The sequence below is a fragment of the Fictibacillus phosphorivorans genome, assembly GCF_001619875.1.
Taxonomy (GTDB): domain Bacteria; phylum Bacillota; class Bacilli; order Bacillales; family Fictibacillaceae; genus Fictibacillus; species Fictibacillus phosphorivorans_B.
In genome coordinates this window covers 288357-346027 of the sequence record NZ_LRFC01000023.1, presented here as the reverse complement: position 1 = coordinate 346027, position 57671 = coordinate 288357, and the positions used below count along the sequence as shown (strand labels likewise).

Genomic DNA, 57671 nt, shown 5'->3' with positions numbered 1-57671 from the left:
CTTATAACGTAATATGAGTTAAATAGTCTTCATTTTGTAGAATATATTGTGCTTGATCACGATCGTTATCATCTTGAAAGCTTAAACGAAGAACAGCATTCAGCCCTTCTCTTACTTCAAGAATGCTTAAGTTGATTATGTTGATTTTTGACTGTGCTAAAAGAGCTGTAATATGGGATAGAGCTCCTATTCGATCTAAGATATCAACATAAAGATCTGAAAATGGATGAATCGCTCCTTTAGAACGAACAGGGAGTGAATCACGAAATGACTTTGCACTATCAAAATAATGAAAGAGTTCTGTTTGATCTCCGTTTTCCACAAAACGAATGACCTCATCCATTTCTTTTTTCCACTCGTGCAAAAGGTCTAGAAGGTGGGATTTGTTTTGACTTACAATATCACTCCACATTTTTGGAGAGCTCGATGCAATTCTGGTAATATCGCGAAAACCGCCTGCTGCAAGCTGCTGAATTAAAGGCTTGTCAACTGCATGATTTTTAGTGATCCTGACGAGGCTTGAAGCGACTAAATGCGGAAAATGACTAACGATACCCGTAAGAAAATCATGTTCGTCTGGTTCTGAGACTAAAAATTTGGCACGTGTACCTTTTAGCCAATCTTTTGCTTCATCAACATCTTTTTCTGAAGTGATAGAATTTGGTGTTAGAAAATAAAAAGCATTTTCCAATAAGTGAGCCTTTGCACTCTCTACTCCAGTTTTGTGAGATCCAGCCATTGGGTGTCCTCCAATAAAACGAAGTCCTTTAGCGGCTAGATCTTCTGCTTTCGACATGATGGAGTTCTTCGTACTGCCTACATCCATGACGAGAGCTTCTATGGCAGGAGAAATGGATGCTAACCGATCCATTACCTTTAATGTTTCTTCAACCGGTGTTGCGATAATGATGAGATCGGCGGTTGCAGCTTTCTCTTCAACATTTCTTACAACCTCGTCTATGACTCCTAGCTTTTTAGCCGTTTCACTGCTCTCCGTATAAACGTCATACCCGAAGATCATTACATCGTTTTCTTTTTTTATAGATAGAGCGATCGAACCTCCGATCAATCCAACCCCTATTAGTAAGACGTTTTTCATAATGAACTGCTCCTTTTTAATTTCCATTCAAAAAAGCGCTTAGTTTAATTTCTAAATTTTCCGCCTGGTAAGAGGACAGATATGGTTTTTCTAATTCCTTAAGCAGTACCATTTGAATCAATCCTTTTTCAGCCTTTTTATCCTTTTTCATTCGGTTGATTAGTGAAGAAACGGATAACGTTTTAGGCAATGGTGGGTACCCTAAAGATTTCAGCCAATTCCTTAATTCATTTCCGATCTGTTCAGTGTTTTCATTAAGTGATAGGGCAAAAACCATGCCATGTGCAACAGCTTCACCATGTGTAATCCCTTTGTATTGAAGTTCACCTTCTATGGCATGGCCAAGTGTATGACCAAAGTTTAAAAATGCTCTTATCCCTTTTTCTGTTTCGTCTTGTGAAACGATTTCGTTTTTAATTTCGATTCCTCTATTGAGTGCTTGTAACAGAGAGTCACCTGATAAATCATCTATGTTTCGAACATTTTGACGCAATGAATCATGCAATTTTTTATCAGCTATCAATGCGTGTTTGATTACCTCTGCAAAGCCCGATCTCTTTTCATGCTGAGGTAAAGTTGCTAGAAAATCAGTTGAATAGATGACGGCTTCAGGCTGATGAAAAACGCCAATCATGTTTTTTCCTTCTGGATGATTAATTCCAGTCTTACCACCGACAGCACTATCATGTGCAAGAATCGTAGTTGGCAGCTGTATAAAACGGATGCCTCTCATATAGGTGCCAGCTACAAAACCAGCAAGATCACCTATCATTCCCCCGCCAAGGGCAAGTACAACAGAAGTTCGATCCAATCCTTTAGCCAGAGCAAAACTCTGACAGGCATAATAGTTTTCAAACGATTTTTGGTTGTCCCCTGCCTGTATTTGAATCGTCTCGTAAGAAAAAGATTCACCAATTATATCTTTAACTTTATCTAAATAAAGTCTCCCTACATTTTCATCTGTTATGATTAGTAGATTTTTTGGAGAGGGATTTAAGTTTTCTAACACACTATTAAGCTTTAAAATCGCGTTCTCACCAATAAAAACAGAATAGTTTTTTGATGGTGTTGTGATTTGTATAGTGTTCATTTAAAACACCCTTGCACGTTCTTGATGTGCAGCAATATTATTCTTGATCAACTCCATGTTATCTTGGCCGAATTGCTGAACGAGAGCACTTGCAAGTTCCCAAGCAACAACGGATTCTGCTACAACGCTTGCTGCAGGAACAGCACAGCTGTCGGAACGTTCAATGCTCGCTGCGAAAACTTCTTTTGTTTCAATATTAACGCTTTTAAGCGGCTTGTATAGAGTTGGAATCGGCTTCATCACACCACGAACCACTACTGGCATCCCTGTCGTCATACCGCCTTCAAAACCGCCTGCATTATTCGTTTTACGTGTATAACCATGTTCGATGTCCCATTCAATCTCATCATGGACTTCACTTCCAGGTTTTCTAGCTGCTTCAAAGCCAATACCGATCTCTGCACCTTTAAACGCATTGATGCTCATGATAGCTGCTGCGAGTTTGGCATCCAGTTTATTGTCGTAATGTGTGTAGCTTCCTACTCCAACAGGCATACCTTCAGCGATCACTTCAACAATTCCACCGATGGAATCACCGTTTTCTTTTGCTTTGTCAATCGCATCCATCATGACTTTTTCTGCGTTTTCATCTAAACATCTTACCGGAGAAGCTTCTGTTTTTTCACGAAGTTCGTTTAGTGTTTCATACGTTGTGTACTCGGCTTTTACTCCGCCAATTTCGAGAACATGCCCGCCAATTTGAACGCCAAGTTCTTTAAGAATCTTCTTTGCCACTGCCCCTGCTGCTACCCTTACTGTTGTTTCACGTGCCGAAGAGCGTTCAAGAACATTTCTCATATCCCGATGATTGTATTTAATCGCGCCGTTTAAGTCAGCATGTCCCGGTCGAGGTCTTGAAATAACACGTTTTACTTCTGCATTTTCGTCCTCAAGTGGTTCAGCTCCCATTATCTTAGTCCAATGGGTAAAATCTTTGTTTTCAACTACGAGTGTAATCGGTGAACCGAGGGTTACTCCATGGCGTACACCGCTTAAGATCTGGACCTGATCTTTTTCAATCTGCATACGGCGGCCTCTTCCATGTCCTTTTTGTCTTCTTCCAAGCTCCTCATTTATATCTTCAGCTAAAAGAGGCAATCCTGCTGGTACACCTTCAATGATTGTTGTTAGTTGAGGGCCGTGGGATTCCCCCGCTGTTAAATATCTCATTCATAATTCCTCCTATTAGCCTTTTTTGTTGTATAACGCCAAACCTTTTCAGTGGAGTTGCCCTAATCGCACTAAACTCACTGTTGTGGCGAAAATCATCCTGAAAGAAAGATAACCTTTTTGAGGGTACAAAAAAATCCCTGCTAATAAGCAGGGACGAATTGATATCGCGGTACCACCCTGACAGCAAAGACTAGTGCTCTGCCACCTTCATTGTCATAACGGAAATTATTCCGGCTTTTAAAAAAGCATGCTCAAGAATTGTAATTCGTGAAAGGCTGTGTACTGATTTGCACCACCATCAGCTCTCTAATAACAGGGAACCATTCCACTACTGTTGTTCTATCATTGCAATTGATTTTATAAAGTTATAAACAGTTTTAGCACGTTGAAGCGCTGTTGTAAAGGGAATTCATTCATTTTTCTTAAAATTTACAACAGCTTCATCTATATGTCAAAGAACCAAATGAACCTGTCGAAAAATTAATTTAAACTTTTTTCTGATAAGTACTTGACATTCTTTTGAAATCCCTTTAAAGTTACAAACAATACTTTATGAGACACACGCTTTAAAGCGCGAAAGTGTCTATGTGATTATGTATAAAAATAAACCTATGAGCGGCCGCGATATAGGAACTAAAAAATAGTGTAAATATGGGGAGGAACCGCACATGTCAAACGAATTAGTAGACTTACGAAAACAAATGGATGAGATCTCATTAAAAATTTTAGAGCTTTTAAATGAACGAGGAAATGTTGCCCAACAAATCGGGAAGTTAAAGGAAATGCAAGGTGTTAAACGCTTTGATCCTGTAAGAGAAAGGGAGCTATTAGATCTTATCGCTTCTCATAACGATGGCCCGTTTGAAACATCAACGGTTCAGCATATTTTCAAACAAATCTTTAAAGCAAGCTTAGAGTTGCAAAAAGATGATAACCGAAAAGCATTGCTTGTATCTCGTAAAAAGAAACCTGAAGATACAATTGTAAATGTAAAAGGTGAAAAAATTGGTGACGGTAATCCCCATTTCATCATGGGTCCATGTGCGGTAGAAAGTTACGAACAAGTAAAAAAAGTTGCAGAAGTAATTGCTGAAAAAGGATTAACATTAATCCGAGGCGGTGCGTTCAAACCACGTACGTCTCCTTACGATTTCCAAGGGCTCGGCCTAGAAGGATTAAAGATACTGCGAAAAGCAGCAGACGAACATCAGCTTGCGGTAGTGAGTGAAATTCTAAACCCAAATGATATCGAGATGGCTTTAGACTATGTTGATGTGATTCAAATCGGTGCACGTAACATGCAAAACTTTGATCTCTTAAAAGCTGCTGGCTCTGTCAACAAACCTGTATTACTTAAGCGTGGACTTGCCGCTACAATTGAAGAGTTCATGTACGCTGCAGAATACATCCTCGCTCAAGGAAACTCTCAAGTCATACTTTGTGAGCGCGGAATCCGTACGTACGAGCGAGCAACTCGCAACACACTGGATATTTCAGCAGTTCCAATTCTTAAGAAGGAAACGCATCTTCCGGTAGTTGTAGATGTAACACATTCCACAGGTCGAAAAGATCTTCTCCTCCCTGCTGCAAAAGCAGCTATGGCGATTGGTGCTGATGCGGTTATGGCTGAAGTCCACCCTGATCCTGCTGTAGCGTTATCTGACTCAGCTCAACAGATGAACATCCCTGAATTCCATGAATTCATGGACGCGCTTTTAAACAAAAAAACGAAAATTCATTCATAAAGGAGAAGCCTGGCTCATAGAGTCAGGCTTTTCTAATAACTTTTACCCTTCGAAATATTCCTTGTAGTATCCGCCTACTTTACCAGTGTTATCAACAACGAAATAAAACTCTTCTGTTTCATTTTTTAATTCATATGTTTTTCCGGCTGTTAAAGCACGATTGACCATATACTTCTTAGCGTCAGTGTGCACACATTTAATTTCTCGGATTGTTGGTCGGTTACCCCACTCTAAATGGATCATGATGTTTCTCTCCTTAATGAAATTCTTTTGTTAAATCATAATGTGCCGCACGTTATCTGTCAAATTCATTTCCTCTAAGCTTTTTCCTTAGCATTCCTAAATTGAAATCGGTTACTATAGGTAAGAGAGTTTTAGAGAATGGAGGCTTTTTACTATATGAAAGCACTAGTATTTGATCAATTTGGCGGACCAGAAGTGTTAAAGTACCGTGAAATAAACGACCCTGTTATTGGTCCAGATGACATTTTGTTAGAAATGAAAGCAATCGGTTTAAACTTTGCTGATGTTTATAGAAGGAAAGGAAACTACCATCTTGAAGGACAGCCGCCCTATATTCTTGGTTATGAAGGAGCTGGAATCGTTAAGAAAGTAGGTTCTCAAGTAAGCGGTGTATCTGTTGGTGAGCGTGTAGCCTTTGCAGATGTACCTGCAGCAAATGCAGAGCTGGTTGCTGTGCCGAGTGAAAAAGCGATTCCCATCCCTGAAGGTGTAACATATGAATCAGCTGCTTCTCTCTTGTTACAAGGTTTGACTGCACATTATTTAACAAAAGACAGCTTTTCTATTAAAAAAAGTGACGTTGCACTAGTACATGCGGCTGCCGGTGGTGTTGGACAGCTGCTCACTCAAATCATAAAACGATTAGGCGGAAAAGTGATTGGTTTGACATCTTCTGAAGAAAAGCGTCAGGTGGCTTTGAGCGCAGGTGCTGATTTAGTATTCTTATATAACGATAGTTGGAAAGAATCCGTATTAAATGAAACTGCCGGTAAAGGTGTCGATGTTGTTTATGAATCTGTCGGCTCTACCCTAATGGATAGTTTTGAAGTTACACGGATTGGAGGAACAGTTGTGTTCTTCGGAATGGCTGGTGGAGATCCCGTATCAATTGATCCACGTATGCTCATGGACACTTCTAAGACGTTAACTGGCGGGGATTTATGGAACGTACTCACCTCACATGAAGAACGTGTAAAGCGTTCAAGCGAGTTGTTTGAGTGGATTAAGAACGGTGATCTGAAAATAACCGAGACTTCCTTCTCTCTAAGTGAAGGTGCAAAAGCACATGAATATTTGGAAAGCAGAAAAAGTTCTGGGAAGATTTTGTTGATTCCTTAAATGAAATTAATAGGCTAAACATTAGATGGCTGCAAGTTGTAGCCATCTTTTTAGTTAAATAATATTTAGTTGTAAAATGCAAATATCTTAATTGAATAACAGTTGAAGATTGCAAATGATTTATTTGCAAAGTGCAAATGTTTAAGAAAAGAAGCTAACAATGAAATTTCCCCACTGTCAGCTTCAACTTTTATTTGAGTAGAATAATATTATGTTGAGTAGTGAAAGATTTATTTTGGAAAAGGAAGTTTATAGGTTGCTGAGTTTGTTGGTCCGCTGGGATTGATATCCATGGATTCTAAGAGGTTTTTCATGCTGGTCGAGGAATGAACATGCAAAAAATTCCGGAGTGTCTTGTTTTTTACGTTTACATCAAACAAAATCGCATAATCTTGTATAGCTTGTATATGTGCATCCTTAGACTTTTTGAAGCATGCTGTACAATACCATGTACCCTTTTTACGGACCATCGGCAGATGTTTGCAGAATGGACAAGCTACCCCAGTCTTTATATCTGAATCTTTAATATGATAAGTCTTCAAAAGGTCGGTGTTAAGTTGTTGATGGTGCTTTAATATTCTAGCGGTTATTTTCGATATATCTTTCTTGGTGAGAAGTTGTTTTTGTAATTTGGGGAGGTTATTGATGATCCTGGCTAGATGTTTGGGGCGGATAATTTGGGTTGCTTTGTTTCCATAACGTGGAGATATCGTAATAAACGATTTAGGGTTTGTGATAACAACGAGGGTGTGAAGTGGAATTAGCGGAAACTGATTTCTATTTAACCATCTTTTAAAATGATCCTTTTGTTGCTCAACTTGAATAACTGGATCAGGAAAAGTTTCGTCTACTCCATTTTTTGAACGTCTCATTTGATCAAATTGATGATCAAAGTAAAGGTCACCCGCCAGGTTTTTAACTTCCAGCAACACACAAAACGAGAAATGAATGATCAGGCAATCAATTTGAAAGTAGTATTGCTTATCTTTATCTCTAGGAAGCCTTACATCATGCAGGATTATGTAGGAATCTTCATCCAGATCATGCAAATGGTAGTCTAATGAAGCTTCTCCCCTATATCCAGCTGTGTATTTGGCTAATTCATTTTGAAGTTCACTACTATTGGGATGATTGTGAACTAATCTTTGTAAAATCACCTCCAATTTGAGTAGCTTAAGTGGCTTAGTGCGCGGTTTTTTAATCAAACAATCACCTCTTGTCTATTTATCCTCTACATAATTCGATAAAAACCTAAAAAATCCTTTAGTGGAAGGAACTCTGTGGTTAACAAGAATTCAGAAAAATAATAGATTGTGCACAATTAATTCTTTATAGAGAAAATTAGTTAAAAATAATTGATAATTAAGCGATTTTGAAGCTAAATTAAGCGATTTTCACATCGAATAAAGCGTTTATAAAAAAATATAGGCGATTCGACAAACATCGACTCCGATGACATCCACTTGGCTACCTTCAACCCACCACCCCCACCACCAACCCCACCACCAACCCTCCTACACACATCTTCCTGCAATCACATCCCCACCAACGCAAAAAAACACCCCCTGCATCAGCAGGAGGTGTTCCAAATCCATCATTAACTCATTAATTATCCTTCTAAAAGAAGTGATTCTGGATCTTCGAGAAGTGATTTAATTGTTGTTAAGAAGCTTACTGCTTCTTTTCCATCAACGATACGGTGGTCATAAGAAAGTGCGATGTACATCATCGGACGGTTTTCCATGCGCTCTTTATCGATAGCAACTGGTCTCCATTGGATGGTGTGCATGCCAAGGATACCAACTTGTGGTGCATTCAAAATCGGTGTAGAAAGCATGGATCCGAAAATACCGCCGTTCGTGATCGTGAATGAACCGCCTTGAAGGTCTTCTAAAGACAATTTCTTAGAACGTGCCTTCTCCGCTAAGTTACCGATCTCTTTTTCGATTCCAGCAAAGCTTAGACGATCAGCGTTGCGGACAACTGGAACTACTAGTCCTTCTTCAGCGCCTACAGCGATACCGATATCGTAGAACTTCTTCAGAACCATTTCATCGCCTTGAATCTCTGCGTTGATTGCAGGGAATTTCTTCAAAGCCCCTACAACAGCTTTTGTGAAGAATGACATGTAACCTAGTTTCACTCCGTTTTGCTCATAGAACTTGTCCTTGCGGCGAGCACGAACTTCATTGATCGCAGTCATATCAACTTCGTTAAAAGTTGTAAGCATCGCAGCTGTTTGTTGAGCTTCTACTAAACGTTTAGCGATTGTTTGACGTCTGCGCGACATCTTCACTCGCTCAACTGGCTTCTCAGGGTTTACCGCTTCAACAGAAGGAGCAGGTTTAGAAGCTGCTGCTGGCTTAGATGCCGGAGCAGCCTTTTCGCTGCTTCCGCCTTCTGCGTGGCGTTTCACATCTTCTGTACGAACTCGGCCAAGCGGATCGCGAGCATTTACCTCAGAAAGATCGATGCCTTTTTCTCTAGCAAGCTTGCGTGCTGCAGGAGATGCAATCGGACGGTCTGAAGCTTTCAATTCTTCTTCTGCCGTATCATTTTGTACCACTGGTTCTTGCTTTTGTGCAGGAGCCGTTTTGTCTTCTGCCTTTTCCTCTGCAGCCGGTTCAGCAGATTCAGAAGCACCACCTTCAACGATTGAAGCGATGATGTCACCAACAGCTACTGTATCACCTGGTTCAACTTTGATATTTTTTAAGACTCCATCTCGTTCTGCACTGATTTCAATATTTACTTTATCTGTTTCAAGCTCTACTAAATCTTCGCCTTTAACAACTGTGTCGCCTTCTTTTTTAAGCCATTGTGCTACTGTACCTTCTGAAATAGATTCGGCTAATTCCGGAACTTTAACGTCAAACATGTTCACGGCCTCCCTCTCGCGATTGTATGTCTAGTGCTAATGATGTTTGGATGATTTGTTCTTGTTCTTTTTTATAGATGTCTGGCTCCCCACCAGCCGTACTCGAACGCTCTTGACGTCCAATATAAGAAACGTGTGCTTGCGGTGCAACAGCACGCAGTTTAGGTTCAATATATAGCCATGATCCCATGTTCTTAGGTTCTTCTTGAACCCAAATCAGGTCTTCAACATTTGGATACTCATTTAATAAAGCGGTCATCTCTTCTTCAGGGAACGGATAGATTTGTTCAACGCGAACAATATGCATTTCCGTTCTTGCCACTTGGTCTTGCTCAAGTGCTTTTTCAAGATCGATTGCAATCTTACCAGAGCATAATAATATTTTCTTCACTTTTTCTTTTTCCTTGCCGAGACCTGGCTGCTGTAATAATGGCATGAAGTGGTCGCTTTCAAAGGCTTCAGGTAATGATGCCACTTTCGTATCACGAAGCAAGCTCTTTGGTGTCATTACAACTAACGGACGTACTTCATCCATAGAAAGAAGCTTCGCTTGACGTCTTAATAAGTGGAAGTACTGTGCAGCAGTACTTACGTTAGCTACTGTCCAGTTGTTTTCCGCTCCAAGCTGCAGGAATCTTTCTAAACGAGCACTTGAATGTTCTGGTCCTTGGCCTTCATATCCGTGTGGAAGAAGCATGACCATACCAGATTTTTGTCCCCACTTCGCACGGCCAGCTGATAAGAACTGATCGAACAGAACTTGAGCAACGTTTGCGAAATCTCCGTATTGTGCTTCCCAAATGACAAGCGTTTCAGGTGCAAACACGTTATAACCATATTCAAAACCAACCACTGATGATTCAGATAGCGGGCTGTTGTGAATGGCAAAAGATACATTGATTTCATCCATCGCATGCAATGGAGAGAATTTCTTACCGTTTTCACTGTCATTCAAAACAAGGTGTCTTTGCGCAAAAGTACCACGCTCAGAGTCTTGCCCTGTAATACGAATCGGTGTTCCATCTTTAAGAATGGAAGCGAACGCTAAAGATTCAGCCATACCCCAATCAATTTTTTCTCCTTGGAACGCTTTTCGTCTGCGTTCTAGAATTCTTTTGATTTTAGGGTAAACATTAAAGGTCTCAGGGAACTTAAGCATGTTCTCTGTAAGTTCCTGTAGGTCGGTTACCGAAATTGTGGTATCGATATCAGGAAGTGCTTTCGATAACGGGTCCGGAAGTCTTGTGTCTTCCAGTTTGAATTTTTCTTTGCGGCCTTGTACTTTTTCGTATTCTGTTTGGTGCTTCGTTAAAACTTCTTCCTCAATGCCTTTAACTTCTTTACCCGTTAAAACGCCTTCATTGATAAGCTGTTTTGCATAAACATCACGAACAGTTGGATGGCTGTTTACTTGTTTATACAATTTTGGCTGTGTTGCAGAAGGATCATCCATCTCGTTATGTCCGAAACGACGGTAACCGATCAGGTCGATCAGAACGTCTTTTTGGAACTTTTTACGATATTCGTATGCAAGATGAACAGCAGCAATACATGCTTCTGGGTCATCTGCATTCACGTGAATGATCGGGATCTCAAAACCTTTTGCCAAGTCACTCGCATACTTCGTTGAACGTGAATCTCCGCTATCTGTTGTAAAACCAACGAGGTTATTAGCGATGATATGAAGGGTACCGCCTGTTTGGTAACCTCTTAGTCGGCTTAAGTTTAGAGTTTCAGCGACGATTCCTTCACCAGGAAATGCAGCATCTCCATGAATAAGAATAGCAAATGCTTTTGACGTATCTTGAACAGGATAACCTTTGCTGTCGCGTGTTTCTTGAGCAGCTCTTGTATATCCTTCAACAACTGGATCTACATACTCTAAATGGCTTGGGTTGTTCGCAAGTGAAATTTTAATTTTGTGAGATTGATCTGTTTCAACCAATCGGCTTGCACCTAAGTGATACTTTACATCTCCAGTCCAACCAAAGTTAATTCCTCTAGAACCTTCAGAAGGAATTAGCTCTTTGTTTGGGGAATGATGAAATTCAGAGAAAATTAATTCATAAGGTTTTCCAAGAACATGAGCAAGTACGTTTAGACGTCCTCGGTGTGCCATACCGATAAGAGCATGCTCAGCTCCGTCACGGCATCCTTCTTTTGCAGCTTCGTCAAGCATGGGCACAAGCATGTCAACACCTTCGATAGAGAAACGCTTTTGTCCAACAAATGTTTTATGAAGAAATTTCTCAAATCCTTCAACTTCTGAAAGACGGGTTAAAAGGTTCTTCTTATCTTCTGCTGAAAAGTTCGGGTAGTGCTTGCTTGTTTCAACCATGGTATTCAACCACTGGCGTTCTTCAGTCTCATGTACATGACTGAATTCATAAGCAATATTTTTCGTATACACTTCCTGAAGCATTTGAATCGCTTGATAGCCATCTTTTACGCTTGACGGCGCTTCTTTCCAAATAAAGGAAGGTGGTATCGCTTTCAAATCTTCAATTGATAAGTTAAATTCTTTCGGGTCAATATGGTGGTTGTCTTTAGGAAACTCTCCAACTGGGTATAAATTAGCTGCTAAGTGACCGTAAGTGCGAATGTTTTCTGCTAATTTTAATGCAGCTGCCAACTTCTCTAAATCCATTCCATCAAAACTCTGTGCAGTACGTTGATTTGATTCAGAACCCTCACTTGGAGGACCCCAAGCATCAAATTTCTCTTTGAATGAACTGTCAACAGATTCCGGATCCACGCTATATTGATCATATAGTTCAAGGACATAAGCCAGGTTTGGACCGCTCAGTCCTTGCCAAGGATTTTCTGATTTGGAACGTTGATGACTCATCTTTTGTTCCCTCCTGCTTCCCTTTGTAAGTATTGTGCTGTTGCTGTTAACAGGTGATTCATCATTTCTCGCCCATAATATTTCCCTTTTTAAAGCGCTCTCAAACAATGAATGAAAAGAACCTTATCATTGATAAGGTTTCAACTGTAAGCAATGGTCACTGCCATTATACTATATTTTCGCAGAAAGTGAATTTTGTTTTTTACGATTTATGAGATAATTTGCCCATTTTGTTCTGCTAAGTGTAAATATGAAGAGTGCAATCCAAATTAAAGTAAAAGAAACGGCGTGAATTGTGCTGAATGTTTCATGATACAGAAACACACCTAAAATGAGCATAATCGTAGGCGCAATGTATTGAAGAAAACCGATCATGGTCATGGAAATCCGTTTAACTCCTTGAGCAAAACAAATAAGCGGCACAGCAGTAACGAGTCCTGCTCCCCATAATAGTAGAGTCGTGAACGATCCTCCTGAAATAAACGAAGCTTCCCCATTCCATTGAAGGTATACCAGATAAACAAACGCAAAAGGAACAACAAACATCGTTTCAAAGGTTAAACCTGTTAACGAGTCAAAGCTTCCTAATTTTTTTGCGAGTCCATATAGGCCAAAAGAAAGAGCTAAAAAGACAGCTACCCATGGGAATTCTCCATATTGCCAAGTCAAAAGGAAAACACCGCATGCAGCAATAACAAAAGAAACAATTTGCCAGCTGTTTAATTTTTCTTTTAAAACAAGCATGCCTAACAAAACACTAACAAGCGGATTAATGTAATATCCTAAGCTGGCTTCTACTACATGATCTGTATTTACAGCCCAAATATACATCACCCAATTTCCGCTAATAAGGATGGAAGCCGTTAACACGGAAAAAAGTTGTTTTCGATTAGTAAGAAGAACTCTTATATCTCTTTGTAAAACACTTTTCCTTTTTAAAAGGATCATTACTCCGATCATAAGTAAGAATGACCAGAAGATACGATGTGCTAAAATTTCGCCTGACCCGACGAAGTCGAGCGGTTTCCAGTAAAGTGGGAGAAAACCCCAGATTAAATAAGATAAAGCCGCATACCATATGCCTTTTGTATGTTCATCAGTTTTCATAGTTCGTTCCCCGATTTCCTTATATAAGTTGAAGTTCTAAGATTATATAACGGAACATCAATGGTTAGCCAGCAACACGACTTAAACTAGCTAATCACCCTTTTTACATTTGCTTAGGTGTTTGAATGCCTAATAATCGCAGACCTTCTTTTAAGACGATTTGAATGGAAGCACATAATACCAATCTTTCGGGTGTTTCAGGACTGTTTAGAATTTTAACGTTTGCATAATATTGATTAAATTTATGAGATAGCTTCAACAAATATTTTGAAATGACTGAAGGTTCCTTTCGGTGGAATGCCTGTTCAACCGTTGCAGGAAATTCATTTAAGACAGAAATGAGTTCCCAGCTTTCTTCCTCAATCGAAATTTCATGCGGCAATTTCCCATTAAAGTTTCCTTTATTTAATAGAGTCTGGATTCTTGTGGCTGTGTATTGGACATAAGGGCCGGTATCACCCTCAAATTTAAGCATTTGATCAAGTGAAAATTCCACATCGTTTCCTTTTTCATTTTTCAGATCATGAAATATGACTGCACCTACACCGACTTGTCGTGCTACTGTTCTTAGTTCTTCAAGTTCAGGATTCTTCTCTCGAATGTTTAGTTCTGCTAAATCTATCGCTTCCATAATTACCGTTTCAAGCAGTACGGTTCTCCCTTTTCGAGTACTCATCTTTTTGCCATCTTGTAAGATTAGGCCAAATGGTACATGATGCATGTTATCTGCCCAACCATGACCGAGTCTTTTTAAAACACGTTTCACTTGTTCAAAATGCAAGGACTGTTCATGACCGACAACATAGAAGGCTTGATCAAAAGCGTATGTGTTTTTTCTATAGATGGCAGCGGTAAGGTCACGTGTCGCATAAAGGGTTGCACCATCCTTCTTTTTAATCAAACAAGGTGGAATATCGTCACCTACTCTTACAATCTGAGCGCCTTCGGATGTTTCTACTAGGTTCTTACCCTGCAGCTCTTTAACCGTTTCCTCCATCTTATCGTTATAAAAGGATTCACCGTTGTATGAATCAAACTGGACATCCAAGAGTTCATAAATTTTTTGAAACGCTTTTAATGAAGCGTCTTTAAACCATACCCATAATTCTGTTGCTTGTGGATCATGGTCTTCTAATTTCTTGAACCACATTCTGCCCTCGTCATTTAATGAAGGATCGTTTTCTGCCTCTTCATGAAAACGAACATATAGTTTTGTAAGTTCTTCAATTGGATTACCTCGTACTTTATCTTCTTCTCCCCACTTTAAGTAAGCACAGATTAACTTTCCGAACTGAGTTCCCCAATCACCGATATAGTTGATTCTCACCGTTTTGTATCCGCATTTTTCGCTTATTGATGCTAATGAGGATCCAATAACGGTAGAACGGAGATGACCCATTGAAAAAGGTTTTGCGATGTTAGGAGATGAAAGGTCGAAAACAATTGTTTTCCCATTTCCGAATATATGATTTGCATATTTCTCTTTATCATTTAATATCTTCGTTAAAAGCTCTAAAGTGGCTATTTTTTTATTAAGAAATACATTCAAATAACCGCCTGCTGCTTCTGCTTTCTCGAAATGATCTGGAACAGTTCCTGAAGCAAGCTGATTTGCGATTTCATTCGGGGATTTTTTTAGTATCTTCGCCAGTTGAAAGCAAGGAAAGGCTAGATCACCTTGATGGATTTGTCTTGGCTTTTCAATCAAGTTCTCAATTTGGTCTAATGATAGTCCATCACCCAGTTTATTCTTTAGATAAAGGGCAAATGCTTTTTTATCGTTCATTCTTTCTCCCTCCCAAAATAAAAAACCGCCTCTTCTAATCGATAGAAGAGACGGATGATTACCGCGGTACCACTCTTGTTGCCTTAAAAAGGCCACTTGAACTGTTAACGGGATGGTCCCGGTTTGCCCTACTAAAGATTTCAAGCAAACATTTCCAAAGTGCGCTTCGTCTGAAAGTTGTGCCAGGCTTACACCACCCCTGGCTCGCTATGACATCCTTTACAGAGTACTCTCTTTTTCATAAATGTTCAGTCATATAGTTTTCCATATTATATGAGGGCAATAAACAAAAGTCAACTTATTCCTTTTTATCTAAATCCAAGTAATCTCTCATTTGTTTGATATATCGTTTCAATCTGAAAAGAGTTTCTGTGCGCAAGTATTTGGAAGTGAAAGCAGAAGAAATGGCAGGTACTGAAACAAAAACCCCATGATTAGAAACCTTTACTGGAATGATGCCGGTATAGATTGTTTCACCGCTATTTTTATATAAAAGTTCTGTTGAAACAAGCACAATTTTTTCTTCTACTTGCTCTCCTGGCAGAACCGATTGAACTTCAAAAAGAAATTGTACGCTCATAGTTTCTCCTTTACGTGGATTCATATGTTTTATGATATAATGCATTGTCTTGAATTGACAGTTAAAAAAATAAAGGAAGTATGTAGATGATACAGACATTTTCATTAAATGATAAATATAAAAGTTTCATATTATTAGTCGTTCCTGTTTTAATCACTCAGCTAGGATTATATGCTATGAATTTTCTTGATACAGTAATGAGCGGACGTTCAGGCGCCGATCAGTTAGCAGGGGTCGCTATTGGATCAAGTTTATGGGTTCCTATATTTACCGGATTGAATGGGATCTTAATGGCACTAACACCGATTGTTTCACAGCTTGAAGGAGCTAAAAATACTAAAAGTGTGCCAAAATCAGTCATGCAGGCTGTTTACTTATCTGCTGTTATATCGGTTATTGTGCTCATACTAGGTTCATTGGTTCTAAATCCAATACTAGAAGCCATGTCATTAGATCAAGAAGTCGAAGAAGTAGCAAGAGGTTATTTAAAGGCATTAGCGTTTGGTATTCTTCCTCTTTTTTTATACGGAGCACTACGCTCTTTTATAGATGCACTCGGTCAGACAAGAATTACGATGTTTATAACCCTAATCGGTTTACCGGTAAATGCCGTATTTAATTACCTGTTGATCTTTGGTAAAGCGGGTTTCCCGAATTTAGGCGGTATTGGTGCTGGAGTAGCTACCGCGATTACGTATTGGATAACAGCTCTAATAACTGTAATCATTGTGATGAAATTTCAACCTTTTAGACGATATAAACTCTTTCGCAGTTTTTATCCCCCTTCATTAAAAGCATGGAAAGAACAATTAAAGATTGGTGTACCCATCGGTCTTGCCATCTTTTTCGAAGTAAGTATTTTTGCAGCTGTTACTCTGCTAATGAGTGATTTTAATACGGTTACCATTGCCGCTCACCAAGCTGCGCTGAATTTTGCGTCCTTCCTCTATATGCTTCCTTTGAGCATTTCCTTTGCGCTCACCATTGCCGTTGGATTTGAGGTAGGAGCTGGGCGATTTAAAGACGCTGCACAGTATAGTTATATTGGAATCGTTACAGCAGCAGGTTTTGCATTCATTCTTTCCGGCTTTCTTATTGTATTTGATGACCAAGTGGCTCGATTGTATTCAAATGAACCAGAAGTAATTAAGCTTACTACATCTTTCTTATGGTACGCTGTATTTTTTCAATTAGCTGATGCGTTCGGTGCACCGATTCAAGGCGCATTAAGAGGATATAAAGATGTGAATGTTACATTTATGCTTTCTTTTATTTCTTATTGGGTACTTGGACTCCCTGTAGGATATTATTTAGCTAACTTTACAACACTAGGCGCATACGGCTATTGGATTGGATTGATATCCGGTTTATCTGCTGGAGCCGTTATCTTATTTTTACGTCTAAAATATATCCAATCACATTCCTATTCCTCTTCGGAACAAAAATAATCCAGCCAAGCGGCTGGTTTATTTTTGTTCAAATAGGGTTAGATACTCTCCGTATCCTTTTTCTTTCAACTGTTCTTTCGGTATAAAACGGAGTGCAGCAGAATTGATGCAATAGCGCAAACCTCCTCGATCACGAGGTCCATCCGTAAAAACATGTCCTAAATGAGAATCTGCATCTTTACTTCTTACTTCTGTACGAATCATCCCATGTGAAAGATCTTCTTTTTCTTCAACGGTTGATGATCGGACAGGTTTTGTAAAACTTGGCCACCCACAGCTGCTGTCAAACTTATCAAGAGAACTGAACAGTGGTTCTCCTGAAACAATATCTACGTATATTCCCTCTTCCGTATGATCCCAAAATTCATTCTGAAACGGTGGTTCTGTTGCATCGTTCTGTGTCACGTTATATTGCATAGGGCTTAGTGTTTTAAGGATTTCTTGTTTTTGTTCTTTATCTTCCCAATAAGACTTTATAAAAGTGTCCCGACCAGACCCTTGTCGATAGCGTTTGTAATGAAAAGGGTTCTTTTTGTGGTAATCTTGATGATACTCTTCCGCTGGATAAAAAGAATCAGCAGGTAAAATCAAGGTAGCGATTGGTTTATTGAAACGTCCACTGTCATCTAAATCTTTCTTAGATTGCTCCGCGACTGCTTTTTGTTCATCATCGTGATAAAAAATGGCCGTACGATAGGAGTCACCTCGATCATAAAACTGTCCTCCTGCATCAGTCGGATCAATCTGTTTCCAAAACACAGATACTATTTTTTCATACGATATGATCGATGGATCAAATGTAATTTGAACAGCTTCAAAGTGACCTGTCGTCTCGCTGCATACTTCTTTATACGTTGGATTTTCTGTATGACCTCCTGTATAGCCTGATTCAACTTTTATGATGCCTGGCCACTCCTCAAAAGGTGTAACCATACACCAAAAGCACCCGCCAGCAAAAGTCGCTTTCGCATAGTTACTCATAAAATCCATCTCCTTTATTAACTGTTTGTTTCATCATATAAGAATGAGAATCAAAAGCATAGAAAAAGGCTCAGATTCTTTGACCGCTTTAACTTTGCTGCTATTGAAAGTGGTTGATTTCCGTTACAGGTACTCGCTTTCCGCGGGGCAGGCGGTGAGCCACATTCGTAACGTTTCACTTTTAAGTGTCTCACCTGCCCGCCTGTCCCGCAGGAGTCTCGCATCCTTTCACTCCAATCAAAAATCATAGAAGAAAAAATTTGGAAGCAACAATCTTTTAAAAGACCGAAGAACAAAGCCTATCCTTTTTTTACGATTGGAACTACCGTTACAGGTTTCTTGATTGGAGCTGGAGGTTTATTTCTTTTTTGTTTACGGGTATTTTGTAAGAAATAATATAGACCTGTTAAAACAATAGCCCCACCGATTACCTGAGTAACTGTTAATGTTTCTCCGATTAAAAGGTAAGCCAGCAATGATGCTCCAACAGGTTCACCTAAAATAGCCATGGATATTGTTGCTGCTGTCACATATTTTAGAAGCCAATTAAAGAGTACATGTCCGAAAACAGTCGGGATAATGGCGAGCAATAAAAATATTCCCCATTCCTTTCCAGGATATCCAGTCATAGGAATGTTTAAAAAAGCATTATATACAAAAAAAACAATCACAGCTGATAAAAACACAGTGAAGCTATAAAGAGTTGCAGGTATCGACTTTAGAAGTTTTTGACCAATCAGCATATGTACAGCTACAACTACCGTTCCTAAAATGGAGAGCAAATCTCCTTTAATATGCTGAGCTGAGATGCCAATGTCTCCCCAACCAATCATGATTGCGCCTGTTATTGCAATAAGCATTCCTATTATTGCTGCTTTCGACGTTTGTTCTTTAAACACTATGAATGCTCCTATCATTACAAAAACCGGCTGCAAGGAAAGAAGTATCGTTGAACTTGCTACAGTCGTTAATTTTAATGACCCCATCCAAAATAAGAAATGCAATGCTAAAAAAGTTCCGGATAATAGTAATAAAGCTGCATCTTTGAATGAGATCTTTTTGAGAAGTTGAAATTGTTTCCAAACAAAGGGAAGCATTAATAATAGTGTAAACAATAGGCGGTACATACCTTGAACAGAAACTGGGGCTTCTGACCACTTCACAAAAATAGAAGAAAAAGAAATGGCAATAATCCCGATGGTCAAAGGTATAATTACTGGTACTTTTAGTTCGTTATTCAAGTTCTCACCTTACACTTTCTAGGCATATTTATGTTATGATCTATAACTAATACTTTGTTATTACAAGTGAAATAAAGGAGGAGGATAATATGAAGAAAAGATATCTCATATCCTTGCTTCTTTTGCTATTGGTATTCAGCACAGCCGGATGGTACTACTATCCACAGTATAAGATAAATCAGATCAAGAAAGAATCTGTCATTGATAAAAATGATGATACAAAATCAAAACAGATTACGTACTTAGATTATTTGAAGAAGAGTCCTGATTCCACTTTTAATCACTTGGTTTTAGGTGATTCTGTCGCACAAGGCAGAGGTTCAGAAGAAGGAGGCTTTGCAAACAAAGTCAATAATAACCTTCAAAATTTGACTGGTAAAACCTTCATTCTGGAAAATCAAGGTGTATCAGGTGCTACAAGCAGCGGGTTATTAAATCAGCTAGAAATACCTGCAGTTCAGCAATCGGTTAAATCTGCTGATATTATTTCGATTAATATTGGGGGAAATGATCTTGTACAAATAGCAAAAGAAGAAGGCCCGCTTAAAGCCATTCAAAGTTATGATGAAGTAAAAACCGGCTATAAGAAAAACTTAAACGAAATCTTTGTGATGATTAGAGAGCTAAACCCTAATGCCATATTGGTTTTAAATGAACTATACAATGTTGTAAATTCAGAACAAAAATATTATCCTGCAACCGAAAAACTTCTCAATGATTGGAACTTAATCGCATATGAAACAGCTCTTGCTTACAAACCAGCGCTTGTTGTTCCTGTGAGTGACGCTCTGCAAACAGAAGATATGGATAAATGGCTGTATGATTCCATACATCCCAATGATGAAGGATACGCAAGGATTGCCGATAAGACGATAACTACTTTTCAGAATCAATCTTATAAAGAAGCACAATAAGGGTTTGAAGAGCTGCATAGAGTTGGCAGTTCTTCTATTGCCCCACCCCAATGTTTAATCTGTGGCAAAAAATAAAATGTTGTGGCTATTGAGAGGTCACGCAGCGTATTTTCAGGATCGAACAAGATAACTTTTTTATTATTTCCAAGAGCTATACCCATTTCAGTATGACAGCCTTTTCCCCCCGGCAAAATGACTATGATTACATCAGAATCCACGACCGCTTGAAATTCATTCATACCAATTACCGTAAGTTCTTCTTTTGTTTCTGCCCTTTCGTTCTTCGTCCAGTCATATGTGAGTTCCCAGTTCAGCGTATTTTTTATTTTCTCTCCTATTTGTTGTACTAATAATTTGTTAACAAAACCAGAGGCCATATAAAATTTCATCGTACACTCTCCCCTACCTTCTTATGTAAAGATCATATTACAATCACATAATAAAGAACATATAAACTTGCATCTATTTGTGAACATGTTAACATAGTACTTTAAATACAGGCTGTTTAATTATTTTTGAAAGAGGGGTTGCATGTTAAAAAACAGAAACATCACTTTTATTGGTGCAGGTTCAATGGCTGAAGCAATGATATCAGGACTGATCAACAAAGCAGGAATTCCTCCAGAGCAAATTACGGCTGCAAACCATTCCAATGAAAGAAGAAGATTGGAATTGAATGAAAAATACAATATTCAAACAATGGCATTTAGTGAAATATCTTTTAACAACACAGATGTGATCATTCTTGCGGTAAAACCAAAACAAGCAGAAACAGTTCTGCAGCAATTAAGACCCGTACTACAAGATTATCATGTGATTCTGTCCGTACTTGCAGGAATTTCAACACGTTACATCGAGGAGATCTTAGAAAAGGCTCTTCCTATCATTCGTGTTATGCCGAATACTTCAAGTATGATTGGCGAATCCATCACAGGTATTAGTGCTGGTAAATATGTAAAAAATGACGATTTGGATTTAGCTCAAGAATTATCGAAAGCCATTGGCAAAGTAAAAATTATTTCTGAGAAACAGATGGATGTTTTTACAGGTATTGCAGGAAGTGGTCCTGCCTACTTTTATTATCTATTAGAACACATTGAAGATATAGCTGTAGAAAATGGTTTAGATCGTGAGTTAGCGCGGGACATTGCAGCGCAAACGTTATATGGTGCGAGCAAAATGGTAATGGAGTCTGAAGATTCTCCCGCAGAGCTTCGTAAAAAAGTAACTTCACCTAATGGCACAACTGCTGCAGGACTTGAGGCCCTTGCAGAAAATGGAGGCGGAATAGCCATTGAAAGAGCGGTTGTAAATGCAGCTAAGCGGTCAAAAACGTTAAGAAAAGAATTTGAAAAAGTTCCTGCTCTATAATGATAGACAGCACATGCCAACAAGGCTTGTGCTGTTTTTACTATTCAATTTCTTTAAATCCAAGCTCAAACAAAGAAACGGCTATCACTTGGTAGCCATTTTTATTAGGATGAACACTGTCAAAGGAAACAAGCTCTTTCTCTCTTCCTTTAAAAACCTGATAAAGATCAGCCACTCTAACATTTGGCAATGATTCATAACTTTTAATATGATTATTGAACAGGTTTACCCATTCAATTGCTTTACTCCATTTAAAATAGGGATTATATAGTGTACATATTCGAATGATAAAAGGTTCTTTATCATTTTTTTTTAATTTGAAGATGACTTTGAAGATTTTTTTTAAGTTTCTTTTGCAATTTTCAAGTGCACGGTACAAAGGTTCTTCTTTATGCGTCAGCATATATTTAAATGCCGCTTGAATAAGGTCGTTTCCTCCAGCTGTAATTAGTATGATTTTAGATTTTTTTATGGAATTTCTCACTTCATTGTCTTTTAAGGAGGTGAGAATTTCTTCAGATGTAGTTCCGGTAACAGCAAAGTTATTTACGAATATCTTTTTGTTAAAAATATCTTGAGTGAATCCTACATACCTTCCTACATATCCTTTTCCAAATACGGGTGCCCCTACTCCAACGGTTAAGGAATCCCCGATCGCAGTTAATAACCAATCATAAGAAGCATTGTACTCAGCATACATTCCTTACCCTCCTTTTCAGCGACACACCTCTACTTATAAAATATGATGTGATCAAAATTTGGACAGGGCGTTTTCATCACTTCCTTTGGAGGGTTATGTCCCTTTTTAATTAGTTGAATATACATATATAGAAACTATTTTGAGGTGATTTTTTTTGAAAGAGAAATCGATGAGAATGTTCCCATACGGCGGATACGATCCTTTTTCTACTCCTACTGTAAAGGGTTATGCTAACAGTCAACAGGGACCCGACAGACCGCCATATGCGCCTGCAAATCCAGCTCAAATGCCGCAGCAGCAATATTCACAAGGATTTAATCAGCAGCCATACATGCCATATATGATGCCTATGATGCCTCCTGGTATGCCGCATCCGATGATGCCTGGTATGCCTTTTAGCCAAAAACAAGGGCAAGGGAATCAGATGGGCATGTTTCAGAATAACCAAGGATCAGGGTTAGATTTCGGCAAAATGATGGGCGGAGCAAATCAAGTTATGGGGCTTGCGCAGCAGATGGGAAACATCCTTTCCTTTTTTAAATAGAAGCCATTATATATGGCCTCTATTTTTTTTGATTAAACGATAATAGTGTTTCAAAAGAAAAGCAGATTCTAATTTATGAAGACCTGCCCAATAGGATATTGAGATGGGTACGGATTTCTTTTTTACCCATCTTATCTTTTCAATCGTAAAGTCTTGGTCAGAAAACCAATTCGATTTGAAAAAAGGGCCATGATAATTTTGCTTCCAGACTTCGTATAAGTGTGGACTATATATTTTTTGATTTCTTTTTGTTTTAAAGAAAGAAAGTTTTTCTATCGGATATTTCTTTTTATGAGGATCATCCTTTAGAGTGAAAACACTTCTGTCATAATCGGAACGAGAGCCAGTGTGGGGAATTTGGAGAGCAAACGAATACGTGTTTTGAAAATGTTTAGGATGAAAGAGAATGTGGTACAAATTCTGACCTAATTCAATTCTTGCATTCAGACTTTCAAAATTGTACATATTCTTACCAACTGAATTCTTTAAAGGCAGTACAGGAAACAAAATTTGAGAAAGCTGAAGCCATTCTTGGATACGATATGTCAATTTTTTTAATAAACGCTGGTATTCAGGTGTTTGAACAAGGTGCTTTTCAATGTGGCTTTGTTCATTAATTATTTGTGCGATAGGCAGCAGCGGACTATGATCTCCTTGTACATACAATTCCCAAACGCCTTCCATAAATGGAGAAACGTTAAAAAATTGACAAAGATAAAATAATGACGTTCCCTTCTTTTTACTTTCTTCGTACAAAAGCAATTGAGGATACGCGTCTTCAAAGATCATACTGTTACCCTTTTCTAACATCGAATATAAATTCTCCCCAAATACATCTTCAATGATGTGAGGCAAGAATTCACCTTTTAAATCAGTCATAAAATAACCGGCATTCCTTGAGACCATATGAGCTAAAAATGACCATTGAATCTCAGGGTGTTTCTTGAAAAAGGATAAATATGCCGTTGTTCTAGTGATGTTGTCCTTATTTTTTGACCTTGTTTCGTATTTGATGTTTTCTATTAATTCACGATGGTTTCGAAAACTGATCCTTACATGATTTTTTTGTTTTTTATTAATTTTGTTCCATAGAATTTGAAGCTGGATTTTTTGCTTTGAACTCAGCTCCCATAACACTTTTTTTCTACTCCATACAGAAAAAGGCTGAAGCAAGAACTGGAAGGGAATGAGTGTGAATTTTGTTAGTAACCTCTTAGAAGCATTCAAATTTAATTCCCTCCCTTTCTACCAATGTATGAACAGCGAAACTAAAAAACACCCTTCAGACACAAAGGGTGTTATTTCATGTTTATTTTGTTGCGACTCCGCCAGATAATAAAAACTTCATAGCGTCCTCTGGTTTGATATCAAGTACCTTGACCTTATCTTTAGGAACTAAGAACGTAAATCCAGCAATCTGAAACGTTTGAGGGATATAGACAGCAACATGATCAGACAATTCATCACTTAAACTGCCTACATCTTCTGTCGTTATAAAACCTACACTTTTCATATTCAGCTCTGGATATTCGATCAGAACAACAGTTGAAAAAGATCGTTTTTCGCCAAAAAGAGAATGGATGGTATCTTTGATTACCGTATATACCGTTTTGACAAAAGGCGTCTTTTCTAATATTCGATCAATGAGTCTAAAGATTTTCCCTGAGATATATTGTGTGGACATCCAACCTAGTACAGTGATTAAAACTATGGTTGTAATAAGGCCGATTCCCGGAATATAGTCTTCTTTTAACACGTCCTTTAATAAATTGCCAAGGATGCTATCGAGAAATCCAAAGATCTTATAGATGATATACACGGCCAAAACAATTGGAAGGATCGTCAACAATCCATTTATAAAGTATTTAAGTAATGTTTTCATGTTTTCCTCTTGAGAATCATTTGCTAAGATTGTAAAGCAGAAGTTTTCTCTTCAATTACTTGCTTAAAGTCTTTTTGAAGTTTTGTTGTAACAGGACCAATCTTGTAGCTTTGAACCCTCGTTCCTAAAAGTTTAATAACAGGTGTCACTTCCATGGTTGTACTTGTAATAAAAACTTCATCAGCATTCAGCAGTTCTTCAACAGAAAAAGCTTCTTCTAAGACAGGAACCCCAGTATCCTTTGCAATCTTAATCACGAGTTGTCTTGTGATTCCATTTAAGACTAGGTTTGTTGCTGGATGTGTTTTTAGTGTACCGTCCTTAACAATAAACACGTTTGATGAAGAGCCTTCAGTAACTGTTCCATCTCTATGCTGAATCGCTTCTTGACAATCATAATCAGCTGCTTTCCGTTTCGCCATTACATTTCCAAGCAGGTTTAAGCTTTTAATGTCGCAACGAAGCCATCTGATATCTTCTGTCAAATAGGTTTGAATACCGCTCGTTTGTGAAGCAGCAATTGAATCCAATGAAACAGATTTTGCAAAACCTGTAACAACACTTTGCATATTTCGTTCATATAAATGATTTCGCGGTGCAACACCACGAGTCATTTGGATATAAATCATACCATTTACAATATTGTTCTTGCTGATTAATTCATCCGTTAACTTGTTAAACGTTGAAATATCATAAGGCATAGAAAGATCTAACTTTTGAGCGCTTTGCTCAAACCTTTCAAAGTGCTCAGCAAATCCAAATGGTTTACTGTTATAGACAAAAACAACTTCATAGATACCATCACCAAAAAGGTAACCTCTGTCTTCAGGGTCCACTGGAATAGAACCACTTTTGATAATCTGATCATGATATAACACATATGAGTTTTCCATGAATTTACCACCCCATTTATATGATATGTATACAATTGAGCTTTCATCTACTGTAAATGAAAAAGTGACTCCCTTCAAGAGTCACTTTCTGAGAACCTAGAATTTAATTGATTGTACCACCGGCCTGTTCATATCTTGCCATGAATTCTTGTTTAAATTGATTTGTTATAGCTATGTCATGAACCCATAGAGCATTTTCATCGTTTACATCATTGCCGTTCGTACTCCAGTTTGTGGAGCCTGTAATAACAAGCGGATCACTCGAAGTATCAGCATCAATAATAAAATATTTATGGTGAAGCTTTCTTGACTCTTTATCCATGAAAACAGGGGCAGGATTTTTCCATCGTGTGTTTGGATTATTGGTGCTCGTTTGTGTAGCAGTTCTGCCCGTCATGTCAATGGAAGCAGACCACCACATGTTCCAAAACGAATCATCAAAGACACCTTTTATGTCAAAACCAGTTTTTGTTCCTTCTAAGTCGTTAGGAGAACCTTCCCACTTCACTTTAAGTGTGTCAACTAAAGCTTGATCTGACCAAGCAAAAATGCTGAAATACGTATTTTGGTGGGCAGATTGTTGAAGTGTTTCATTCATTTTTGGAACGGCGTTATCTCCAGGTGAAAAATACACTTGCACCATTTTACCGCCAACTGAAACTTGGTGGGGTGTATTATCTGTTTTCCTTGATCCGAAATTTGAAATATTTGCATCCGGTTTCGTACCTGCGTTTCCCCACATTTCATCAAACTCTGTTTTATAGATAGTAGAAAGTTCGCTAGAATGAAGTTCGATTGAATGGTTCGAGTTACCGTCAAGTATTCCATTCGATCTGTTTTCATCCGTACCATATAGTCCAGTCGTTGTGAAGTTCCAACTCCCTGTAAAGACCCATTTCCCGTCAATCACTACGAATTTATTATGCATTTGAGTATCAGGTGAATAATAGGCATCAGTACCTTTCGACTCTCCATCCACTAGCATGTGACCAGTTTGACTTTGACTGCCCACCGTAACAGTTCGTTGTGTGAAGTCGTTGAATCCAACTGAAGGAAGGTTATATTCAGTTCTTTTAGCCGAATCTTCCACAGCGAAAATAATAGAGTCTGAAAAGATGTGTACATCATCAGCTGTATTTACTACCCCATCTTTTCCTCTTGCCAATTTTTCAAGATATATTTTCATAAGCTCATATCGAGCATCATGTTCTGCATCAGATAATGGTTTTGAGTCAGCGAGCATGCGTACTGAAACTCCTGAAGATGCCTTTTCTATTAATGCATTAACGATATTTGGAAGGTTGATCTCGTATGTTGCAATGTCAATTGAATGAGTAGCAGAATTAATTCTAGCTAATAATCTTTTTTCAAGATTAATATTATAATTGGCCCCATTACCAGGTGTTGCGAATTGAGTTAAGGCACTTTTATTAAAATAAACATTAATTGCTCCAACATCATTACTAACATTGTTCAATTGTTCTGCTTGCCCGTTTGAAGTGCTCTGGATATTTCCAGGTGTTCCAAAGCCTGCATCATAGTTTGCTGTTGCTGTTTTCCAGTTCTGATTATCATCTCCGCTTGTCGACATGCTTTTTCTTTCCATTGTTGCTCTTGAAGTCGCATCTCCTGCGTACCATTTTGAAATAGAATCACTTATACCGTTCGATGGATTTGTCAGTTGAAGAATTTCTCCAGTGTTTGATAATGCACCTGTGAATATTTGATCTGCTGTAACACCAGGGATTGTTGAATCGTCAGTTCGTTCCAGTAAAAAGGTATCTCCCGGGTTGATTGAACCATTAAGCTGAATAGAAGGAGTGCCATCAGATGATTTTAACGTCCATCCGTCAAGCTGGATCGTTTGAAGAGTAGGATTATAAAGTTCAATCCACTCATCATTCGCATCTATCGTAGTCCCCATCCAAGCAATTTCAGAAATGACAGGACCTTCAACTGTGCCAACCGCACCAACTTGTTCATGGTGCGAGTTAAAAGCGAAAACAGAAGTCATGATAACGAACACAGAAATACTTTTTTTCCATTTCATAAAACAAACCCCTTTTGTCATGTGATGTAAGCCATGAAGAATCATAGCATAGGAACAATAGAAGTTTATTTATGATTTTGAATTGTAAAGAAAATTCATCCTAAAGAACGTTAAGTATAAAAGTTTTGTATAGAAATTTAAGTAGTTGGTCCTACTAAGGAAGTATTAAGAGATAATGTATTTAAAGATTTCTCTATCAAAACACAAAAGAGGCTTAGCATCAAAACTTCTCAGCTATTGAACCATGCCTCTTTGCATTACTGCTTAACCGTTTTAACAACTTTATTATCTTTTACCGTTACCATGTAAAATTCGTCGTCCATTTCAATCAAGAAGTCTTCATCATATTGTTCCTTTAACTCTTCTTCAATCTTAAAAGGCTTTTTGAAATGATTGTCAATCACATTAAGGCGATCTTTTCGGGCATTTTCACGATTGATCGTATCAAAAACAAAATAAGCTAAAAATACAATTCCTAATGATATTATGATTTTTGCTGTTTTACTCACGATATGTATCCCCTTCCCCTTTAGTCCAACAACAAGTATAACCTAAAAGCTTCAAAACAAAAACACCTGGTTTCCCAGGTGCTTCAGATTATTTCCACCACGTATCATGGATGGATGCAGGATGATTTCTTTTATGCATGGTTTGCACGTACCTTTTTTCGATCTTTTCTTTAGAAGAAGAAGAGATTTCTTTTCCTTCTAAGTAATCATCAATCTCTTCGTAAGTTACTCCTAGAGCGGTTTCATCCGGAATAAGCGGTTTATCGTCTTCTAGATCAGCTGTAGGAACTTTTAAATAGATGCGTTCTTCAGCACCTAACTCTTTTAACAGTTCTCTTCCTTGCCTTTTATTCAATCCATATAAAGGCACAATATCACAAGCGCCATCACCGTGTTTAGTAAAAAAGCCTGTTATTGCTTCTGCAGCATGATCTGTGCCGATAACGAGGCATTGGTATGCTCCTGCGATATCATACTGAGCTTTCATTCTTTCACGTGCCTTCGTATTCCCTTTTAGGAAGTTAGTAAGTTCCTTATCGGTAGCTTCCATAAATGCTTTTACCGAAGCATCTACTGCTGATTTGATATTTACAGTAAGAGATACATCCGGCTCAATAAATTTTAGTGCACGTTGTGCATCTTCTTCATCTTTTTGAACACCATATGGAAGTCTGACCGCTACGAATGTATAGTCTTCACCCGTTTCATCCCGCAGCTCTTTCATGGCAATCTGAGCTAATTTGCCAGCCAAGCTTGAATCTTGGCCACCGCTAATCCCTAAAACATACCCTCTAGTACCTGATTTTCTTACATAATCCTTTAGAAACTGAATTCGAGCTTGAATTTCACTTTTTGCATTTATTACGGGTTCTACCTGTAATTCCTTAATAATCTGTTGTTGAAGTTCCAAATGAATCGCCACCTTTGTTGTATACTTATCTACTTTCCACATATCGTCCACTCTTAATCCATTTTATAATCTTTTTTAAGCTGAAATAGGCACTGTAAAGAACGCTTTGCCCACTCACTATTGTCTTCTTCTAATTTATCTATGTATTTCATCAATGCACTTCTCAATGAGTCTCTATACGGTGGAAGATCACCTGTATACTCCTTCACTGTATGAGCCGGCACCCATGTTTTCTCTCCATAGCTTAGTGCCCTTCTTTCTTGAAAAAAAGGAACGTCTGCTTGTTTAGGGTGATGCAGATCACCTTGCCAAGGATGTGACTTTACTGCTAAAACTTTAACGAGTACCATCTGGTTTCTTTCATCTTCTGCTTTTCCTATATATTGCCCGGTTTTATAGCTTGCAAGTACTAATTTTTCAGTATCAGTCATTTTTCGCCTCCAACTTTGCATGTATTTCTTGTGACACAACAAAGGCTAAATCTTCATTACCGAATAAGGATAGTACTTGTAATAGTGTTTCATTGCTGATTTGCTCAGCCTCTTCTATCGGCACAGTCTGCTCTAGCATATGCATCACGTATTCATTGTTCATTTGTTCAGGATACGCTTTAAGATAAACCTCTTTCGGATCTAATTCATTATTTACACACCATTGAGCGTAAATAATAATCATCATGCCTTCATCTTTTTGATAGTTGCTGATTACTTTTTCAGAAATTTCATCTGCACGATTCCTCATCTGTTATACACCTCATTCGTTATTCATCATTACCGTTAACTTTAAAACAGGAAAATAAAAAAAGCCAGTATAATCACTGGCTTACTCATTAAACGGTTTGTTGTTCTTTTTGTTCTGTCTCGTAGCGGTTTCGAGGATGTTCTAAACATTCTTTTGAACATGAACGCTTATGCTTTACTTCACACTCTGTACAACAAACATGTTGTTTGTTACATTCTGGGTTTGCACAGTTTACGTATCGGTCTTCTGTTTTTCCGCAATAATAACAAGAAGCGATTACAACATCTTCTTCTGTACGGTTCACAGGAACTGAGATACGCTCATCAAATACGTAAAGCTTTCCATCCCATAACTTACCCTGAACTTCATCGTCCTTACCATAAGTTACGATTCCGCCTTCAAGCTGTGATACATCTTTAAATCCTTCTTGTAGAAGGAATCCAGAGAACTTTTCGCATCGGATACCGCCTGTACAGTAAGTTAATACTTTTTTATCTTTAAATTGGCTAATGTTTTCGCGCACCCATTTTGGGAAATCTCTAGATGCTTTCACATCTGGACGGATTGCGCCGCGGAAGTGGCCAATTTCATATTCATAATCATTACGACCGTCAATTACAATGACATCATCGTCTTGTAACGCTTCGTAGAATTCTTTTGGAGATAGACGCTTACCTGATAATTGGTTCGGATCAACATCTTCTTCAAAACGCCAAGTTACGAGTTCCTTTTTATGACGAACAAACATTTTTTTAAATGCATGTTCTTCAACATCATCTATTTTAAAAACAATATCTTCAAATCGTGGATCTGCCTTAAGATGATCCATATAGATTTGAGTCTGTTCATACGTACCTGATACTGTTCCGTTAATTCCTTCAGGTGCTACAATGATTCGCCCTAAAAGACCTAAGTCCTTACAAAACTTTAAATGTTCATCTTTAAAGCTTTCTGGATCATCGATCGGAACATACTTGTAATATAATAGTACTCTCATTTTTTCTGACACAATTAATCACCAACCTGCAACGTTAGTTTATTTTATGACGCCAAATAAAAAACCACCGGTCCCAATAGCCATCCCCGTGGTGAGTACCGGTACTAACCGATAATCAATATATTCAATTGGAAGTGGCGCGCCCACCAGGATTCGAACCCAGAATACGAGAGCCGAAATCTCGTGTGATATCCATTTCACTATAGGCGCTAATTTACGTCACGATTAATATGATAAACAATTTTTTAAAATAAAACAAGTGTTTTTTACATTAATTAAATAACTGTGCCTTAGTTTACCAAATGTCGAGAATCCCATTTTTCTTCCGAGCTTTCATAAATCGTGATGACTGGTTCTTCAGGATGCCATTTAAAAACACCTTTTTTCCCATTTAATATGGCTGGGAAATGCAGCGTGGAAGAAAAAGCATCTTCAAACCACACGCCGTGAGACAATATATTAGAAATAAACATTTCTGCTTCAAGTTCCATGTATTGAATTCGCTTTTCCCAAGCTGCCTTTTCTTCGGCGTTCAACTCTGGTTCAACTTGTTGAAATGATTCGTACCAAAGATCAAATTCTCTTTGTAAGTTATGGAGTGAGTCAAACTCTTTTGAGAGGACAGGAAGCAATTGATTGGCTTCTTCTAATGTATAACGCTTCATCACATCGTTCTCCTTCATCTTCATGTCCGTATTATATCAAATGCTTAAAACTTTGCACACAAAAATGACAAGAAGAAAACCTTTCGGGTTCCCCAAAAGGTTAAATGGTTAGACACATTTCTTTTTTTGGATTCTTTAAGTCTAAATAGAAATCTCTTACTGCATCATCTTCAAGAAGTTCAGGGAAATCCCTTCTGTACTCTGAACTGATCAAGATTTGTTCTACAAGATCCACAGAACCTTTTCTTAATAAGAGACGTAACGTTAACCATTTATCCCTCTTAGCTTTTAAGTGGAATTTTGTTATAAAAAGCATGATTCTATCATCACTCGAGAACTTCTTATCCTTTTCTTTTCGTAAATTAATTTGAGATACCGTTTTCATAGAGAACACCCTCCCTTTAATTTGCGAGCTCTTAATACCATTATTATTCAGTTTTTTCTGAAATATACTTGTCCATGTTAGAAATCTAGTTTTTTTTATGGACGGGTATTAATAGAAAAGCCTGCATTTGCCTCATCAACCTTTATTTGATTAAATAATTTTATAAGCAATTAACTAGGAGCTGTGTTTAATGAAAAAACTTCAAAAAGAAATGGTACTAGGAAATTTTCATACCATATTAACTGAATCTGAAACATGGAGAATTGGAGGTTTTCCACTTCCAGATGGATCATTTCACGAATTCAGAGAGCCAGAGGCAGTAGTTATTGTAAGAAATGATGAGTTATATGTCAGGGTAAACCCCTTCACTAAATCACACCCTTCTGTGCAATTTTTAGATAACGCAAAGCACATGTATTATTCTAATGAATCGATTAAAGTGCCTGATGACGGAACCATCTCCTTTCACTGGAAAATGCGCTCTCGCCCAATCGGTACTCATGCTAACGATTTATACGATGGTTTTGTATCCGTGAATTTATTGGACTTCACAACAGGCGCAGCGCTTGATTTCTTTGCTGGAAACGATCAATTTGCTAGTGTTTATGCAGTACTTCCATTTCCAGGTGTTTCAGTGCCTGAAACCGACAAAACGAGATATTTTTGTATTTTTAAAGAAGAAAAAGAATTTAAAGATAGAGAATGGAACGAATATCAAATTACTTACAACCGCGAAGCAGACGAAGTGATTTTCGCAGTTAACGGTTCAACCGTAAGAACTGAAAAAAATGTACCAATCAAATTTAATGAATTTAAAGTTGCCCTTGGACTTATGACAGAAAAAGATTTATCTTCAGAAGGCAGTACATCACTACACGGGCAAGGTATCATTGGCGAATGGTCACCTATGAAAATTACATTTGAAGAATAATACAATAATCGGGTTTTACTCTTAAAGGTCAGCATGATGCGGGCCTTTTTTTATTTATTCTAGCAATACTTTGAAAATTCCTTTTTTTGTGACAGTTTTATATAATAAGTATTGAGTAAATATGAGAGGATGCGGCAAAATGTCACAAATTAACGTGTTGCAATTGGAAGAAATCACACTTAATCAACTACAGTTTCATTTTGAAAATGGGGAATTAACTTCTGTTGATCTTGTGAAATATTACTTAGATCGGATCTCAAAGTATGATAAACAAGGTCCAATGATTAACTCGGTACTTGAAGTTAATCCTGATGCATTTTTCATAGCAAGAAGATTAGATGATGAGCGACAAAATGGGAAAGTACGCGGTCCTTTGCACGGCGTCCCAGTTATCATTAAAGATAATATCAATACTGCCGATCAGATGCATACAAGTGCAGGTTCATTAGCGCTTCAAAACCACTATGCCCTAGAAGATGCGTTTATCGTTCAGAAATTAAGAGATGCGGGTGCTATTATCCTAGGTAAAGCAAATATGACTGAATGGGCTAACTTCATGGCTTATAATATGAAAAATGGATATAGCTCTCGGGGCGGACAAGTTTTAAATCCTTACGGCCCAGGAGTACTTGATGTAAGTGGTTCGAGTTCTGGCTCTGCTGCCGCTGTTTCATGTAACTTTGCGACTCTTGCTATCGGAACAGAAACATCAGGATCTATTTTATGCCCTGCTGGAAACAACAATATCGTAGGGATCAAACCTACTGTCGGTTTGGTTTCGAGAACAGGTATCATACCTATCTCGATCAGTCAGGATACAGCGGGACCAATGGCTAGAACAGTTAAAGATGCGGCGATATTGCTTGAAGTGATAGCAGGCAAGGATTCAGGAGATGCAGCTACCCATATTGCTCCTGAGAACACTTCGTATACGGATGGTTTGGAGCAATCTTCATTAAAAGGGAAAAAATTTGGAGTAAGCTATGAATTTTGCATTCGTGATCTGAATGAAAAACAAAAATCAGTATTTGATGAAGCACTTGAAATAATTAAGAAAAATGGCGGAGAAATTGTCTATTTAGATCAAATCTCCCCTCTTGAAAAAGAAGGATCCAACTATACTGTCCTTTTACATGAATTTAAATCTGGCCTTAATCATTACTTAAAGTCTGTCTCCCCTGCCATCGGAATTTCTACATTATCTGATGTCATCGCATTTAACGAAAAACATAAAGAAAACTGCCTAAAGTATAATCAAGAACTACTAATTGAGAGCAATGAAACAGATGGAACATTATCTAGCCCAGAATATCTTCAATCCAAGATTAATGATATTCATAAAACACAAAATGAAGGTATTGATCGCGTTATGGACGAAAACCAACTCGACGCTCTTATTAGTCCAAATGATGTATGGTATGGTATTCCAGCAAAAGCAGGTTATCCTTCTATTTCGGTGCCTTCAGGTTTTGATAATGATGGCCTGCCTCTTAGTGTAGTCTTTACAGGTGAAGCGTTCTCTGAGAAAAAGCTTATTCAATTTGGTTATGCGTTTGAACAAGTTTCACAAAAAAGGGTACCTATCGAATTTGAGTAAAAAAGAATTGTTGTTTACTTATTCAGTCAAAATAAAAAAACGGGATAGCACCCGTTTTTTTTTTTTATTTATTATCTTTAGGTAAACTTTTTTATATAACTCTTTGAATGGCAGAGATTGCATATTCAATATCTTTTTCACTTACATCATAGTGCGTTGTAAATCTAATTTGTCCTTCTCCAAAAGAAACGGCGAGCACGCCTTCTTTCTTAAGCTTGTCTAAAAATTCCGCATTGGTCTGCAAGGTTTTTTCAATATTAACAATAACAATGTTCGTATCAGGTCTATTTAGAAGTGTTAACCCATTCATTTCTTCTATGGCATCCGCTAGTTTCGATGCTTTTTCGTGATCTTCTGCTAAACGATTCACCATTTCTGTTAACGATATGATACCGCTAGCCGCTAAGAAACCAGCTTGCCTCATACCTCCACCAAGACGCTTTCTCCATTTTCTAGCTTTTTGAATAACCTCTTTTTTTCCTGCTAATATTGAACCAACAGGTGATCCTAATCCCTTAGATAAACAAATCTGAACAGAGTCGCAATATTGGGTAAAATCTTTTAAATTATGATTTGATGCTACGACTGCGTTAAAGAGCCGTGCTCCATCAATATGAACGGGAATGCCTGCGTTAACAGCAAGATCATATATAGCACTCATGTTTTCTAAAGAAACAATAGATCCTCCTGAACGGTTATGCGTGTTTTCAAGGCAGATTAAAGAAGTATCCGGAAAATGGATATCATCAGAACGAATGGCATTTTTTACAGCAGCAGGACTCATTTCACCTTTTAAACCTTGAACGACTCTTGGCTGAACGCCAGCTAAAGCTGAAATAGCTCCTCCTTCATAAAAGAAGATATGAGACTCTGCTTCCACAATAATCTCATCACCTGGTGCTGTTTGAGAAAGAACGGCTAATTGGTTTCCCTGTGTTCCACTTGTAACGAATAAAGCAGCTTCTTTCCCTGTCATTTCAGCAGCTAGTTCTTCTAATCTATTAATCGAGGGATCTTCTCCATAAACATCATCCCCTACTGAAGCGTTGTAGATCGCTTCTCTCATTTTCTTTGTTGGTTGTGTAAGAGTATCACTTCTAAGGTCAATCATGTTACACCTCATTCTGTTTTTTTGTGGGCTGTTTTTCTTATTCATTGTTGCTTTTGAAAGTAGTTGATTTCCGTTTTAGGTGCTCGCTTTCCGTGGGGCAGGCGGTGAGCGATTTAAAAATAGATTTCATAAAGGTGTTCTTGCTCCTTCGTCTACTTGTAAATGCTACCGAAGTAGGCTTCCTCGTCGCATGCCTTTCGAGAAGCTTCTCATGTAGTAGGCACGCATCTTGCACTCCAATCAACTTGTCAGTGAAGAGAATGACAAAGCTACTAAAAAAACATTTTTAAAATAGACTCTTTATTAAAGGGACTTATTAATAACTCCATATAAAAAACTGGAATTTCTTTTCAGTACTGAAAACCCTAGTTCTTCAAATTTCGTGCTTGATCGATTATCTTTCATTACTACACGCTGTGAAGCTACTCTTAATGCTTCAGTGATCGTTTTCTTAGTAAGTTCCCCGTAATCAGCACTGCTCTTTAAGCCTTGTATACCAGGAGAAGCAATGGTTGATTCAAACATCGGGTCAAAATAAACAACGTCATAGCGATTATCAGGTTGTTTATTTAGATATTCGTAATGATCACTTTGTACAACCTCAATTCTTCTCATAGCTGCATTCATCTCTGGGAGTTTGGATTCCCAAACTTTAAGACCGCTCTGAACGACAAATGAAATAGCGGTGCTGCTTTCAATCCCTGTTACAGAGCCATTCTCTCCTGTAACTAAACTGGCTACTATAGAGTCAGAAGCTAGTCCAAGCGTACAGTCCAATAAACTCATACCTTCAGTTAGTTGAGCGGCTTCGATAAAAGCATCTTTTTCTCCTCTTATTATTTGTTTTACACGAAACATAGAAGAATTGGGATGGAAAAAGAAAGGTGTACCTCCGTTTTTCGGATGATACGAAATTTTGTCGACCCCAATCATGAGAACATCTTGATGATACTTCTCTGTTAAGGATGAGATGGAGTGGCCATCTCGCTCTACGAATATGCCTCCGATGGTTAAGGAAACTTCTGCTGCTTTACTATGTAATCGTAATGCATTTTTGCCAGCTGTTGTAACAATCAATGTAATCACCTGTCTGTTTTTTAAATAAGGCCTGTAGTCTAGTCTGTGCTTTTAAAGGATGTTAGTTGGAACATTTGCTTAAACGCAGCTTTAAAGAAGTCTCTAGAAAAAGTTCAAAATAGATAGATTAGGTTTCTTATTATTTGCATATATCTTGGAACAAACCTAAAATATGGGAAGATATATGTTTGAGGAGGCACCACCATGAAAAAAGGTTTATCCTTTCTTGCCTTAGGAAAGTTTACATATCGGTTCCGTGTACTTATTATAACATTTTGGATTCTGACTACCATTGTATTGGGCTTTTTTGCCGTCAAACTTCCATCCATATTAAGTGGCAGCGGCTTTGAAATGGATGGTTCCTTTTCAAAAGTAGAAAATATTCTTCAAGAAAAGTTCGATCAGCCAAAATCTTCTGTGATGTTGATCTTTGATTCTGAAAAATATAGTCCTCAAGATCAAGAGTATAAAGATTTTGTTCAGAATTCGATTGAAAAGATGGATGATGTAGAAGACGTTGTTGGAGTGCAGAGTCCTTATGATGCTCCTGAAAAGACGATTAAAGATAACGTTTCTTTTGCTTCTGTACAGTTCGATAAAAGCTTCGGAGATTTAAAGACTTCCATTGAACAGATAAGAGACCGTTTGCCTGAAGACAGGGAGATTTCTGTCTCTTTAACAGGAGGTCCTGTTATAGCGGAAGATATGAACACTGCAAGTCAACATGACTTAGCAAGAGCAGAAGCAATTGGAATACCTGCAGCTTTAATCATTCTTTTACTAGCGTTTGGAGGTTTAATAGCTGCAGGATTGCCTATTTTAGTCGGTGTAATCTCTGTTGTAAGCTCACTTGGACTTCTTTATTTTTACGGTCAAGAAACAAACGTAAGTATTTTCTTACTAAATGTTGTTCCAATGATTGGACTTGCATTAGGAATAGACTTTGCCTTGCTTCTTGTTAATCGTTTTCGTGAAGAACTTCATCAAGGAATCGAGAAGGCTACCATAATCTCTGTTCAAACAGCTGGTCGATCGATTGCCTTTTCTGGTCTTTGTGTGTTCTTAGGTCTATCAGGTATGCTGCTGATTAATATTGATATTTTTAAAACGGTAGCAATTGGCGGTATGGTGGTTGTCATTCTATCTGTACTGAATGCAATTACATTTTTGCCGGCCATTTTAGCCGTACTTGGTGATCGGGTTAATGCGTTAAAATTGTTTAAACCGAAAGAAAATGGAAAATCTGTTTGGCATTCATTTGCGGCTTTTGTTATGAAACGCCCCGTTCTTATGGCGATCACCGCAGCATGTATTTTAGCCGTATCTGTAACCCCTGTTAAAGATATGAAACTTTCAATTCCAGAAGCGGAAGCGCTCCCGCCAGAATATGAGTCAAGAACGGCCTTTGAAAAATTCGAAAAGACCTTCGGTGAAGATGAATTATATCCAGTGCTCATTGTGGCTGAAGCAAATGATTCTTATGTTACAAACAAAGAAGCACTGCTTGCGTTAGAAAAATTAGTAAGGAATCTTGAAAATGAAAAAGAAGTAATCAAAACAGAATCTATTTTTAATTATACAAACCAGCTTAATGGATCAGAGCTTTACGATGTTTTGCAGACAGATCAGGGAAAACAGCAGTTATCCCCTGCACTTAAGCCGTTTATTAATAAAGAAACTGCTGTAATCAGAGCTTATTTATCAGTAGATGTTACAGGGGATGAAGCTAAACGATTCGTTAAAAAATGGGAAGATGATTATAACGGACTTTCTTTAACAATTGGTGGTGTAACAAAGTTCAATCAAGAGATATTTGATGAAATTATTGAAAAAGCACCATATGGATTAGCGATTGTATTGATTACTACACTTTTCATACTAATGATTGCATTCCGTTCTGTATTCATACCAATAAAAGCAATCTTTATGAACATGCTCAGTCTGGCAGCTACCTTTGGAATACTAGTATGGATCTTTCAAAGCGGTGTGCTGATGGATCCTGTAGAGATTGGGTTAATGATACCCGTCTTTACTTTTGGAATCGTCTTTGGACTTAGTATGGATTATGAGGTGTTCTTAATTTCAAGAATACAAGAAATCTATGAGGAGACTGGTGATAATGACCATGCTACTTTATCAGGATTAACCTCTACCTCAAAAATCATAACCTCAGCTGCTGCAATAATGATTGTCATTACAGGATCTTTTGCTTTTACTAATGTAATGCCAGTAAAACAGATTGGTATTGCTATCGCGCTTGCTATTTTTATTGACGCAACAATCGTAAGGATGATATTCGTTCCGTCATTAATGAAGCTTCTTGGAGACTGGAATTGGTGGATGCCTTTTTCAAAGAATATGAAGAATAAAAACCGCGGCGCCCTTTCCGAATAAGGGTGCTGTTTTTTTGCATGATCAGAAATTATTTCTGGTTAGCAAGATAGTTTTGGCGTAACAACAAGTTTGGGTCGATCATCAACTCAACTGCAGGAGCACGATCAGGCGATCGCAATGCCAAGTATTATTCAAACTAATTGTGGGAAATTAAAACGTTATATCCTATAATAAGAAATAGCTAGTCTTATTTTTAGGGGTGTTCATATGACTGAAATCATGATAATTATTCTTCTTTCTTATTTGCTAGGTTCTATCCCCTTTGCCCTGTTAGTAGGAAAACTAGGTTATGGCATTGACATCAGAGAACATGGAAGCGGCAATTTAGGCGGTACAAACACGTTTAGGATATTAGGAAAAAAAGCGGGTTTTATTGTTTCAGCAGCAGATGTTTTAAAAGGTACTTTTGCAGCAAGTTTACCAGTATTGCTGGATATTGACCTACATCCACTTATTGCTGGCATACCAGCTGTTATTGGGCATTGTTACCCCGTATTTGCGAGATTTAAAGGCGGAAAAGCAGTAGCAACCTCTGGAGGAGTTTTGTTGTTTGCAGAACCTCTTTTGTTTTTACTTGTCCTGCTTACCTTCTTTTTAACGCTGTACTTAAGTAAATACGTTTCACTTTCGTCTATTATGGCTGGTGTTGGATCAGTGATTTTAAGTATTTTGCTTGCCGGCGACTACATTACGACCTACATTTTAATCGGCTTTACACTCTTTTTAATCTTTAGACACAGACAAAACATTGTTAGAATCGTTAAGAAAACAGAACCAAAAGTAAAATGGATTTGAGATCGTTCTTATGATAAGGACGGTCTTTTTTTTCGTTTAAAATTTGTTGTTATGACCCATTGATCTAACTGGTGTTTTAGTCATTTTAGAGGGCTGAAGAGTTTTGTTGAGGTGCTGGGGTATGTGACGAGAATAAACGTCACGAAATATGTCGAGGATTGTAAATTCGTGGATAAACAGTCAAAACTTTTGGATTGGAGGCCAAAACTCGTGGATAAACTGCCAATATTTTTGGATTACGTACCTAAACTTTAGGAATGCACAGCCTTATACCCTAATGGGTATAAAATATGAACAGTTTTGGTACTTAAAACTCCAACGATTTTAAACGTAAAAGCTACTTTGTTTATAGATTCAATCAAAGAATTCCTTAATAAAATTGAAATTAGGCTCTTCTCCTAAAAAAGTACAGGCGATTTCACTAAAAACTCCGCATTTGTCCGTGTCCGTTTTGGTGGTTCGGTCATATGGTGTAATGTGACGTTGACCTAGACTTTAATATTTGGAGGGACTGAAATGGAAAACAAGAAAATGAATATGCCTTATGGTGATAATATGAACATTAATATGAAGCCGGTTGCTAACATGCCGTTGCATGGTGGATATGGTGGAAGCTATGGTGGAGGCTATGGTTATGGTCATGGCTGTGGGTTTCTAATTATTGTTGTTCTGTTCATCCTGCTAATCATTATCGGAGCGACTGCGTTCCATGGCAAAGATGACGACTGCGACGAATCTTCATCCTCTTCTCATTAAGTCATTATATTTATAAAAAGAGAAAGAGAGAAGCCTATTTGCTTCTCTCTTTCTTTTTTAAAACAGTCCAATTATACTGAGTAAAAAAGCATTAACAATGTTCGTCATATGCTCCGAGTAAATTCTCAAGAATCTCCTCAGGCGCATGGTTTTCAATGTTGTGGCGGTGAATGAAGTGTACGACTTTTCCATCCTTTAAAACAGCCATCGAAGGAGAAGATGGCGGAATATCACCAAAGAACTCTCTCATTTGAGCCGTTGCTTCTTTATCCTGACCAGCAAAAACCGTAACAAACTGATCAGGTTTTACAGAATGGTTCTGTGATGCAATTGCAACTGGACGGGCAAGTCCTGCAGCACATCCACACACAGAATTAATGACAACTAATGCAGTACCTTCAGTTTCCTGCATAAAATAATTAACTTCTTCAGGCGTTTTCAATTCTTCAAATCCAGCGCGTGTTAATTCATCTCTCATAGGCTGAGCCATTTGTTTCATATATTCTTCATAGGCATTCATTATTTTATTCCTCCTGAAAACGAATCATTTACATACAATGTTATTATAACGTAAATAAGCAATATTTTTAACTGTTACGGCTTATTTCATGAATCTTCTTATTTTCAAGTATGTGTACCCTTTGTCCTTTAGGTTTAAAACTTTCTTTTATGAGTGTACAGGCTACTGAACTCGCTTTAATGGGTTCATATTTTTTGGGATATATGGAAGGGAAAGCTTTGTAGAGTTTTTCCGCAAACCTTTCTCCAAGCCTAAACTCATCACGTCCCCCAATCAACAATGAGGGCCTAACGATTGTAAGATGAGGAAGGTTTAATGAAATCAAGTGTGACTCCATCTTCCCTTTCACTCTGTTATAAAAGAATGTTGATCTGTCATTAGCTCCCATAGCTGATATAACTGAAAGCTGTTCAATGTTTAATTTTTGAGCAAGTCTGCCTAATTTAACTGGAATCTGCAGGTCTACTTCTTCAAAAGCACTTTTTGATCTTGCTTTTTTCATCGTCGTGCCGATACAAATAAACATTACATCAGCTTGAATCTTTTCTAAATGGTAATCAGGTGCAGAAAAATCGAATATGATTTCTTTTAGTTTTTCATTTTTTATTTCTGTCGTTTTTCTAACGAGCGAAATAATTTCTTGGCACATAGGATCATTAAGAAGTTGTTTGATAACTTCCTGACCAACTAACCCACTTGATCCTGCAATAATAACCGTTTTACTTTTCATGAATTAATGATCCTTTCTTGAGTTTTAGAGCGAATTTAAAAAAATGGACTGGCAGGTGTTTTAGAATGAATCATTCCTATTTTATCACTGGTTATCCAGGTTTTATAGCTTCAAAGCTAGTAAAAGCTCTGCAAACCGAATACCCGTCTTCTTCTTTTTACTTATTGATTTTAAAACATGAAAGACAAATCGCTGAAAATAAACTAGAGAATCAATATGATCATATACATCTTCTAGAAGGTGATATAACAAAGGATCAGTTAGGTTTGTCTTCTACAGAAATTGAACACCTTTCTGAACATATTACACATTGTATACATTTAGCAGCTCTTTACGACTTAACCATTCCGTATGAACCTGCATACTCCTGCAATGTTACAGGTACTAAAAACGTCTTATCTTTTGTGGAAAGTTGCAAGAATCTAAAACGGTTTTGCTATTTTAGCACGGCTTATGTATCAGGTAATGAACAAGGAGAAATCCTGGAGAACGATTTGAAAGAGCCTCAAAGCTTTCGTAATTTTTACGAACAGACAAAGCATGAAGCAGAAAGTATTGTTAGAGCGTCAATAAATAGAATACCAACAACCATTATTCGGCCGGGAATCATTGTAGGTGATTCTATAACAGGAGAAACCATTAAGTTTGACGGGCCGTATTTTATGATGCAGTTTATAAACCGTCTAGCTCGCCTGCCCATTCCGAATATCGGCAAATCAACATCAAAAATTCATCTTGTTCCCGTTGATTTTATTATTAAAGCATCTGTTTTTTTAATGCATGACGCTAAGGGTGAATCAAAAACGTACCATTTGCTTAGTCCGGATTCACCTTCTATTCAGGAAGCATATTCTTTATTATGTCAAGAACTAACAGGAAAGAAACCTAGCTGGACGCTATCCAATCGATTTGCAGAACGGTTATTGTCTTTTTCTATTCTATCTAAATGGCTAGGTGTACCTTATGAAACGCTATCTTACTTTTCTCATGACGCACAATATGATACGACTCAATTAATGAGCGACCTGCAAGGAACTGAAATTAAATGTCCTCCTTTTGAAGAATATGTGGGTCCAATCGTACAATATTATAAAAATAATGCAAGTGATCTCAACTTAAAACGGTATTAAAAAGGGGACGGCAGTATGAACTGCCATCCCTTCCTTCACACTAATTTATTGCTACTGCTGACTACTTTGGCTGCTAACGTATTTTTAAAATGTGATAATGCCCATTCATGTCCCGGCTGACTAAAACTTTGAACAGCATCTTCATGGACTATTATTGAAAAGCCTTTATTATAAGCGTCAACAGCAGTATGTAATACACAAATATCCGTACACACTCCTGTCAGATGCAATTCTTGTATATTTCTTTCTCGTAATTTCATCTCAAGGTTAGTCCCTGCAAAAGCACTATAGCGAGTCTTATCTAACCAATGAATTTGCTTTTCTAGTTCTAAACGATTTTGTGTATAGACATCCTTTAACTTTCCATACAGCTCTCTGCCTTCAGTATTTCTAATATTATGCGGTGGAAAGAGTTTGCTCTCTGGATGATATTGATCGTTTTCTTCATGTACATCTACGGCTAAAACCACATAATCTCCATTTCTCAAAAACTCTTCTGTAAGTGATACAATTCTATCTTCAATTTCCTGACCTGGCTTTCCGCATGTCAGCTTGCCTTCGTCAGCTACAAAATCGTTTGTGTAATCAATAACGATTAATGCTTTCATTTCATCCTCCTTTTAACCTAGTGTCTCAATCTCAACACTGCGTATTCCGTTAATTTTCTTCACATCATCATAAAGGTCTGTTGTATACCTTTTTTCATAAATGGATGCGGCTAATTCCATCTTTTTGTTGTCGTTTTCTAGATCTTTAATTCTCACATTGACGATTTTGACTTTAAGTTCGCTGATCTCTTTCATGACATCACTCATATTTGTGTCAGGATTTACAACTAACTTTAACTTAATATCAATTTGTCTTAAAGCTTTTGGGCCAATCCATTTCATAATCAATGGGATCAGCTCTACGCTGATTAATATTAAAAATGCACCAGCAGCAGCTTCTTTATAAAACCCTGCTCCAGCTGCAATTCCTAATCCTGATGCACCCCATATCATGGCAGCCGTTGTAAGACCTGAAATCACATCGTTGCTTCTCCTTAAAATAACACCTGCACCTAGAAAACCGATGCCACTGACAATCTGTGCAGCAAGACGCATCGGATCCATAACGGTCTGACTAGAAACAAGTGAAAACTGTTTAGCAGATTCAATGCTTACGATTGTGAGCAAACAACTGCTTATTGAGATAACAAGGCTTGTTTTAAGTCCAACGGGTTTGTTCTTTAGTTCCCGCTCAATACCGATGATAAGTCCAAAAAATGCTGACATTCCTAATTTAACTAAGACAACACTCATGATGTTTTCACCTCTCTTCTGTTTTTGCCCTTATTTAATAATACGCAAACAGTGGAATTAAATCCTTCTAAAGTTCGAGACGTTTGTATTTGAATGATTAATTTTTTCAGTTTATAATAGAAAAAGATATTATCAGAAAATAAAAACTATTCAGTCGAAGGAGGGTTGATAATTTTTTATTTAACAAAATTAAATATGAGGAGGAAATGACTTGTTACCTAAAAAACAGCAAAATTTTGAACACCCAAGGTATAGCGAAATCGTTGAATCCAGTAAATTTAAACAGTTAATGGAAGAGAAAAAGCGTTTTATCATACCGATGACCGTGTTTTTTTTACTGTTTTATTTTAGCCTTCCCCTTTTAACAGCTTACACAGATGTCTTAAACCAACGAGCTATAGGTGATATCTCCTGGGCATGGATCTTTGCGTTTGGACAATTTATTATGACGTGGTCATTATGTATGATCTATACGAAGCGTGCAAAGCGCTTTGACGAGCTAGCTGAAAAAGTTGTGACAGAAATGGACAAGGAGGCCTCCTCATGAATGGTACAGCATTTTCTTTGTTTCTAGGAATCGTTGCTTTAACATTAGTCATTACTTATTTTGCTTCTAAAAAAACGAAAACAACAAGTGATTTCTACACAGCTGACGGCGGCTTGACCGGCATGCAGAATGGACTTGCAATTGCAGGGGACTATATGTCAGCAGCTTCCTTTCTAGGCATTGCAGGTACCATTGCTCTTTCTGGTTTTGATGGCTTTTTCTATAGCATTGGTTTTCTTGTAGCCTATCTGGTTGTATTATATTTGGTCGCAGAGCCCCTTCGTAATCTAGGTAAATATACAATGGCGGATATGATTGCAGCAAGATTTAATGATAAAAAAGTTCGTGGAGTTGCTGCACTCAATACAATGGCGATCTCAACCTTTTATATGGTTGCGCAATTAGTTGGTGCAGGTGCCTTAATCAAGCTCTTACTAGGTATTGATTACATATATTCCGTCCTTATTGTTGGTATTTTAATGACTGTCTATGTCGTTTTTGGCGGAATGACTGCAACTTCATGGGTGCAGATCGTTAAGGCAATTTTATTAATGCTCGGTACATTTATCATTTCAGTAATGGTATTTGCAAAGTTCGGTTTCAGTTTTACAGAAATGTTTAACCAAGTAAAAAACGCTACTCCACTTGGTGAGTCTTTTTTAAATCCAGGAAACAAGTTTAAAGATCCTCTTGATACGATCTCATTAAACTTAGCACTCGTCTTAGGTACCGCTGGGCTTCCTCATATATTAATTCGCTTCTTCACTGTAAAAGATGCACCTACTGCAAGGAAATCAGTTGTATATGCTACTTGGCTAATCGGTGCTTTTTATATCATGACAATCTTTTTAGGTTTTGGAGCTGCTGCTTTTGTCGGTCAAGAAAAGATTGTAGCCGCAAATGCTGCTGGAAACATGGCTGCTCCATTGCTTGCTGAAGTGCTAGGCGGTGAGTTTTTATTTGCTTTTGTTTCAGCCGTCGCCTTTGCTACCATTTTAGCAGTTGTTGCAGGGCTTGTTTTATCAGCGGCTTCTGCTTTTGCACATGACTTCTACACACATATTGTAAGAAAAGGTCACGCAACAGAAAAAGAGCAAATGAAAGCTGCTAAATGGGCTTCTGTAGGTGTAGCCATTATCTCAATTATATTAGCTTTATTTGCACAAAAACTAAACGTTGCGTTTTTGGTCTCGCTTGCCTTTGCAGTTGCTGCAAGTGCGAACCTTCCCATTATTTTGCTCACGATCTTTTGGAAACGCTTTAATACGGCAGGTGCTGTAACAGGAATGCTTGTTGGTTTAATAAGCTCGCTTGTTTTAGTAGCTATTTCTCCAAGTGTTTGGTCTCCAATCGAGGGAGCAGCCATATTAACGGGCGAAGCTATTTTCCCGCTTGCGAATCCTGGAATTGTATCGATTCCGCTTGGGTTCTTAGGAGCGATTATCGGTACGATGCTCACAAAACCGTCTGATCTAGACAAGTTTAATGAAATATTAGTAAAAGCAAATACAGGATCTGGATTGCGTAAAGGTGCATAATGAAAGTGGAAAACCGGCTATTTCTCAGCCGGTTTTTCTTTTGAGGCAACATGTTTTGGAACGAGCGGATAAAATAATATGCCTGAAGCAAGTAGAGCAATACCAAACAAAAAGGTTTTCATATCAGCAGTTCCTGCATAAATCACCCATATTGAATAGATCGCAGCAAGTGAAGCGATGACTGCATCTGTTGTTCGGCTCTTCCTCGTACTTTCATACGTCTCCCCTTTTATCACAAGTTTCAACTGATAAAGAGAGGCAACAATATATGGAACGAGAAAAGCCAATGTCGCAATAAAAATCATAAAATCGAAAGCGGATGCCATGGATTGTGAGATTACAGAAAACAAAAAGGCTTGTGTACATAAGTTTGTAATCCAAAGTGAAAAAACGGGAGAACCTTTTTTGTTTTCTTTTAAAAAGTTTGGGATGAACATTCGCTGTTTAGCGGCTTGAAACGGTACTTCAGCAGATAATAAGACCCATCCGATCGTCGCTCCAAATAGTGATATGACTCCCAGTATGGCCATCACCATACTTCCTGATGGACCTATAGCGGTTTTCAATGCATCAACTAGTGGTTTTTGAGATTGGACCAGTTCATTTTGAGGCAATGTTCCCATTACCAATAACGTAATACTTAAATACAAGGCAAGTGCAATCAACAGTCCAAGGATTGTTGCTTTTTTTACATCACTCTTATTCTTGGCTCGCGTTGAAAAAACAACCGCTGATTCTACTCCGACAAAAGCCCATAATGTAGCAATAGCCGCATTGTTAATCTGTGAAAGAAAACCAGATTGAACTCCTCCCTCTCCTTCAATCGGCTCATAGAAAGGAACAAGGTTGCTAGCTTGGAACGCATAGAGGCATGCAAGTATAAAAAGCAAAAATCCTAAAACTTTTGCTGCTGTTGCAACAAAATTTACTTTCCCTGCTCCTTCAATTCCATTCAAAATTAAATAGTGTACGCTCCAAAGCAGGATAGTGCAAACGATGAACGTAATAACTCCTCCAGTTGTAACAGTTGTTCCAAGAATCTTAATCAATGGATGTCCGTTTGTCATAACAGGAAAAAAAGTAGATATATAACTCGCAAAAGTTGTGATGATGGCAACATTGCCTGACCAGTTTGCCACCCAATATCCCCAGCTTACAAGATAACCTGCTAACAATGAGGAATTCGAATTCTCTCTAAATAACGCTTTTGCATAGTTTTGAGGTCCTCCGTTTAACTCAGGTTTTCTTAATGATAAATTTCCAAAGACTAGCGCTGTCATTAAGACGCCAAACCCAGTTATAACCCAGGCGGAAAGAACGCCTGATGGGCTTGCGACTTCTGCCAGAGAGCGAGGCAGCATAAAGATACCTGATCCCACCATATTACCGACGACAAGCGCCGTTAAGACCCAAAAACCTAAATTCCTATTCAACACAATACCCACCTTTCCACTAGTATTCTACCCAATGTGATCTGTTGTAACTCAAAATACCAAAAATGATCACGTTCACTTCGTTTTGAATGGTCTCATCTTATACTTGGTGGGGTATTTAGAGGGCTGATTCAAGAAATTATTGAAATAATTCCTGAAATACGGGCGTTATTCCGGCGAGTTTTGGCCATAATCCTGCGAGTTTTCCTCATATATTGGCGAGCGACAGTAAGTGACAATAATGAAAAGCCATATACCCCCCTAATTAATATTCTTTTTAGGTTTTGTTTAATGTCCTTGTTGGTGATGATTCATCCACTGGTTAAATAAGACTCTATTCCAAGATTGTTGCTTATTTATTTTTTTGTTTGTCTTCTTTGAACAGTTGGTTGTAGTAGAAGGTGCGAGACAGGCGGGCAGTCCGAAAAGTGGGAGTGGCTCGTTCAGCCCCGACAAGCAAAAGGTGAATGGGCTAGGAAGGCGCACTTTGCCTTTTAGACCATTTAGCTTTTGACCTCGAGGGGCTAGCCACTGCAACTAGACAGGTGAGACACTTAAAAGCGAAACTTTCGAATGTGGCTCACCGCCTGCCCCGCGGAAAGCGAGCACCTGGAACGGAAATCAACTACTGTCAAAAGAAAACAATAAAAAAGAACCTGATAGATCAGGTTCCTCCTTAGTTAGATTTGTAGGTATGTTTTTCCGTCCTCTTGAATGATCTTCTCTTCTTTCATAAGCTTACCTAGCGCACGTTTAAATGCAGCTTTGCTCATTTGAAACGTTTCTTTAATTTCTTCTGGTGACGATTTATCCGTTAGTGGCATTTGCCCTTTATTTTCTCTTAAATATTGATAAATGCGCTCTGAATCCTCACTGTATGCAATCTCTTTTCTAGCACGCATCGATAAGTTGATTCTTCCATCTTCACGAACGAATGCAACACGTGCTCCCAGTTTTTGACCGAGGCGCGGCTTAACCTTTAATTCGTCGTTATGAATAAACCCGATGTGCTGAGATTCCGTAAACAACAAAACACCTGCTTCGTTTATTTTATAAACATGTCCAGACGTTTGTTGATTAAATGCTTCTTCCGTTGCTGCTTCCGCTTGTTCAACCATCTCTTCTTCTGTTGCAAGGTCAGCAAAGAGACGTCCCTTTTTATCTAATTTTAATCCAGAATACAACCGGTCACCTAAGTGAGGCCACTCGTCCCATGATTCTGGCAGATCATCTTTTGATAAAAGCACATCTTTTTTGATTCCTATGTGAAGAAATACACCTAACTTACGATTTACACCTGCTACTTCAAGCCAAGCCAATGAATCAAGCTGAACTTTTGGGATGGTTTCTGTAGCAGCAAGTCTTCCTTCATGGTCCTGATATAAAAAGACTTTAACTAAATTTCCTTCTTCATGCTTACTTTTGGCTTCTGTCTTGTGCAAAAGGACTTCCTTGCCATCTTCTAAATCTAGGACATATCCTAAATCTGAATTCCTAAGTACTTTAAGAGAGTATACTAAACCTGGTTTTTTTGACTCCATATTTTCATTCCTTTTTTTAAAAGATACATAAGAAAAAAGAAAAAACCTACATAGTAGGTTTTCGCCTTCTTTTCTTAATTATTCATCCTTATTTTCTTTGGATGCTTCCAATTCCATCAGTTTTTTTACTAAGATATGCTGTGGCATATGCATCAACTGCTCCAATGGAACGTTTAACGATTTTGCTAATTTAACAGCCGTGTCTGCTGAAAGTTGTAATGGTTTCATATGCATCCCTCCTACAGAAGTATAGCAGTTTAAGGAAATCTTTTATACTATTTCTTAAAAGAGACCTACTGCTTTTCCATCTTCTGAAACGTCCATGTTGTTTGCCGCCGGAACTTTAGGTAATCCTGGCATTGTCATAACATCTCCCGTTAGAGCAACAATAAATCCTGCTCCGATTGATGGTTTTAGTTCTCTGATCGTAATGGTAAAGTTTTCGGGACGTCCTAACTTTTTTGGATCATCAGAAAATGAGTATTGAGTTTTTGCCATGCAGACAGGCAGTTCATTCCATCCAAAGTCATTATACTGCTTCATTTGTTTTAAGGCTTTAGGAGAAAATTGAACTTCGCCAGCTCCGTAGACTTTTTTACAGATGGTTTCTATTTTTTCTTGTAACGAAACGTTTAATTCATATAAAGGTTTGTATGAATTTTTTTCTGTCTCAATTGTTTCTAATACTCTTTTTGCAAGCGCTTCTCCGCCTTCTCCGCCTTTAGCCCATACATCAGCTTCTTCAGCAGCTATACCTTTTGCACTGCACCATTCTTTTATAAAAGCAATTTCTTCATCTGTGTCAGTAACAAATTTATTGATGGCAACAACAACAGGTACACCAAAATGCTTTAATGTCTCTAAGTGTTTTTCAAGGTTTGGCATTCCTTTTTCAAGTGCTCCAACATCTGGATTTTTCAAATATTCCTTCGCCAAGCCACCATGCATTTTAAGCGCTCTTACTGTAGCTACAATTACTACAGCACTTGGGTTGATACCAGCATATCTTGCCTTAATATCTAAGAACTTCTCAGCTCCAAGATCAGCACCGAAGCCAGCTTCTGTCACAACCATATCACCTAACTTTGATGCAAGTTTTGTAGCGATCACACTGTTGCATCCATGAGCAATATTGGCAAATGGTCCACCATGAACAAGAGCAGGTGTGTTTTCCAATGTTTGAACAATGTTTGGACGAATGGCGTCTTTTAATAGTAATGTCAGAGCACCGTGTGCATTTAAATCCCCAGCTGTTACAGGCTGATTATCGTAATCGAATGCCACGACCATTCTTGAAAGTCTTACCTTTAAATCTTCTAAGTCGTTCGCTAAACAAAAGATTGCCATAACTTCAGATGCAACCGTTATATCGAAGCCGTCTTCACGAGGAACACCTTGAACGGGTCCGCCTAATCCAATTACAATTTTTCTTAATGCGCGGTCGTTCATGTCTAATGCACGCTTCCAAACGATGCGGCGCGGGTCGATATTCAACTCGTTTCCTTGGTGGATGTGGTTATCTATAAGTGCTGCTAATGCATTGTTCGCAGTTGTTATCGCATGCAGGTCACCTGTAAAGTGAAGGTTGATATCTTCCATTGGCATTACTTGTGAATAACCGCCACCTGCTGCTCCGCCTTTAATCCCCATGCTAGGACCTAATGATGGTTCACGCAACGCGATAATCGTTTTCTTTCCTACACGATTAAGTGCTTGTCCAAGTCCTACCGTTACGGTTGATTTTCCTTCTCCTGCGGGTGTTGGACTAATTGCTGTAACTAAGACTACTTTTCCCTCTTCAACATTTTGAAGTTTTTGAAATAGATCTAATGAGAGCTTCCCTTTGTATCTTCCGTAAGGTTCCCAATCATCTTCTTCAATTCCTAATTGTCCTACAATTTCTTCAATTCGCAGCATTTTCGCTGATTGGGCAATCTCGATATCACTTTTATACGTAACCTTTTCTAGCATGTTGATTTAACCCTCCATATGTAAAATTGTCTCACTTTCTATTGTATATGAAACAAGTATGTGATGCGACGAGTTTTTCTATTACAACTTTTAATCGTTTAGTTTACTTGGTAAAAGGTTATCGTATAATAGGAATGGAAAGATATACTAAGTGATTTAATAGGAGGACGTAATCATGGCAAAAATCGATGTGCAAGGCTATGGTACATATGAGATTGAAAACGGAAAGAAACTGGTAAACGCATTAGAGGATAATGGAATCGACATTCTCCACCGTTGTGGAGGAAAAGCAAAGTGTACTTCATGCCGCGTTGAGGTTTTATCCGGAGATTTAGGTCCAATCGGAGAAAATGAAGCAAATATCATTGCGACAAAAGGATTGTCTGGAAATGTTCGATTATCATGCCAAATCTGTGTAACAGAAGATGCATCTATTAAGCCGATCCTGACTGTAACATCTGAAGGATTAGACGCCGGTCCACGTCCTGCTGAAGAGTGTTAATAAAAACGAACAAAAAGGCCGATGCAACGGCCTTTTTGTATACTTTCATCTGCAGCAATTTATCCGTATTAAATCTCTCGTGGATAAAAATTAAAGATATGGTAGTCAATTTCATTAATTGAGCAGACAAACTTTTGGATTAGGCAGTCAAACTCGCGGATTGAATAGTCAATCTTGTGGATTGAGCTCCTGAATTCGTGGATTAAACACCGAATTTTATGGAACAGCTACGATCTTCATGAATCTTCATCCAACATGCACCGTTCGCCCCTATTTTTCCCCTTCCCACTCACCAAAAAACTGATCCAAAAAGCGCTCTAAGAATAAATGACGATCATCCGCAAGCTTTTTTGCATATGAAGTGTTCATTCCATGCTTTAACTTCAACAATTTTTCATAAAAGTGGTTAACGGCCGTACTTTTTTCATTTCGGTATTGTTCTTGTGTCATCTTTTCTCGAACAGGGATCTCAGGGTCGTACATCAGTTGCCCTTTAGCACCTGAATAGGCGAATGTTCTTCCTATTCCAATTGCTCCTATCGCGTCAAGCCGATCAGCGTCTTGAACGACTTTTCCCTCAATCGAAGTCATCTCAGATTGATTGCCACCTTTAAATGACATAGTCGATATAATGGACATGATATGAGTTATGTAGTGATCTTCAACAGAGATAGACTCAAGCCAAAGCTTAACTTCTTCTAATCCTTTTTCCTCACTTCCAGCAATTTTTTCGTCAGCTATGTCGTGAAGCAGCGCAGCCATCACACATACAAAATGGTCTGCCCCTTCTTTTACAGCAATGTTCTCAGCGAGATTCCTAACACGGTGTATGTGATACCAATCATGTCCACTGCTTTCATCTTTTAACTTGTTTTTTACAAAATTCTCGGTTTGGTCGATCATCATCTGTTCCATGCTTACCCCACTGTACAAGTATGTTTCTTTTCTCTGTTTGATTTTAATTGATTAAGTAAAGCATAAGCGCGTTTCTTTGAAGTAATGTTCTCTTTTACAAAAGACTCAAGAAGTGCAATAAAGTAACTTCCATCAAAAGATAATTGCTGTATAAGCGTAACTTCTAATGCAATCTTTACTTGTGATTCTGTTGCATCCGTGTAATGTCTGCCAAAATCAATAAAATGCAGATCACCAACATTTAAACGAAACCCTTTAGAAGCTAGCAATGCTACATAATCATCTAGGATATTTTCTTCCATTTTTGCCTCATCCCCAAAATCAAAAGATTCTAGTAAATTGTACCAGTTGTTATCAAAGGTTATCAATGACTTCTTTCTTTGCTTGAATGATCTTTCCGTTTAATGCTTGAGTAACCAGCTGATCCGCATCTTTATTTTTGTTTCTTGCCACCCATTCATAAACAGGCTCGATCTGGAGCTTCTTAAATAGTGTTTCGATCTTGTCTGCCCAGTTCTGGAGGTTTTGTTCATAACAAGGCCATTCACCCTTTAATTGCTCGATGACTACCTTTGAATCACCTTGAACATTAACTTCCTCATACTGAACGCCAAGTTCTTCAAGTTCTTTTGCAGCGATCCACAATGCTGCATATTCTGCTTCATTATTCGATTCAAGATTTGTTAAACTAGCGTTCTTTTTGATGCGATAGTTCACACCGTTTTGAGAGTACCGAACGATAATTCCTTGTCCACTCGTTCCTGTTTCTGCCTTATACCCTCCATCGAAATAGATCGAGATGTTCTTAGGTTCTTCCTTCTTTACCTCTGTTAGCTTCAGAAGCTCTTTCTTTGTCCAAGAAACACCCTTCGTATCAATAAAGATTAATTCAGACATTCTACCCGTTTTCTCAAGGTCAGCTGTAATGAAAAGAGCTTCATTTAATGACATTGGATCAGAAACAAATCTTATCTTTAATGGTGATTTAGGGTGTTTGTACATATACTCTATTGAGAAGTTCATAGTTATTCTCCTTTTTGTTTTTTATAAGATACTTTATAATACGTATATATTTATATAGAGGAGAGACGCATTTGATAGAGATATACATCGATGGTGCGAGTGCAGGCGATCCGGGACTATCTGGAGCAGGCGTTTATGTAAAAATCGGAAACGGCACTACTCATTCTCATCGTTTTCCAATTGGTATTATGTCTAACCATGAAGCTGAGTATCATGCGCTTATTCATGGTTTAGAGTTATGCATCGAGAACGATTGGAGAATTGTATCCTTTCGCACTGATTCACAAGCCGTAGAAAGAGCGGTAGATAAACGATACGCAAAGGATAAGCGGTATACTGACCTATTAGAAAAAGCGCTAAACTTATCAAATCAGCTTGATCTATTCTTCATTAAGTGGATACCATCCAAACAAAATAAAATAGCGGATGAGTTAGCAAGGCAAGCCATTCAAATGAACGGGAGCCAGCCGAATGATTAAAAAACCCTGGTTTGCAGACTTCAATCTATTATTAGTAGCGCTAGTATGGGGAACGACTTTTGTTATCGTACAAAAAGCCATTGCTTTTTTAGAGCCCTATTCCTTTAATGCGATACGCTTTAGTTTTGCTGCACTTATCTTAGTTCTTATTCTATTTTTGTTTAACTCGTCATCAGTCATACACTTTAAAAATAATAAACTTTGGATAAGCGGTGTTGTTCTGGGATTTTGGTTATTTTTGGGCTATGGTTTTCAAACAGTTGGATTATTGTATACCACATCATCTAAAGCAGGGTTTATTACAGGCTTAAGTGTGGTTTTAGTTCCGATCTTTAGCTATCTTTTGTTGAAACATAAATTGAATTGGCAAATTGGAATAAGTTCGATACTAGCTGTTGCCGGTCTCTACTTACTGACGATCCACAACAGTCTAACATTAAATATTGGCGATGCTTATGTTCTGTTATGTGCTATTTCTTTTGCTCTTCATATTGTTTTTACAGGTAAGTTTGCTAAATCATTCAATGCTCTATGTTTAACAGTCATACAGCTGACGACTGTTTCTGTTTTAAGTTTTTTCACAGCCTTATTCACAGAAAGTTGGCATGAGATGTTTGCTCCTGAGATGGTGCTGCAACCTGAAGTAATCACTGCACTTGTTATAACCGCATTGTTTGCAACAGCTTTAGCCTTCTTAGCACAAACGTATTTCCAATCATTTACTACTCCTGCAAGAGTTGCCCTTATTTTTGCGATGGAACCCGTCTTTGCAGCCATAACAGCATTTATAATGCTTGGTGAACGTCTTGGACCAAAAGCATTAACAGGGTGTTTTCTTATATTAGTGGGTATGATTTTGTCGGAAATAAAATTTCATGATTTGTTTATAAAACGCAAACAAAAAGAGTGGGATCTTTCTTAACCCACTCTTATTTGTATCTCTAGTTCTTGCAGAGCGCTTCGAACCATTTGTTTGTCTAAAATATATCTGCATTCTTCTAAATCCCTGTCAATTACATCAGGCACATCCGTAAAAATTGTGCATAGATCCTTACTTAAAACAGCCATTTCCCTGCCAGCCTCAAGTTTCTTAAGGTATCGTTTATATTTAGGATCTAGGTTGTCAAAGTTTTCATAAATGGATTCAACTGCACCGTATTGCTGTATGAGCGGTAACGCAGCTTTGTCCCCTACTCCTGCTACACCTGGAATATTGTCACTCTTATCACCCAATAGGGCTTTCACATCAATCCATTGATTAGGCGTGATCCCGTACTCTTCTTGAAAATGATTGAGCGTATACTTCAGTTCATCACGTTTTACCGTAATTAACTGCGATGTTTTTTCACATAAAAGCTGCAGCAAATCGCGGTCATTGCTGTAAATGATACACTCACCTTCGCGTTCATTGCGCCAGCGATGTGCGAGTGTTCCTATAATGTCATCAGCTTCATATCTTGGAATAGATACTTGGGTGATTCCAATGTTATCAAAAAGCCCAACAAGTGTTTCATATTGTTGAATAAGGGGCTCAGGTAATTCGTTCCTCGTTCCTTTGTAATCTGCAAATTTCTCTCTTCTAAGTGTTTCGTCACGTTTTACATCCCACGCAACGACAATATGAGAAGGTTCGTGTTCACGAACAAGCATAAGCATTTTTTGTATGGTTACGCGAATGGCATTTGTAAATTGTCCTTTTGAATTCCGTGGCAGATCATGCATTTCTTTTCCATATGCTGTTGCAAAATAACATCTGCTCAGCAAATTGAATCCGTCTATTAAAAGCAATACTTCCTTCTTTTCCATGTTCTTTATATCCCCCGGTTATTATCTCATATTTAAAAAAGCGCATTTTACATGTGATGTAAAATACGCTTGTTGTCGTTTAAGTAAGTCCGCTCTGCCGTGACTTTATATGCCTTTGGAACCTGATCTCTCAGGTGGGTATCCGCAGCTGCCGTTACAGTCTTCCAAGTCGAACGCAAGGCTTGACTGTCTGACAGATCATATTGGATTCCCGTCATTAGCACATAGGTTAAAGACATGGAAAAGTCACTAACATCGCAGATTTTTATTATACTACCTGTTTGTTAAGAAGTAAAATCATTTTGTTTTTTTGCCGTGGTGCATCTTTTCGACTTCCATTTCAGCATAAGACGCAAACTCGGTTTGGTTTTCAGTTCCGTTTTCTTTTACATTGTTGTTTCGCTGTGCATTGGCGTTGCCTTTTTTCTGTCTGCCCATGTTTGATCCCTCCTTGTTCTTACTATGGCTTTTTCATGTAAAAATAAAACTTACATAATTTTTCCTAAGTTGGTTAACTTAATACTAAAAAAGGAGGTCAAAATAATGGCAAATCCTTATTTATGTCCAAACTGCAAAACCAACCGTACTCGTTTTAATGTAATTGAACAAAATCCCGTTTCGGTTAAACTGGATCCTGCAACAGGAGACGTTGTTCAGCAGTATGAAGAAGGTCAATTAGATATGTTCCACCTGCCATACAGAGGATCTGAACGGTTAATTCAGTGCGGAGCTTGCGGGATTGTTGGAGAAGAAGAAATGTATATTAAGCGTGCTCAAAGCAACCCGAGATCATAAGAAAAGACTGTCGGTATAAAAATCCGGCAGTCTATTTTTTAGCCTTAATAGAAGGAAGTTTTAATGGGATAATCACTTGTTTTTGTAAAGGTGCTATATGCGTTAGATGTGAGAACGTAATGGAAAGATTTTCTTTTGGAAGACCGTCATGAAAAACAATTAGAAATGATGGTTTATCATCTTCATAATAATTCATAATATCGAAATTCTGTAATTCCTTGCCTGAACTGTCTTTTACAGAAACGATGTTACGAACATGCCGCTCTTCTCCAGGTTTTTCACCAAAATGATATAAGGGTTGTGGATAAAGATTATAATCTTCCACGCCTTCTTGATTATCATCAAGTGTAAACTTTATTCCAATTTCCTTATTATCCTGCTCCATCGCTAGTCCACGGTAAACAATTTTTAACGACTTTTCATCAGCGATGATTTCATTTTTTTCAATGTCTTTTGAAGAATCAATCGCAAACTTTTCTAAGTCGGAACTTGCAACGGAAAAGGAATAGAGATCCGGTTTTCTTTGAACGTAATGCGTCAATACTAGATCTAATTGATCATCCTTTTCTTGTGAGATTAACTCGTTTTCAACAGCGTACATTTGCAAAAAGTAGCCGCTTAAATCATCACCGTTTATTTCCAAATCAACGGGATAGTCTATATCATTTTTTTTCAATATCCCAGCAAGTGATACAAGATCTTTATCTATATTCGTTGACAGAGTGATTCTGGATCCAATTTGAAAAAATTCCAGATTCTTTAATTGTAAAGGCTCATGATCTTGAATACTTAATGTTTGGTTTAAGTTTACAGAATCAATTGTATGAGGTTTTAAAATGTTACTTGTCGGATTCACCTTAAAAGCAATCGGTTTGAGCTT

At 38.0% G+C, this 57671-nt stretch carries 59 protein-coding genes, 1 tRNA gene, 1 other RNA gene and 2 other annotated features (1 of these 63 only partly in view); of the genes, 18 read left to right on the top strand and 43 right to left on the bottom strand.

Annotated features, from left to right (window positions below; all coding sequences use genetic code 11):
- Position 1 precedes the first annotated feature (1 nt).
- From AWM68_RS11220 to aroC, 3 genes are read right to left on the bottom strand one after another with little or no spacing between them, the layout of a single operon-like run.
- Complete coding sequence (locus AWM68_RS11220) at positions 2–1102, bottom strand: prephenate dehydrogenase (RefSeq protein WP_066242452.1); 1101 nt, start codon at positions 1100–1102, stop codon at positions 2–4.
- 13 nt (positions 1103–1115) lie between these two features.
- Positions 1116–2189, bottom strand: a complete 1074-nt coding sequence (aroB, locus tag AWM68_RS11215; RefSeq protein ID WP_066241389.1) for a 3-dehydroquinate synthase — start codon at positions 2187–2189, stop codon at positions 1116–1118.
- On the bottom strand, positions 2190–3359 hold the full coding sequence (gene aroC / locus AWM68_RS11210; protein ID WP_066241387.1) for a chorismate synthase: 1170 nt from the start codon (positions 3357–3359) through the stop codon (positions 2190–2192). It lies immediately after the preceding gene.
- Between the two features lie 149 nt (positions 3360–3508).
- Positions 3509–3717 (bottom strand) — a binding site (T-box leader).
- A gap of 313 nt (positions 3718–4030) precedes the next feature.
- Here aroC and AWM68_RS11205 point away from each other — a divergent pair.
- On the top strand, positions 4031–5107 hold the full coding sequence (locus tag AWM68_RS11205; protein ID WP_066241384.1) for a bifunctional 3-deoxy-7-phosphoheptulonate synthase/chorismate mutase: 1077 nt from the start codon (positions 4031–4033) through the stop codon (positions 5105–5107).
- Between the two features lie 42 nt (positions 5108–5149).
- On the opposite strand, the gene AWM68_RS11200 is transcribed toward AWM68_RS11205, so the two are convergent.
- Positions 5150–5350 carry a DUF6501 family protein gene (locus tag AWM68_RS11200; RefSeq protein ID WP_066241381.1) on the bottom strand — a complete coding sequence of 67 codons (201 nt, stop codon included), beginning with the start codon at positions 5348–5350 and terminating at the stop codon, positions 5150–5152.
- A 138-nt stretch (positions 5351–5488) separates the two neighbouring features.
- On the opposite strand from AWM68_RS11200, the gene AWM68_RS11195 reads away from it, so the two are divergent.
- Positions 5489–6469 (top strand): quinone oxidoreductase family protein, encoded by a 981-nt coding sequence (locus tag AWM68_RS11195; protein WP_066241378.1) that lies wholly within the window; start codon positions 5489–5491, stop codon positions 6467–6469.
- A 230-nt stretch (positions 6470–6699) separates the two neighbouring features.
- On the opposite strand, the gene AWM68_RS11190 is transcribed toward AWM68_RS11195, so the two are convergent.
- From AWM68_RS11190 to AWM68_RS11165, 6 genes are all read right to left on the bottom strand, one after another.
- Positions 6700–7674: a nuclease-related domain-containing protein gene (locus AWM68_RS11190; protein WP_066241376.1), complete on the bottom strand. Its 975-nt coding sequence runs from the start codon at positions 7672–7674 to the stop codon at positions 6700–6702.
- A 404-nt stretch (positions 7675–8078) separates the two neighbouring features.
- Positions 8079–9347: a 2-oxoglutarate dehydrogenase complex dihydrolipoyllysine-residue succinyltransferase gene (odhB, locus tag AWM68_RS11185; RefSeq protein WP_066241373.1), complete on the bottom strand. Its 1269-nt coding sequence runs from the start codon at positions 9345–9347 to the stop codon at positions 8079–8081.
- The gene (locus AWM68_RS11180; protein ID WP_066241368.1) at positions 9340–12195 is read right to left on the bottom strand and encodes a 2-oxoglutarate dehydrogenase E1 component; all 2856 of its coding nucleotides are present in this window, start codon (positions 12193–12195) and stop codon (positions 9340–9342) included. Before AWM68_RS11180 ends, odhB begins: the two co-directional genes overlap by 8 nt.
- 171 nt (positions 12196–12366) lie before the next feature.
- Positions 12367–13302, bottom strand: a complete 936-nt coding sequence (gene rarD, locus AWM68_RS11175; protein ID WP_066241365.1) for an EamA family transporter RarD — start codon at positions 13300–13302, stop codon at positions 12367–12369.
- Positions 13303–13405: 103 nt separating this feature from the next.
- Positions 13406–15088 (bottom strand): arginine--tRNA ligase, encoded by a 1683-nt coding sequence (argS, locus tag AWM68_RS11170; RefSeq protein WP_066241362.1) that lies wholly within the window; start codon positions 15086–15088, stop codon positions 13406–13408.
- A gap of 43 nt (positions 15089–15131) precedes the next feature.
- Positions 15132–15339: a binding site (T-box leader), on the bottom strand.
- A 47-nt stretch (positions 15340–15386) separates the two neighbouring features.
- Positions 15387–15668, bottom strand: coding sequence for a hypothetical protein (locus AWM68_RS11165; protein ID WP_066241360.1), 282 nt, complete (start codon positions 15666–15668; stop codon positions 15387–15389).
- Positions 15669–15754: 86 nt separating this feature from the next.
- Between AWM68_RS11165 and AWM68_RS11160 the strand changes: the two genes are divergently transcribed.
- Complete coding sequence (locus AWM68_RS11160) at positions 15755–17116, top strand: MATE family efflux transporter (protein WP_066241357.1); 1362 nt, start codon at positions 15755–15757, stop codon at positions 17114–17116.
- A gap of 18 nt (positions 17117–17134) precedes the next feature.
- Here AWM68_RS11160 and msrA read toward each other — a convergent pair whose 3' ends face one another.
- Together msrA and AWM68_RS11150 are read right to left on the bottom strand one after the other, a co-directional pair.
- Positions 17135–18097 (bottom strand): peptide-methionine (S)-S-oxide reductase MsrA, encoded by a 963-nt coding sequence (gene msrA / locus AWM68_RS11155; RefSeq protein WP_156488386.1) that lies wholly within the window; start codon positions 18095–18097, stop codon positions 17135–17137.
- Between the two features lie 299 nt (positions 18098–18396).
- On the bottom strand, positions 18397–19338 hold the full coding sequence (locus AWM68_RS11150; protein WP_066241352.1) for a DMT family transporter: 942 nt from the start codon (positions 19336–19338) through the stop codon (positions 18397–18399).
- An 89-nt stretch (positions 19339–19427) separates the two neighbouring features.
- On the opposite strand from AWM68_RS11150, the gene AWM68_RS11145 reads away from it, so the two are divergent.
- Positions 19428–20252: a GDSL-type esterase/lipase family protein gene (locus AWM68_RS11145; RefSeq protein WP_066241348.1), complete on the top strand. Its 825-nt coding sequence runs from the start codon at positions 19428–19430 to the stop codon at positions 20250–20252.
- Here AWM68_RS11145 and AWM68_RS11140 read toward each other — a convergent pair.
- Positions 20234–20641, bottom strand: coding sequence for a hypothetical protein (locus AWM68_RS11140; protein ID WP_066241345.1), 408 nt, complete (start codon positions 20639–20641; stop codon positions 20234–20236). The genes AWM68_RS11145 and AWM68_RS11140 overlap by 19 nt on opposite strands.
- Positions 20642–20783: 142 nt before the next feature.
- Here AWM68_RS11140 and proC point away from each other — a divergent pair, with 142 nt between their 5' ends.
- Positions 20784–21623 carry a pyrroline-5-carboxylate reductase gene (gene proC / locus AWM68_RS11135; RefSeq protein WP_066241342.1) on the top strand — a complete coding sequence of 280 codons (840 nt, stop codon included), beginning with the start codon at positions 20784–20786 and terminating at the stop codon, positions 21621–21623.
- A 40-nt stretch (positions 21624–21663) separates the two neighbouring features.
- Here the strand turns inward: proC and AWM68_RS11130 are convergent, their stop codons facing one another.
- Positions 21664–22323 (bottom strand): GDSL-type esterase/lipase family protein, encoded by a 660-nt coding sequence (locus AWM68_RS11130; RefSeq protein ID WP_066241341.1) that lies wholly within the window; start codon positions 22321–22323, stop codon positions 21664–21666.
- Between the two features lie 154 nt (positions 22324–22477).
- On the opposite strand from AWM68_RS11130, the gene AWM68_RS11125 reads away from it, so the two are divergent.
- Entirely contained in the window at positions 22478–22867 is a 390-nt protein-coding gene (locus tag AWM68_RS11125) for a hypothetical protein (protein ID WP_066241338.1), read from the top strand.
- Between the two features lie 6 nt (positions 22868–22873).
- On the opposite strand, the gene AWM68_RS11120 is transcribed toward AWM68_RS11125, so the two are convergent.
- From AWM68_RS11120 to AWM68_RS11065, 12 genes are all read right to left on the bottom strand, one after another.
- The gene (locus AWM68_RS11120) at positions 22874–24094 is read right to left on the bottom strand and encodes a DUF2515 family protein (RefSeq protein WP_066241337.1); all 1221 of its coding nucleotides are present in this window, start codon (positions 24092–24094) and stop codon (positions 22874–22876) included.
- Between the two features lie 82 nt (positions 24095–24176).
- The gene (locus tag AWM68_RS11115; protein ID WP_066241334.1) at positions 24177–24749 is read right to left on the bottom strand and encodes a DUF502 domain-containing protein; all 573 of its coding nucleotides are present in this window, start codon (positions 24747–24749) and stop codon (positions 24177–24179) included.
- Positions 24750–24772: 23 nt separating this feature from the next.
- Positions 24773–25642 carry a D-amino-acid transaminase gene (dat, locus tag AWM68_RS11110; protein ID WP_066241333.1) on the bottom strand — a complete coding sequence of 290 codons (870 nt, stop codon included), beginning with the start codon at positions 25640–25642 and terminating at the stop codon, positions 24773–24775.
- 103 nt (positions 25643–25745) lie between these two features.
- A complete protein-coding gene (locus tag AWM68_RS11105) occupies positions 25746–27692 on the bottom strand; it encodes a phospholipase D-like domain-containing protein (RefSeq protein WP_156488385.1) in 1947 nt (648 codons plus the stop codon).
- Between the two features lie 257 nt (positions 27693–27949).
- Positions 27950–28201 carry a hypothetical protein gene (locus tag AWM68_RS11100; protein ID WP_066241327.1) on the bottom strand — a complete coding sequence of 84 codons (252 nt, stop codon included), beginning with the start codon at positions 28199–28201 and terminating at the stop codon, positions 27950–27952.
- A gap of 88 nt (positions 28202–28289) precedes the next feature.
- On the bottom strand, positions 28290–29153 hold the full coding sequence (gene nadE, locus AWM68_RS11095; RefSeq protein WP_066241324.1) for an ammonia-dependent NAD(+) synthetase: 864 nt from the start codon (positions 29151–29153) through the stop codon (positions 28290–28292).
- A gap of 11 nt (positions 29154–29164) precedes the next feature.
- Positions 29165–29542, bottom strand: a complete 378-nt coding sequence (locus AWM68_RS11090; RefSeq protein WP_066241323.1) for a kinase-associated lipoprotein B — start codon at positions 29540–29542, stop codon at positions 29165–29167.
- On the bottom strand, positions 29535–29852 hold the full coding sequence (locus AWM68_RS11085) for a hypothetical protein (RefSeq protein WP_066241320.1): 318 nt from the start codon (positions 29850–29852) through the stop codon (positions 29535–29537). The genes AWM68_RS11090 and AWM68_RS11085 overlap by 8 nt, the downstream gene beginning before the upstream one ends.
- An 88-nt stretch (positions 29853–29940) precedes the next feature.
- Positions 29941–30849, bottom strand: coding sequence for a rhodanese-related sulfurtransferase (locus tag AWM68_RS11080; RefSeq protein ID WP_066242449.1), 909 nt, complete (start codon positions 30847–30849; stop codon positions 29941–29943).
- A 135-nt stretch (positions 30850–30984) separates the two neighbouring features.
- Positions 30985–31059: transfer RNA gene (locus AWM68_RS11075), tRNA-Arg, on the bottom strand.
- An 80-nt stretch (positions 31060–31139) separates the two neighbouring features.
- A complete protein-coding gene (locus tag AWM68_RS11070; RefSeq protein WP_066241317.1) occupies positions 31140–31514 on the bottom strand; it encodes a DUF2203 domain-containing protein in 375 nt (124 codons plus the stop codon).
- Between the two features lie 100 nt (positions 31515–31614).
- Positions 31615–31899 carry a hypothetical protein gene (locus AWM68_RS11065; RefSeq protein WP_066241315.1) on the bottom strand — a complete coding sequence of 95 codons (285 nt, stop codon included), beginning with the start codon at positions 31897–31899 and terminating at the stop codon, positions 31615–31617.
- Between the two features lie 190 nt (positions 31900–32089).
- Here AWM68_RS11065 and AWM68_RS11060 point away from each other — a divergent pair, with 190 nt between their 5' ends.
- Positions 32090–32830 carry a DUF6081 family protein gene (locus tag AWM68_RS11060; protein ID WP_066241310.1) on the top strand — a complete coding sequence of 247 codons (741 nt, stop codon included), beginning with the start codon at positions 32090–32092 and terminating at the stop codon, positions 32828–32830.
- 139 nt (positions 32831–32969) lie between these two features.
- Complete coding sequence (locus tag AWM68_RS11055; protein ID WP_066241308.1) at positions 32970–34427, top strand: amidase family protein; 1458 nt, start codon at positions 32970–32972, stop codon at positions 34425–34427.
- A gap of 91 nt (positions 34428–34518) precedes the next feature.
- Here the strand turns inward: AWM68_RS11055 and ltaE are convergent, their stop codons facing one another.
- Positions 34519–35538: a low-specificity L-threonine aldolase gene (ltaE, locus tag AWM68_RS11050; protein ID WP_066241304.1), complete on the bottom strand. Its 1020-nt coding sequence runs from the start codon at positions 35536–35538 to the stop codon at positions 34519–34521.
- A gap of 303 nt (positions 35539–35841) precedes the next feature.
- Positions 35842–36615, bottom strand: a complete 774-nt coding sequence (locus tag AWM68_RS11045) for a class I SAM-dependent methyltransferase (RefSeq protein ID WP_066241302.1) — start codon at positions 36613–36615, stop codon at positions 35842–35844.
- A gap of 204 nt (positions 36616–36819) precedes the next feature.
- Between AWM68_RS11045 and AWM68_RS11040 the strand changes: the two genes are divergently transcribed.
- From AWM68_RS11040 to yjcZ, 3 genes are all read left to right on the top strand, one after another.
- Positions 36820–39009 carry an MMPL family transporter gene (locus AWM68_RS11040; RefSeq protein WP_066241299.1) on the top strand — a complete coding sequence of 730 codons (2190 nt, stop codon included), beginning with the start codon at positions 36820–36822 and terminating at the stop codon, positions 39007–39009.
- Between the two features lie 207 nt (positions 39010–39216).
- Positions 39217–39804: a glycerol-3-phosphate 1-O-acyltransferase PlsY gene (gene plsY, locus AWM68_RS11035; RefSeq protein ID WP_066241295.1), complete on the top strand. Its 588-nt coding sequence runs from the start codon at positions 39217–39219 to the stop codon at positions 39802–39804.
- Between the two features lie 567 nt (positions 39805–40371).
- Positions 40372–40560 carry a sporulation protein YjcZ gene (gene yjcZ / locus AWM68_RS11030; protein ID WP_419865585.1) on the top strand — a complete coding sequence of 63 codons (189 nt, stop codon included), beginning with the start codon at positions 40372–40374 and terminating at the stop codon, positions 40558–40560.
- Positions 40561–40651: 91 nt separating this feature from the next.
- Here yjcZ and AWM68_RS11025 read toward each other — a convergent pair whose 3' ends face one another.
- Together AWM68_RS11025 and AWM68_RS11020 are read right to left on the bottom strand one after the other, a co-directional pair.
- Positions 40652–41083: a BrxA/BrxB family bacilliredoxin gene (locus tag AWM68_RS11025; RefSeq protein ID WP_066241289.1), complete on the bottom strand. Its 432-nt coding sequence runs from the start codon at positions 41081–41083 to the stop codon at positions 40652–40654.
- A 64-nt stretch (positions 41084–41147) separates the two neighbouring features.
- Positions 41148–41810 carry an NAD(P)H-binding protein gene (locus tag AWM68_RS11020; RefSeq protein WP_066241286.1) on the bottom strand — a complete coding sequence of 221 codons (663 nt, stop codon included), beginning with the start codon at positions 41808–41810 and terminating at the stop codon, positions 41148–41150.
- Between the two features lie 65 nt (positions 41811–41875).
- Between AWM68_RS11020 and AWM68_RS11015 the strand changes: the two genes are divergently transcribed.
- A complete protein-coding gene (locus AWM68_RS11015; protein ID WP_066241283.1) occupies positions 41876–42940 on the top strand; it encodes an SDR family oxidoreductase in 1065 nt (354 codons plus the stop codon).
- A gap of 35 nt (positions 42941–42975) precedes the next feature.
- Here AWM68_RS11015 and AWM68_RS11010 read toward each other — a convergent pair whose 3' ends face one another.
- Together AWM68_RS11010 and AWM68_RS11005 are read right to left on the bottom strand one after the other, a co-directional pair.
- Entirely contained in the window at positions 42976–43548 is a 573-nt protein-coding gene (locus AWM68_RS11010) for a cysteine hydrolase family protein (RefSeq protein WP_066241281.1), read from the bottom strand.
- 12 nt (positions 43549–43560) lie between these two features.
- Complete coding sequence (locus AWM68_RS11005) at positions 43561–44241, bottom strand: MgtC/SapB family protein (RefSeq protein ID WP_066241279.1); 681 nt, start codon at positions 44239–44241, stop codon at positions 43561–43563.
- Positions 44242–44452: 211 nt separating this feature from the next.
- On the opposite strand from AWM68_RS11005, the gene AWM68_RS11000 reads away from it, so the two are divergent.
- Both AWM68_RS11000 and AWM68_RS10995 read left to right on the top strand, forming a co-directional pair.
- Positions 44453–44788, top strand: a complete 336-nt coding sequence (locus tag AWM68_RS11000) for a DUF485 domain-containing protein (RefSeq protein ID WP_066241276.1) — start codon at positions 44453–44455, stop codon at positions 44786–44788.
- The gene (locus tag AWM68_RS10995) at positions 44785–46326 is read left to right on the top strand and encodes a solute symporter family protein (RefSeq protein WP_066241268.1); all 1542 of its coding nucleotides are present in this window, start codon (positions 44785–44787) and stop codon (positions 46324–46326) included. The genes AWM68_RS11000 and AWM68_RS10995 overlap by 4 nt, the downstream gene beginning before the upstream one ends.
- A 17-nt stretch (positions 46327–46343) precedes the next feature.
- Here the strand turns inward: AWM68_RS10995 and AWM68_RS10990 are convergent, their stop codons facing one another.
- The 4 genes from AWM68_RS10990 to AWM68_RS10980 form a co-directional block, all read right to left on the bottom strand.
- On the bottom strand, positions 46344–47762 hold the full coding sequence (locus AWM68_RS10990) for an amino acid permease (protein ID WP_156488384.1): 1419 nt from the start codon (positions 47760–47762) through the stop codon (positions 46344–46346).
- Positions 47763–48439: 677 nt separating this feature from the next.
- Entirely contained in the window at positions 48440–49300 is an 861-nt protein-coding gene (locus tag AWM68_RS10985; protein ID WP_066241265.1) for a CvfB family protein, read from the bottom strand.
- A 78-nt stretch (positions 49301–49378) separates the two neighbouring features.
- Complete coding sequence (locus AWM68_RS21055) at positions 49379–49528, bottom strand: YycC family protein (protein WP_082820676.1); 150 nt, start codon at positions 49526–49528, stop codon at positions 49379–49381.
- Positions 49529–49582: 54 nt separating this feature from the next.
- Entirely contained in the window at positions 49583–51271 is a 1689-nt protein-coding gene (locus AWM68_RS10980) for a formate--tetrahydrofolate ligase (protein WP_066241263.1), read from the bottom strand.
- A 175-nt stretch (positions 51272–51446) separates the two neighbouring features.
- On the opposite strand from AWM68_RS10980, the gene AWM68_RS10975 reads away from it, so the two are divergent.
- The gene (locus AWM68_RS10975; protein ID WP_066241261.1) at positions 51447–51773 is read left to right on the top strand and encodes a 2Fe-2S iron-sulfur cluster-binding protein; all 327 of its coding nucleotides are present in this window, start codon (positions 51447–51449) and stop codon (positions 51771–51773) included.
- A gap of 270 nt (positions 51774–52043) precedes the next feature.
- Here AWM68_RS10975 and AWM68_RS10970 read toward each other — a convergent pair whose 3' ends face one another.
- From AWM68_RS10970 to AWM68_RS10960, 3 genes are read right to left on the bottom strand one after another with little or no spacing between them, the layout of a single operon-like run.
- Positions 52044–52688 (bottom strand): HD domain-containing protein, encoded by a 645-nt coding sequence (locus AWM68_RS10970; RefSeq protein WP_066241258.1) that lies wholly within the window; start codon positions 52686–52688, stop codon positions 52044–52046.
- Positions 52689–52690: 2 nt separating this feature from the next.
- Positions 52691–52990: a DUF6123 family protein gene (locus AWM68_RS10965; protein ID WP_066241255.1), complete on the bottom strand. Its 300-nt coding sequence runs from the start codon at positions 52988–52990 to the stop codon at positions 52691–52693.
- Positions 52991–53042: 52 nt separating this feature from the next.
- Positions 53043–53711: a reverse transcriptase-like protein gene (locus tag AWM68_RS10960; RefSeq protein WP_066241252.1), complete on the bottom strand. Its 669-nt coding sequence runs from the start codon at positions 53709–53711 to the stop codon at positions 53043–53045.
- Positions 53712–53782: 71 nt separating this feature from the next.
- On the opposite strand from AWM68_RS10960, the gene AWM68_RS10955 reads away from it, so the two are divergent.
- On the top strand, positions 53783–54190 hold the full coding sequence (locus tag AWM68_RS10955) for a reverse transcriptase-like protein (RefSeq protein WP_066241250.1): 408 nt from the start codon (positions 53783–53785) through the stop codon (positions 54188–54190).
- Complete coding sequence (locus tag AWM68_RS10950) at positions 54183–55112, top strand: DMT family transporter (protein WP_197468165.1); 930 nt, start codon at positions 54183–54185, stop codon at positions 55110–55112. Before AWM68_RS10955 ends, AWM68_RS10950 begins: the two co-directional genes overlap by 8 nt.
- Here the strand turns inward: AWM68_RS10950 and AWM68_RS10945 are convergent.
- The 3 genes from AWM68_RS10945 to AWM68_RS21735 form a co-directional block, all read right to left on the bottom strand.
- Positions 55109–55996, bottom strand: a complete 888-nt coding sequence (locus AWM68_RS10945; protein WP_066241247.1) for a 5'-3' exonuclease — start codon at positions 55994–55996, stop codon at positions 55109–55111. The two genes, AWM68_RS10950 and AWM68_RS10945, sit on opposite strands and share 4 nt — an antisense overlap.
- Positions 55997–56078: 82 nt before the next feature.
- A non-coding RNA gene (gene ssrS / locus AWM68_RS10940) (6S RNA) lies at positions 56079–56263 on the bottom strand.
- Between the two features lie 30 nt (positions 56264–56293).
- On the bottom strand, positions 56294–56434 hold the full coding sequence (locus tag AWM68_RS21735) for a hypothetical protein (protein ID WP_197468164.1): 141 nt from the start codon (positions 56432–56434) through the stop codon (positions 56294–56296).
- Between the two features lie 105 nt (positions 56435–56539).
- On the opposite strand from AWM68_RS21735, the gene AWM68_RS10935 reads away from it, so the two are divergent.
- Positions 56540–56791: a DNA alkylation repair protein gene (locus AWM68_RS10935; protein ID WP_066241245.1), complete on the top strand. Its 252-nt coding sequence runs from the start codon at positions 56540–56542 to the stop codon at positions 56789–56791.
- Between the two features lie 31 nt (positions 56792–56822).
- Here the strand turns inward: AWM68_RS10935 and AWM68_RS10930 are convergent, their stop codons facing one another.
- On the bottom strand, positions 56823–57671 hold the 3' portion of the coding sequence (locus tag AWM68_RS10930; protein WP_066241242.1) for a hypothetical protein. The gene runs 588 nt beyond the window's last position; only the last 849 of its 1437 coding nucleotides appear in the window; its start codon lies beyond the right edge, outside the window; its stop codon occupies positions 56823–56825.

Coding starts and splice junctions, on each gene's coding strand:
- AWM68_RS10960 (WP_066241252.1), bottom strand. CDS start 53,711: ATGAACTTCTCAATAGAGTATATGTACAAACACCCTAAATCACCATTA.
- AWM68_RS10935 (WP_066241245.1), top strand. CDS start 56,540: ATGGCAAATCCTTATTTATGTCCAAACTGCAAAACCAACCGTACTCGT.
- msrA (WP_156488386.1), bottom strand. CDS start 18,097: ATGAGTAACTATGCGAAAGCGACTTTTGCTGGCGGGTGCTTTTGGTGT.
- AWM68_RS11200 (WP_066241381.1), bottom strand. CDS start 5,350: ATGATCCATTTAGAGTGGGGTAACCGACCAACAATCCGAGAAATTAAA.
- rarD (WP_066241365.1), bottom strand. CDS start 13,302: ATGAAAACTGATGAACATACAAAAGGCATATGGTATGCGGCTTTATCT.
- AWM68_RS10970 (WP_066241258.1), bottom strand. CDS start 52,688: ATGGAACAGATGATGATCGACCAAACCGAGAATTTTGTAAAAAACAAG.
- AWM68_RS11195 (WP_066241378.1), top strand. CDS start 5,489: ATGGAGGCTTTTTACTATATGAAAGCACTAGTATTTGATCAATTTGGC.
- proC (WP_066241342.1), top strand. CDS start 20,784: ATGTTAAAAAACAGAAACATCACTTTTATTGGTGCAGGTTCAATGGCT.
- AWM68_RS11180 (WP_066241368.1), bottom strand. CDS start 12,195: ATGAGTCATCAACGTTCCAAATCAGAAAATCCTTGGCAAGGACTGAGC.
- AWM68_RS11145 (WP_066241348.1), top strand. CDS start 19,428: ATGAAGAAAAGATATCTCATATCCTTGCTTCTTTTGCTATTGGTATTC.
- AWM68_RS11085 (WP_066241320.1), bottom strand. CDS start 29,852: ATGAGGAATCGTGCAGATGAAATTTCTGAAAAAGTAATCAGCAACTAT.
- AWM68_RS11140 (WP_066241345.1), bottom strand. CDS start 20,641: ATGAAATTTTATATGGCCTCTGGTTTTGTTAACAAATTATTAGTACAA.
- AWM68_RS11205 (WP_066241384.1), top strand. CDS start 4,031: ATGTCAAACGAATTAGTAGACTTACGAAAACAAATGGATGAGATCTCA.
- plsY (WP_066241295.1), top strand. CDS start 39,217: ATGACTGAAATCATGATAATTATTCTTCTTTCTTATTTGCTAGGTTCT.
- yjcZ (WP_419865585.1), top strand. CDS start 40,372: ATGAAGCCGGTTGCTAACATGCCGTTGCATGGTGGATATGGTGGAAGC.
- AWM68_RS11040 (WP_066241299.1), top strand. CDS start 36,820: ATGAAAAAAGGTTTATCCTTTCTTGCCTTAGGAAAGTTTACATATCGG.
- AWM68_RS10965 (WP_066241255.1), bottom strand. CDS start 52,990: ATGGAAGAAAATATCCTAGATGATTATGTAGCATTGCTAGCTTCTAAA.
- AWM68_RS10985 (WP_066241265.1), bottom strand. CDS start 49,300: ATGGAGTCAAAAAAACCAGGTTTAGTATACTCTCTTAAAGTACTTAGG.
- argS (WP_066241362.1), bottom strand. CDS start 15,088: ATGAACGATAAAAAAGCATTTGCCCTTTATCTAAAGAATAAACTGGGT.
- AWM68_RS10975 (WP_066241261.1), top strand. CDS start 51,447: ATGGCAAAAATCGATGTGCAAGGCTATGGTACATATGAGATTGAAAAC.
- AWM68_RS11165 (WP_066241360.1), bottom strand. CDS start 15,668: ATGAGCGTACAATTTCTTTTTGAAGTTCAATCGGTTCTGCCAGGAGAG.
- AWM68_RS11065 (WP_066241315.1), bottom strand. CDS start 31,899: ATGAAAACGGTATCTCAAATTAATTTACGAAAAGAAAAGGATAAGAAG.
- nadE (WP_066241324.1), bottom strand. CDS start 29,153: ATGTGGAAAGTAGATAAGTATACAACAAAGGTGGCGATTCATTTGGAA.
- AWM68_RS21735 (WP_197468164.1), bottom strand. CDS start 56,434: ATGGGCAGACAGAAAAAAGGCAACGCCAATGCACAGCGAAACAACAAT.
- AWM68_RS11060 (WP_066241310.1), top strand. CDS start 32,090: ATGAAAAAACTTCAAAAAGAAATGGTACTAGGAAATTTTCATACCATA.
- AWM68_RS10945 (WP_066241247.1), bottom strand. CDS start 55,996: ATGGAAAAGAAGGAAGTATTGCTTTTAATAGACGGATTCAATTTGCTG.
- AWM68_RS21055 (WP_082820676.1), bottom strand. CDS start 49,528: ATGAAACCATTACAACTTTCAGCAGACACGGCTGTTAAATTAGCAAAA.
- AWM68_RS10980 (WP_066241263.1), bottom strand. CDS start 51,271: ATGCTAGAAAAGGTTACGTATAAAAGTGATATCGAGATTGCCCAATCA.
- aroB (WP_066241389.1), bottom strand. CDS start 2,189: ATGAACACTATACAAATCACAACACCATCAAAAAACTATTCTGTTTTT.
- AWM68_RS11080 (WP_066242449.1), bottom strand. CDS start 30,849: ATGAGAGTACTATTATATTACAAGTATGTTCCGATCGATGATCCAGAA.
- AWM68_RS11055 (WP_066241308.1), top strand. CDS start 32,970: ATGTCACAAATTAACGTGTTGCAATTGGAAGAAATCACACTTAATCAA.
- AWM68_RS11015 (WP_066241283.1), top strand. CDS start 41,876: ATGAATCATTCCTATTTTATCACTGGTTATCCAGGTTTTATAGCTTCA.
- odhB (WP_066241373.1), bottom strand. CDS start 9,347: ATGTTTGACGTTAAAGTTCCGGAATTAGCCGAATCTATTTCAGAAGGT.
- AWM68_RS11010 (WP_066241281.1), bottom strand. CDS start 43,548: ATGAAAGCATTAATCGTTATTGATTACACAAACGATTTTGTAGCTGAC.
- dat (WP_066241333.1), bottom strand. CDS start 25,642: ATGGAAAACTCATATGTGTTATATCATGATCAGATTATCAAAAGTGGT.
- AWM68_RS11105 (WP_156488385.1), bottom strand. CDS start 27,692: ATGAAATGGAAAAAAAGTATTTCTGTGTTCGTTATCATGACTTCTGTT.
- AWM68_RS11070 (WP_066241317.1), bottom strand. CDS start 31,514: ATGAAGCGTTATACATTAGAAGAAGCCAATCAATTGCTTCCTGTCCTC.
- AWM68_RS10950 (WP_197468165.1), top strand. CDS start 54,183: ATGATTAAAAAACCCTGGTTTGCAGACTTCAATCTATTATTAGTAGCG.
- AWM68_RS10995 (WP_066241268.1), top strand. CDS start 44,785: ATGAATGGTACAGCATTTTCTTTGTTTCTAGGAATCGTTGCTTTAACA.
- AWM68_RS11160 (WP_066241357.1), top strand. CDS start 15,755: ATGATACAGACATTTTCATTAAATGATAAATATAAAAGTTTCATATTA.
- ltaE (WP_066241304.1), bottom strand. CDS start 35,538: ATGATTGACCTTAGAAGTGATACTCTTACACAACCAACAAAGAAAATG.
- AWM68_RS11020 (WP_066241286.1), bottom strand. CDS start 41,810: ATGAAAAGTAAAACGGTTATTATTGCAGGATCAAGTGGGTTAGTTGGT.
- AWM68_RS11090 (WP_066241323.1), bottom strand. CDS start 29,542: ATGACTGATACTGAAAAATTAGTACTTGCAAGCTATAAAACCGGGCAA.
- AWM68_RS11130 (WP_066241341.1), bottom strand. CDS start 22,323: ATGTATGCTGAGTACAATGCTTCTTATGATTGGTTATTAACTGCGATC.
- aroC (WP_066241387.1), bottom strand. CDS start 3,359: ATGAGATATTTAACAGCGGGGGAATCCCACGGCCCTCAACTAACAACA.
- AWM68_RS11115 (WP_066241334.1), bottom strand. CDS start 24,749: ATGAAAACATTACTTAAATACTTTATAAATGGATTGTTGACGATCCTT.
- AWM68_RS11005 (WP_066241279.1), bottom strand. CDS start 44,241: ATGAGTGTTGTCTTAGTTAAATTAGGAATGTCAGCATTTTTTGGACTT.